At 63.6% G+C, this 41,861-nt stretch carries 38 protein-coding genes, 1 tRNA gene and 2 pseudogenes (1 of these 41 running past the window's edge); 21 read left to right on the forward strand and 20 right to left on the reverse strand.

Features of this window, described 5'->3' with window-relative positions; all coding sequences use genetic code 11:
* The 3 genes in view from fabV to ABIC90_RS19745 are tightly spaced (at most 32 nt apart) and all read left to right on the forward strand, a layout consistent with a single transcriptional unit that may run on beyond the window.
* A protein-coding gene (fabV, locus tag ABIC90_RS19735; RefSeq protein ID WP_354357002.1) for an enoyl-ACP reductase FabV crosses the window boundary here: on the forward strand, positions 1–509 show its 3' end. Its footprint begins 688 nt before the window's first position; 509 of the gene's 1,197 nt are visible here — the last part of the coding sequence; its start codon lies beyond the left edge, outside the window; the stop codon is at positions 507–509.
* 26 nt (positions 510–535) lie between these two features.
* On the forward strand, positions 536–955 hold the full coding sequence (locus ABIC90_RS19740; protein WP_093437920.1) for a group II truncated hemoglobin: 420 nt from the start codon (positions 536–538) through the stop codon (positions 953–955).
* Positions 956–987: 32 nt separating this feature from the next.
* On the forward strand, positions 988–2,211 hold the full coding sequence (locus ABIC90_RS19745) for an NAD(P)/FAD-dependent oxidoreductase (RefSeq protein ID WP_354357005.1): 1,224 nt from the start codon (positions 988–990) through the stop codon (positions 2,209–2,211).
* 88 nt (positions 2,212–2,299) lie between these two features.
* Here the strand turns inward: ABIC90_RS19745 and ABIC90_RS19750 are convergent, their stop codons facing one another.
* Both ABIC90_RS19750 and radC read right to left on the reverse strand, forming a co-directional pair.
* Positions 2,300–2,956 carry a Smr/MutS family protein gene (locus tag ABIC90_RS19750; RefSeq protein WP_354357007.1) on the reverse strand — a complete coding sequence of 219 codons (657 nt, stop codon included), beginning with the start codon at positions 2,954–2,956 and terminating at the stop codon, positions 2,300–2,302.
* Positions 2,956–3,633 (reverse strand): RadC family protein, encoded by a 678-nt coding sequence (radC, locus tag ABIC90_RS19755; protein ID WP_354357009.1) that lies wholly within the window; start codon positions 3,631–3,633, stop codon positions 2,956–2,958. The genes ABIC90_RS19750 and radC overlap by 1 nt, the downstream gene beginning before the upstream one ends.
* A gap of 108 nt (positions 3,634–3,741) precedes the next feature.
* Between radC and ABIC90_RS19760 the strand changes: the two genes are divergently transcribed.
* The 5 genes from ABIC90_RS19760 to ABIC90_RS19780 all read left to right on the forward strand — a co-directional run bounded on the left by ABIC90_RS19760 (position 3,742) and on the right by ABIC90_RS19780 (position 7,675).
* Positions 3,742–4,185 (forward strand): FKBP-type peptidyl-prolyl cis-trans isomerase, encoded by a 444-nt coding sequence (locus ABIC90_RS19760; RefSeq protein ID WP_354357011.1) that lies wholly within the window; start codon positions 3,742–3,744, stop codon positions 4,183–4,185.
* Positions 4,186–4,240: 55 nt separating this feature from the next.
* Positions 4,241–5,209, forward strand: a complete 969-nt coding sequence (ispH, locus tag ABIC90_RS19765) for a 4-hydroxy-3-methylbut-2-enyl diphosphate reductase (protein ID WP_354357013.1) — start codon at positions 4,241–4,243, stop codon at positions 5,207–5,209.
* Positions 5,206–6,171, forward strand: coding sequence for a threonine/serine dehydratase (locus tag ABIC90_RS19770; RefSeq protein WP_354357015.1), 966 nt, complete (start codon positions 5,206–5,208; stop codon positions 6,169–6,171). Before ispH ends, ABIC90_RS19770 begins: the two co-directional genes overlap by 4 nt.
* Positions 6,172–6,195: 24 nt before the next feature.
* Complete coding sequence (serS, locus tag ABIC90_RS19775) at positions 6,196–7,527, forward strand: serine--tRNA ligase (RefSeq protein ID WP_354357017.1); 1,332 nt, start codon at positions 6,196–6,198, stop codon at positions 7,525–7,527.
* A 58-nt stretch (positions 7,528–7,585) separates the two neighbouring features.
* Positions 7,586–7,675: transfer RNA gene (locus tag ABIC90_RS19780), tRNA-Ser, on the forward strand.
* Between the two features lie 436 nt (positions 7,676–8,111).
* Here ABIC90_RS19780 and ABIC90_RS19785 read toward each other — a convergent pair.
* The 6 genes from ABIC90_RS19785 to ABIC90_RS19810 form a co-directional block, all read right to left on the reverse strand.
* Entirely contained in the window at positions 8,112–9,344 is a 1,233-nt protein-coding gene (locus ABIC90_RS19785) for a cystathionine gamma-synthase family protein (RefSeq protein WP_354357019.1), read from the reverse strand.
* A gap of 285 nt (positions 9,345–9,629) precedes the next feature.
* On the reverse strand, positions 9,630–11,465 hold the full coding sequence (locus tag ABIC90_RS19790) for a carbamoyltransferase family protein (RefSeq protein WP_354357021.1): 1,836 nt from the start codon (positions 11,463–11,465) through the stop codon (positions 9,630–9,632).
* The gene (locus tag ABIC90_RS19795; protein WP_354357023.1) at positions 11,466–13,562 is read right to left on the reverse strand and encodes an iron-containing redox enzyme family protein; all 2,097 of its coding nucleotides are present in this window, start codon (positions 13,560–13,562) and stop codon (positions 11,466–11,468) included.
* A gap of 229 nt (positions 13,563–13,791) precedes the next feature.
* A complete protein-coding gene (locus ABIC90_RS19800) occupies positions 13,792–14,793 on the reverse strand; it encodes an SGNH/GDSL hydrolase family protein (RefSeq protein WP_354357025.1) in 1,002 nt (333 codons plus the stop codon).
* 31 nt (positions 14,794–14,824) lie between these two features.
* The gene (hpaH, locus tag ABIC90_RS19805; protein ID WP_354357074.1) at positions 14,825–15,589 is read right to left on the reverse strand and encodes a 2-oxo-hept-4-ene-1,7-dioate hydratase; all 765 of its coding nucleotides are present in this window, start codon (positions 15,587–15,589) and stop codon (positions 14,825–14,827) included.
* Between the two features lie 35 nt (positions 15,590–15,624).
* Complete coding sequence (locus ABIC90_RS19810; protein ID WP_354357027.1) at positions 15,625–16,677, reverse strand: sulfotransferase; 1,053 nt, start codon at positions 16,675–16,677, stop codon at positions 15,625–15,627.
* A 288-nt stretch (positions 16,678–16,965) separates the two neighbouring features.
* Here ABIC90_RS19810 and ABIC90_RS19815 point away from each other — a divergent pair, with 288 nt between their 5' ends.
* From ABIC90_RS19815 to ABIC90_RS19835, 5 genes and pseudogenes are all read left to right on the forward strand, one after another.
* On the forward strand, positions 16,966–17,841 hold the full coding sequence (locus tag ABIC90_RS19815; protein WP_354357029.1) for a LysR family transcriptional regulator: 876 nt from the start codon (positions 16,966–16,968) through the stop codon (positions 17,839–17,841).
* A gap of 226 nt (positions 17,842–18,067) precedes the next feature.
* A complete protein-coding gene (locus ABIC90_RS19820; protein WP_354357031.1) occupies positions 18,068–19,297 on the forward strand; it encodes an MFS transporter in 1,230 nt (409 codons plus the stop codon).
* 3 nt (positions 19,298–19,300) lie between these two features.
* Positions 19,301–20,593, forward strand: a complete 1,293-nt coding sequence (locus tag ABIC90_RS19825; RefSeq protein WP_354357033.1) for an ATP-grasp domain-containing protein — start codon at positions 19,301–19,303, stop codon at positions 20,591–20,593.
* Between the two features lie 158 nt (positions 20,594–20,751).
* A pseudogene (gene cysC / locus ABIC90_RS19830) lies at positions 20,752–21,375 on the forward strand (adenylyl-sulfate kinase); the annotation flags it as partial.
* Positions 21,376–21,764: 389 nt separating this feature from the next.
* Positions 21,765–22,244: pseudogene (locus ABIC90_RS19835) on the forward strand (zinc-binding dehydrogenase); the annotation flags it as partial.
* On the opposite strand, the gene ABIC90_RS19840 reads toward ABIC90_RS19835, so the two are convergent.
* The 3 genes from ABIC90_RS19840 to ABIC90_RS19850 all read right to left on the reverse strand — a co-directional run bounded on the left by ABIC90_RS19840 (position 22,231) and on the right by ABIC90_RS19850 (position 24,205).
* A complete protein-coding gene (locus ABIC90_RS19840; RefSeq protein WP_354357076.1) occupies positions 22,231–22,590 on the reverse strand; it encodes a LacI family DNA-binding transcriptional regulator in 360 nt (119 codons plus the stop codon). The pseudogene ABIC90_RS19835 and the gene ABIC90_RS19840 overlap by 14 nt on opposite strands.
* Positions 22,591–22,745: 155 nt before the next feature.
* Positions 22,746–23,666: an alkaline phosphatase D family protein gene (locus ABIC90_RS19845; protein WP_354357035.1), complete on the reverse strand. Its 921-nt coding sequence runs from the start codon at positions 23,664–23,666 to the stop codon at positions 22,746–22,748.
* A 137-nt stretch (positions 23,667–23,803) separates the two neighbouring features.
* Positions 23,804–24,205, reverse strand: coding sequence for a phage holin family protein (locus tag ABIC90_RS19850; protein ID WP_354357078.1), 402 nt, complete (start codon positions 24,203–24,205; stop codon positions 23,804–23,806).
* Positions 24,206–24,460: 255 nt separating this feature from the next.
* Here ABIC90_RS19850 and shkS point away from each other — a divergent pair, with 255 nt between their 5' ends.
* On the forward strand, positions 24,461–25,876 hold the full coding sequence (shkS, locus tag ABIC90_RS19860; RefSeq protein WP_354357037.1) for a surface-behavior sensor histidine kinase ShkS: 1,416 nt from the start codon (positions 24,461–24,463) through the stop codon (positions 25,874–25,876).
* 141 nt (positions 25,877–26,017) lie between these two features.
* On the opposite strand, the gene ABIC90_RS19865 is transcribed toward shkS, so the two are convergent.
* From ABIC90_RS19865 to ABIC90_RS19895, 7 genes are all read right to left on the reverse strand, one after another.
* Complete coding sequence (locus ABIC90_RS19865) at positions 26,018–26,614, reverse strand: LuxR C-terminal-related transcriptional regulator (protein ID WP_013543036.1); 597 nt, start codon at positions 26,612–26,614, stop codon at positions 26,018–26,020.
* Positions 26,615–26,701: 87 nt separating this feature from the next.
* Positions 26,702–28,033, reverse strand: coding sequence for a tryptophan--tRNA ligase (locus tag ABIC90_RS19870; RefSeq protein ID WP_354357039.1), 1,332 nt, complete (start codon positions 28,031–28,033; stop codon positions 26,702–26,704).
* An 11-nt stretch (positions 28,034–28,044) separates the two neighbouring features.
* Positions 28,045–28,716, reverse strand: coding sequence for a site-2 protease family protein (locus ABIC90_RS19875; protein ID WP_354357040.1), 672 nt, complete (start codon positions 28,714–28,716; stop codon positions 28,045–28,047).
* Positions 28,717–28,763: 47 nt separating this feature from the next.
* Positions 28,764–29,399, reverse strand: coding sequence for an L-threonylcarbamoyladenylate synthase (locus tag ABIC90_RS19880; RefSeq protein WP_354357041.1), 636 nt, complete (start codon positions 29,397–29,399; stop codon positions 28,764–28,766).
* A 25-nt stretch (positions 29,400–29,424) separates the two neighbouring features.
* Positions 29,425–30,405, reverse strand: a complete 981-nt coding sequence (locus tag ABIC90_RS19885; protein WP_354357042.1) for a DMT family transporter — start codon at positions 30,403–30,405, stop codon at positions 29,425–29,427.
* The gene (locus tag ABIC90_RS19890; protein ID WP_354357043.1) at positions 30,402–31,259 is read right to left on the reverse strand and encodes a 3',5'-nucleoside bisphosphate phosphatase; all 858 of its coding nucleotides are present in this window, start codon (positions 31,257–31,259) and stop codon (positions 30,402–30,404) included. Before ABIC90_RS19890 ends, ABIC90_RS19885 begins: the two co-directional genes overlap by 4 nt.
* Positions 31,260–31,391: 132 nt before the next feature.
* Complete coding sequence (locus ABIC90_RS19895; RefSeq protein WP_354357044.1) at positions 31,392–32,474, reverse strand: transporter; 1,083 nt, start codon at positions 32,472–32,474, stop codon at positions 31,392–31,394.
* Positions 32,475–32,680: 206 nt separating this feature from the next.
* Between ABIC90_RS19895 and ppk2 the strand changes: the two genes are divergently transcribed.
* Complete coding sequence (gene ppk2, locus ABIC90_RS19900; protein ID WP_354357046.1) at positions 32,681–33,607, forward strand: polyphosphate kinase 2; 927 nt, start codon at positions 32,681–32,683, stop codon at positions 33,605–33,607.
* Positions 33,608–33,672: 65 nt separating this feature from the next.
* A complete protein-coding gene (locus ABIC90_RS19905; protein ID WP_354357048.1) occupies positions 33,673–34,716 on the forward strand; it encodes an extracellular catalytic domain type 1 short-chain-length polyhydroxyalkanoate depolymerase in 1,044 nt (347 codons plus the stop codon).
* Positions 34,717–34,744: 28 nt separating this feature from the next.
* On the opposite strand, the gene ABIC90_RS19910 is transcribed toward ABIC90_RS19905, so the two are convergent.
* Together ABIC90_RS19910 and ABIC90_RS19915 are read right to left on the reverse strand one after the other, a co-directional pair.
* Positions 34,745–35,173, reverse strand: a complete 429-nt coding sequence (locus tag ABIC90_RS19910; RefSeq protein ID WP_354357050.1) for a hypothetical protein — start codon at positions 35,171–35,173, stop codon at positions 34,745–34,747.
* The gene (locus ABIC90_RS19915; protein WP_354357052.1) at positions 35,154–35,834 is read right to left on the reverse strand and encodes a nucleotidyltransferase domain-containing protein; all 681 of its coding nucleotides are present in this window, start codon (positions 35,832–35,834) and stop codon (positions 35,154–35,156) included. The genes ABIC90_RS19910 and ABIC90_RS19915 overlap by 20 nt, the downstream gene beginning before the upstream one ends.
* 12 nt (positions 35,835–35,846) lie before the next feature.
* On the opposite strand from ABIC90_RS19915, the gene ABIC90_RS19920 reads away from it, so the two are divergent.
* From ABIC90_RS19920 to urtD, 5 genes are all read left to right on the forward strand, one after another.
* The gene (locus tag ABIC90_RS19920; RefSeq protein WP_354357054.1) at positions 35,847–36,188 is read left to right on the forward strand and encodes a nucleotide pyrophosphohydrolase; all 342 of its coding nucleotides are present in this window, start codon (positions 35,847–35,849) and stop codon (positions 36,186–36,188) included.
* A gap of 118 nt (positions 36,189–36,306) precedes the next feature.
* A complete protein-coding gene (gene urtA, locus ABIC90_RS19925; RefSeq protein ID WP_354357056.1) occupies positions 36,307–37,575 on the forward strand; it encodes an urea ABC transporter substrate-binding protein in 1,269 nt (422 codons plus the stop codon).
* 184 nt (positions 37,576–37,759) lie between these two features.
* Positions 37,760–39,307, forward strand: a complete 1,548-nt coding sequence (urtB, locus tag ABIC90_RS19930; protein WP_436318228.1) for an urea ABC transporter permease subunit UrtB — start codon at positions 37,760–37,762, stop codon at positions 39,305–39,307.
* Positions 39,304–40,530: an urea ABC transporter permease subunit UrtC gene (urtC, locus tag ABIC90_RS19935; protein ID WP_354357060.1), complete on the forward strand. Its 1,227-nt coding sequence runs from the start codon at positions 39,304–39,306 to the stop codon at positions 40,528–40,530. Before urtB ends, urtC begins: the two co-directional genes overlap by 4 nt.
* Positions 40,527–41,405, forward strand: coding sequence for an urea ABC transporter ATP-binding protein UrtD (gene urtD, locus ABIC90_RS19940; RefSeq protein WP_354357062.1), 879 nt, complete (start codon positions 40,527–40,529; stop codon positions 41,403–41,405). The genes urtC and urtD overlap by 4 nt, the downstream gene beginning before the upstream one ends.
* Positions 41,406–41,861 lie beyond the last annotated feature (456 nt).

The following is a 41,861-nucleotide window of genomic DNA, read 5'->3' on the forward strand; positions in this document are numbered from 1 at the left end:
TCACGCACGACATCTACTGGAACGGCTCCATCGGCGCCGCCAAGAAAGACCTCGATCAGAAGGTGCTCGGCATTCGCGCAGGCTTGGCCGCGAAGGGCGGCGATGCGCGCGTCTCGGTGCTGAAGGCGGTCGTGACGCAGGCGAGTTCGGCCATTCCGATGATGCCGCTGTACCTGTCGCTCCTCTTCCAGGTGATGAAGGAAAAGGGCACGCACGAAGGCTGCATCGAGCAGGTTCACGGCCTCTTTGCCGAGAGCCTCTACGGCCCGACGCCGCATCTGGACGACGAAGGGCGCCTGCGCGCGGACTACAAGGAACTGGCGCCCGACGTGCAGGCGCGCGTGGTGGAACTCTGGCCCCAGGTGACGAGCGAGAACATCCACGAACTCACCGACTTCGCGGGCTACAAGACCGAGTTCCTGCGCCTCTTCGGTTTTGCGGTCGAAGGCGTGGACTACGAGGCGGACGTGAATCCCGATGTGGGCATTCCGAACCTCGTGCAGGCCTAGAAGCGCCCAGAGGGATACTCCCGCCCATGCAGATTCAAGAAAAGCCGCCCGCCGGCACGCCCTTCGAGTGGATCGGCGGAGAGCCGAAGGTGGAGGCGCTGGTCGAGCGCTTCTACGACCTGATGGACCTCGAGCCCGCCTACGCGCAACTGCGTGCCGTGCATGGCACCAGCCTCGACAACGCGCGCCAGCGCCTCTTCTGGTTCCTGTGCGGCTGGCTCGGCGGCCCGCAGCACTACACCGATCGCTTCGGCCACCCGATGCTGCGCGCGCGCCATCTGCCGCAGAGCATCGGCGGCCACAGCATCGGCATCAAGGAGCGTGACCAGTGGCTCGCCTGCATGGACCAGGCGATGGGCGAGACCGGCGTGCCTGACGACTTGCGCGCAAGGCTGCGCACGTCCTTCTTCCAGACAGCCGACTGGATGCGCAATCGCGGCGAATAAAAACAGACACCGACTCCGAAAGACTTTCCCTCATGAATCCCATCGTCATCATCGGCGGCGGCCACGCCGCGGCCCAGCTTTGCGCCGGCCTTGCAGAAGCCGGGCAGGGCGCCCGCGTGCACCTGGTCTGCGAAGAAGCTTGCGAGCCGTACCACCGGCCGCCGCTGTCGAAGGCCTTTCTCAAAAGCGCCGAAGAAACCACGCAGCCCCACAAGGCCGCCGACTGGTACCGCGAAGCGGGCATCACGCTGCATCTGGGCGATGCCGCCGTGGCCATCGACCGCGAGGCGCGCACCGTCACGCTGCGTTCGGGCGCGGTGCTGCCTTGGGAAAAGCTGGTGCTGGCCACCGGCACCCGCGCGCGCCAGATGCCCGAGCTGAAGCAGGGGCTGCAGAACGTCGCGAGCCTGCGCGCCGCCGACGAGGCGCATCGCCTGCGCGAGCGGCTCGCCGGTGCCGAGCGGGTCACCGTGCTGGGCGGCGGTTTCATCGGCCTCGAAGTGGCGGCCACCGCCAAGGCGCTCGGCAAGCGCGTGCAGGTGATCGAAAGCGCGCCGCGCCTCCTGGGCCGTGCCGTGTCGCCGGAACTCTCGGCGCATGTGCTCGCGACGCATCGCGCGGCCGGCATCGACATCGTGCTCGGCGCGCAGACGGGCGCCTTCGAGGTCGAGGGCGACCGGCTGGTGTCGATCCAGGTCAACGGCGCGCAGCAGCCTGTCGATTTGCTGCTGCTGGGCATCGGCGCCGTGCCCGAAACCGCGCTGGCGCAAGCGGCGGGCATCGAGTGCGCGGACGGCATCGTGGTCGACGGCCACATGCAGACCAGCGCGGCCGACGTGCTCGCGGTGGGCGACTGCACCCGCTTTCCCGATCGCCGCGCGGGCCGCGCGCTGCGGCTCGAATCGGTGCAGAACGCGAACGACCAGGCGCGCACGGCGGTGGCCACGCTGACCGGCGCCGCGCGCACGCACGATGCGGTCGCGTGGTTCTGGTCCGACCAGGGCGGCATGCGTCTGCAGATGGTGGGCCTGATGCCGGCCGAAGGCACGCCGGCTCTGGCGAGCGTGCGCCGCCCCGGCCCGAAGCCGGAGGCGTTCTCGCTGTTTCACTACGTCGATGGGGATCTCGTGTGCGTCGAGTCGGTCAATGCGCCGCTCGATCACATGATGAGCCGCAAGCTGCTGGAAGCCGGGCGCAGTCCCGATCCGGTGGCGATTGCGGATGTGTCGGTGCCGCTGAAGAATCACTTGGCATAGCGCTCGGCGGCTTCACCGCAGCATCGCGCCTGCTCGAAGGCCTGCCCCCATCCCAACCTTCCTCGCTAAGGGGGAAGGCGCAAGACCCTCAGCGGCGCACGGGTGCCAGCAGCACCACCAGCGCCCCGGCCCCGCCTTCCGCCGGCTTTGCCTGCACGAACGCGATCACCTCGTTCTTCTGGATCAACCAGCGCTGCGTCTTGGTCTTGAGCACCGGCTGCTTGCCCGGCGAGCCCAGGCCCTTGCCGTGCACCACGCGCACGCAGCGAAGCCCCTGCTTGTGCGAGGTGCGGATGAAGCCGCCCAGCGCCTCGCGCGCCTCGTCGCTGCGAAGGCCGTGCAGGTCGACCTGCGCCTGGATGGTCCAGTCGCCCTTGCGCAGCCGCGCGGTCACATCGGTGCCGATGCCGGGGCGCCTGAAGCTCATGGCGTCGTCGACGTCGAGCAGCGTGGTCACGTCGAACTCGTCGGACAGCGATTCGCGCAGCACGCGCTGCTCGTCCAGCTGGTGCTGGAACGGAATGGGCGCGGGCGGCTCGGGTGCGAGCGCCACGGCGGCCTTGCGGCGCAGCGGCTCGGTGGCGCCGATGGCGCGGGTGAAGAGGTCTTTTTCGGCGGCGCGCTTGCGTTCGGCGGCGGCCCTCGCGGCGGCCTCGGCCGCTTCGCGCGCGCGGGTTTCGGCCAGCACGCGCTGCACCTGCTTGAGGTCGGCGAGATTCTTCAGGGAAGGGGGGCGAGCGGCCATCAGAGCAATCCTTTTTCGGCCATCGAGAAACTCTGCCCGGGGCTCACGATGACATGGTCGAGCACCCGCACATCGACCAGCGCCAGCGCGGCCCGCAGCGTCTGCGTGAGCGACTCGTCGGCGCGCGAGGGCTCGATGCTGCCGCTGGGGTGGTTGTGCGAGAGCACCACGGCCGAGGCCTGGTGGTGCAGCGCGCGCATGACGACTTCGCGCGGATAGACGCTGGTCTGCGTGAGCGTGCCGCGAAACAGCTCCTCGAGCACGATCAGCCGGTGCTGGACGTCGAGAAAGAGTACCGCGAAAACCTCGTGAGGGCGCGAACCGATGTGCAACTGCAGGTACTGCTTGACCGCGTCGGGCGTGTCGAACACCGTGCGCACCTTGAGTTTTTCGGCCATGGCGCGGCGCGCAAGCTCCAGCACCGCGGTGAGTTCGGCCCGCTTGGCGTCCCCGCCCATGCCCTTGACGGCCTTCAGGTCGTCCGGGCCAGTGTGAAGCAAGCCCGAGAGGCCGCCGAAGCGCTCCAGCAGCTCCTGCGCCATCTGCAGCACGTTCTTGCCGGCAACGCCGGTGCGCAGCAGCAGCGCGAGAAGCTCGGCATCGGCCAGGGCGACGGCACCGCGCGCAATGAGTTTTTCGCGCGGGCGGGCGTTGGCGGGGAGATCCTTGAAAGCCATCGAAACCTTGGGAAACCTTGGGCAGGACGGGTGGAAGCCCCCCGTCCTTAAAATGCAGGCCAGTTTATCGGGACACCCACCTTGTCTTTGCCTACCTCCGCTGCTCTCATGTCCCATGTCGTGACTTCCGGCTCCTTCCTGACCCTGCACTACCGGCTGGCCGGCCCCGCGGGCGACATCATCAACACCTTCGCCGACAAACCCGCGACGCTGTCGCTGGGCACCGGCGAACTTTCGCCTGCCATGGAGCAGCGCCTGCTGGGCCTGGAAGAGGGCACGCACGCCACCTTCGAGCTGCCCGCGGGCGAGGCCTTCGGCGACCGCAACCCCGAGATGCAGCAATGGGTGGCCAGGAAGCTGCTCGCGCAGATGGGCGACCCCGACGAGAAGTACGCGGTCGGCGACGTGGTGCAGTTCCCCACGCCCGACGGCATGGGCAGCTACGCGGGCGCGGTGGTCGAGGCCAGCGAGACCGCGGTGCGCTTCGACTTCAACCACCCGCTGGCCGGGCAGCCTGTGACCTTCGAAGTGAAGCTGATCGGAGTTCTATGAATCGCCGGGCCGCTCCCCAGGTGAATGCCGCAGCGCGAAGCGCGGAGGTTGCCGAATGAATCCGAACATCGAGGAAGTCCTCCTGGCCGAGCCGCGCGGCTTTTGCGCGGGGGTGGACCGCGCCATCGAGATCGTCGAGCGCGCCATCGCCAAGTTCGGCGCGCCGATCTACGTGCGCCATGAGATCGTGCACAACACCTATGTGGTCAACGAGCTCAAGGCCAAGGGCGCGATCTTCATCGAGGACCTGGCCGAGGTGCCGCCCGGCGCCACGCTGGTGTTCAGCGCGCACGGCGTGAGCAAGGCGGTGCAGCAGGAAGCGCGCGACCGCGGCTTCGACGTGTTCGACGCCACCTGCCCGCTGGTGACCAAGGTGCATGTCGAGGTGGCCAAGCTCGCCAAGGAAGGCTACGAGTTCATCATGATCGGCCACAAGGGCCACCCCGAGGTCGAGGGCACGATGGGCCAGCTCACCAGCGGCATCCACCTGGTCGAGGACGTGGCCGACGTGGCAAGGGTTGCGCCCGCGCAGACCGACAAGCTCGCGGTGGTCACCCAGACCACGCTCAGCGTGGACGATGCCGCCGAAATCGCGGCTGCCGTGCGTGCGCGCTTTCCGAAGGTTCGCGAGCCCAAGCAGCAGGACATCTGCTACGCCACGCAGAACCGCCAGGACGCGGTGAAGATCATGAGTCCGCAGGTCGACCTGGTGATCGTGGTTGGCAGCCCCACCAGCTCCAACAGCAACCGGCTGCGCGAACTGGCCCAGCGCCTGGGCACAGAGAGCTACATGGTCGATTCGGCCGAGGAGCTCAAGCCCGAGTGGTTCGAGGGCAAGGGCCGCGTCGGCATCACGGCCGGCGCCTCGGCCCCCGAGGTGCTGGTGCGCGACGTGATCGATCGCGTCAGGGCCTACGGCGCGGTGTCGGTCCGCAAGATGGACGGCATCCAGGAAACCATCAAGTTTCCGCTCCCCAAGGGCCTCAAGCTCGACGACATTCCGCCTCCAGGACACATCTCTTGAACACGCAAACGACAAACTGGCGCTCCGACATCGAGAGCGCCTCCCGCAGGCTGCGCGAACGCGCGGGCGGCTTCCTTCGCCAGACGCCGCTCTGGAAGCTGCCGGCGTCGGCCTTCGGCCTCACGGCGGCGCCAGGTGTGGAGGTGTGGCTCAAGCTCGAACACATGCAGGTCAGCGGCAGCTTCAAGGCCCGCGGCATGATGAATCGCCTGCTGGCCAACGACATCCCCGACAGCGGCGTGATCGTGGCTTCGGGTGGCAATGCGGGCATTGCCACCGCAGCCGCCGCCAAGGCGCTGGGCGTGCGCTGCCAGGTGTTCCTGCCCGGTGTGTCGCCCGAGGCCAAGCGTGCGCGCTTGCGGGCGCTGGGCGCCGAAGTGGTCGTGGTCGGCGAGCTGTACCCCGATGCGCTGGCCGCCTGCCTCGCGCGGCAGAAGGAAACCGGCGCCTTGCTCACCCATGCCTATGACCAGCCCGAAGTGGTTGCCGGCGCGGGCACCCTGGGCCACGAGATCGAAATGCAGGGCGGGCTGCCCGATGCCGTGCTGGTGAGTGTGGGTGGCGGCGGGCTCATCGGCGGCCTGGCCGCCTGGTTCGAGCGGCGCGCCCGCGTGGTGTCGCTCGAGCCCGAGAAGGCGCCTACGCTGTTCCGCGCGCGCGAAGCCGGCGAGCCTATCGATGTCGAAGTCGGCGGCATTGCAGCCGATTCGCTGGGCGCGCGGCGCATCGGCGCGATCTCTTGGGAGATCACGCAGCAGCAGGTGCAGCACGCGCTGCTGTTGTCCGACGAAGCCATCCGCACCGCACAGCAGTGGATGTGGAAGGAAATGAAGCTCGCCGTGGAGCCCGCCGCCGCGCTGCCGCTGGCGGCGCTGCAGACCGGTGCCTACACGCCGCGCGAGGGCGAGAAGGTGTGCCTGATCGTCTGCGGCGCGAACGTCGACCCGGCCACTGTCGCCTGAGTCGCGCCCACCTAAAATCGCCCGATGCTCGACATCACCCTGCTCCGCAAAGACCTGGCCTCCGCTGTGGCCGGCCTCGAAAAACGCAAAAAGAACCAGCCCTACCTCGACGTGTCGGCGTTCACTGCGCTCGAAACCGAGCGCAAGACCGTCCAGACCCGCTCCGAGGAAATCCAGGCGCGCCGCAACGCACTGAACAAGCAGATCGGCCCGCTCAAGGCCAAGGGGGAATCGACCGATGCGCTGATGGCCGAAGTCAACGCGCTCAAGGCCGAGCAGGAATCGCAATCCAGGCGCCTCGAAGAGATCCAGCCCGAACTGCAGGCCCTGCTGCTCGCCGTGCCCAACCTGCCGCACGCCAGCGTGCCGCTGGGCGAAGACGAGACCGGCAATGTCGAAATGCGCCGCTGGAGCCCGCAGGGCGCTGCCGGCGCCAACGCCACGCCGCTGGCCTTTGCGGCCAAGGACCATGTGGACCTCGGCGCGCCGCTGGGGCTCGACTTCGAAATGGGCGCCAAGCTCGCGGGCTCGCGCTTCACCGTGATGAAGGGGCCGATCGCCCGCCTGCACCGCGCGCTCGCCCAGTTCATGCTCGACACGCAAACCGAAAAGCATGGCTATGCCGAGTGCTACGTGCCTTACATCGTCAACGCCGCCACGTTGAGCGGCACCGGCCAGCTGCCCAAGTTCGAAGGCGACCTGTTCGCCGCCAAGAAGGGCGGCCAGGACGGCGAACCCGCGCCCGACCATTCGGCGCTGTACCTCATCCCGACCAGCGAAGTGCCGCTGACCAACTTCGTGCGCGACGAGGTGGTGGCCGAGGCGCAACTGCCGATCAAGCTCACGGCCCATACGCCGTGCTTTCGCTCGGAAGCCGGCAGCGCGGGGCGCGACACGCGCGGCATGATCCGCCAGCACCAGTTCGACAAGGTCGAGATGGTGCAGATCGTTCACCCCGACACCAGCTACGACGCGCTTGAACAGATGACCGGCCATGCCGAAGCCGTGCTGCAGGCGTTGGAACTGCCGTACCGCGTGGTGCTGCTGTGCACCGGCGACATGGGCTTCGGCGCGACCAAGACCTACGACCTCGAGGTGTGGCTGCCGGCGCAGAACACCTACCGCGAGATCAGCTCGGTTTCCAACTGCGAAGCCTTCCAGGCGCGCCGCCTGCAGGCACGTTTCAAGAACGCGCAGGGCAAGAACGAACTGGTGCATACGCTCAACGGCTCGGGCCTGGCGGTGGGGCGCACGCTGGTGGCGGTGCTGGAGAACCACCAGAACGAAGACGGCTCGATCAACGTGCCGGCTGCGCTGCGGCCTTACCTCGGCGGCCTCGAATTGTTGCGCGGTTGAGAACGAGGTCTTCAAAAGACCGCTTTTTTGCCGCTATAATCGCAGGCTCGACAGCACCGGAGAGGTGGCAGAGTGGTCGAATGTACCTGACTCGAAATCAGGCGTACTAGCGATAGTACCGAGGGTTCGAATCCCTCCCTCTCCTCCAAGAAGTCAATAAACAAGCGCCTTTCGGGGCGCTTTTTTATTTCTTACACCATCGTTCCTACCAATTCGAATCACGGTTGGTTTGAGCATAAGAGGCATTGCCTCCGACTCCCAAGGGGTCGGTCTTGCGTCTGTTTCCTATTGCGAAGCAGCGCGCAACCAACGCCGATACATCCGCTTCAGGCTCGTTGCGGGCCTTCAGATTTGCGGGGTAGGCGGCGGCTGGAGCGCAAAGCTGGCAATCGTGGTCTGCTCTAGTGATTGCCGGGACTGTGTGAGGCTGCAGACGTCGGGAATGCTGGCTGCGGGTGCACCATCGACCGAGTCGCGTCGGTTGCCTGTGACGCGGTGGCTGGGCCGTACGAGTGGTCGGTGACATTTCCACTGTGGCACGCTAGCGCCGTTTCGGGTGGGCGTCCGTCCCATTGCTCACGCAGCTACCGCAAAGCTTGCTCGAAGTCGTCGATCAGATCTTGCTCTTCCTCGAGGCCAACTGACATGCGGACCAGTCCGTCGCCGATGTTCATCTTGGCGCGCACTTCGGGACCCGCTTCCCAATAGATGCTTGGGGCAACCGGTATGACGAGGGTTCTGGTATCACCCATCCCGGTCGCCCTTGTCGCGACACGCAACCGATTGAGCGCCGGAAGCATGCTGCTGAGGTCGCGTAGCTCAAACGACAGCAGCCAGGAGCCGGCGCTGAAGTGGCGCTTGGCGACTTCGTGTTGGGGATGAGATTCCAGCCAGGGGTAGTTGACCGACTTGATTGCAGGATGAGCCTGAAGGTAGCGCGCAAGGGCAAGCGCGTTGGAACTGGTCTGGTGGACTCGCAGCGCCAGGGTCTCGGCACCGATGCCGATCTGGTGAGCAGCTTCCGAAGACATCGAGGCTCCCATGTCGCGCAGCGCCTTCTTGCGCATCTGTTGAAGGCCCCACTGCTTGGTGTCGCCGCGACGATAGTCCGCCGAGATGTTGGGATAGGTCTCCCAGCTGAACTCCCCGGTGTCGGTAACAACGCCGCCAAGAGCCGCGCCATGACCACCAATGGTCTTGCTCAGCGAATTGATCGACAGGCCTGCCCCAATGCTGCGCGGCAAAAAAAGCGCCGGCGAGGTGATCGTGTTATCGACAACCAACAGCAAGCCTCGTTGCCGGCACAGTGCACCGATTGCAGCCAAATCGGGCACCTCTGTGCCAGGATTCGCGATGGTTTCCAAGAACACCATGCGCGTGGATGGGCGCAGTGCCGCCTCGACGTTGGCGACCGAACAGGCGTCGACCATGCTGACATCAATGCCCAAGTCGGACATGGTGCCGAACAGACTGTTCGTACCGGCGAACACATAGCGGCTGGATACGAGGTGATCACCTGCGCGCAACAGCGTGAGGAAGACTGCGGCGATCGCACCCATGCCCGAGGCAAAGCAGATAGAGCCTATGCCCTGTTCGAGCTGCGTGAGCTTCGATTCCAAAGCTGCGGTCGTTGGTGTTCCGGTGCGGGCGTAGTTGAACGCGTTCTTGACGGTGCCCTGAAATACCCCGATGAGGTCCTCGACTTTGTCGAAACCGTATTGAACCGATGAATGGATCGGTTTGCGAATTGCGTTGTGCTCCACCCCGAAATGGCGGTCCGCGTGAACGATCAGGGTGGTAATTCCTTGTTTTTCCATGAGTATTCCGTATGGGGACATTAGGTTTGATCAGGCCATCGCTGCCACTGGTTCGCGTGCCACAGGTAAAACTGAGCACGTCCCGCGCGGAGTGACAGCGCGGGCCTTAGGGTGCGGGTGCTTGGTCCTTGAACTTCAAGTCCCATGCGGAGACTTTGGTGTTTCTTCCAGCCCCCAATGAAGAAAGTCCGGTCGCTCTTCGGAGCAAGCCCAATGGAACGAGAACGAACATGAAAATGAAAAATGCGCCGACTCTGAGCAGCATCGTTTGATCCTTGTATTGAATTAGTCGAGCGGAATCGCTTCACGCCAATCACGTTCTTCGACGAACGCGGGTTGATCTGCGCGACGCAGCACATAAGGACCCAACACCAGCACATCAATCGCCGTCCTCATGAAACAGGCGTAAGCCTGCGCCGGCGTGCAGACGATGGGTTCGCCCCGGACATTGAACGAGGTATTCACAAGCACGGAGCAGCCCGTCTTGTTCTTGAAGCTCCTCAGAAGCCGTGCGAATGGCCGGTTGGTTTGATCGTTGACCGTCTGGACGCGTGCGGAGAAGTCAACGTGGGTGATTGCGGGCAGCTGCGACCGGATTTCATTGATGGTGCCGAGGCCGGAGTTCATCTCGCTGGCCTTTGCCACCGGGCTCCTGAGTCTTTCCGCGACGGGCGCTACCAGCAGCATGTACGGGCTGTCTTGCGCGATCTCGAAGTAGTCTTTCGCGTCTTCTTCCAGAACCGCCGGAGCGAACGGTCGAAACGACTCTCGGAACTTTATCTTCAGGTTCATCTTGCGCTGCATCTCTGGGTCGCGCGGATCGCCAATGATGGACCGGGCGCCCAGCGAACGAGGACCGAATTCCATGCGTCCCTGAAACCAACCGATCACAGCACCGTTCGCCAGGTCCTGCGCGACCGCGTCGTACAAGGCGCTTTCGTCGTGGCGCTCCGCGGGGTAGGCGTTCTCTTCTAAATACTCGCCAATCTCATTGTCGGAAAAGTCCGGCCCCAGGAGCGAGCCCTGCATGGCGTCCGTGCCGGCCAGGACGTGCGGCCGTCCGGTGTTGGCAACCGCAACATCGAGCGCAGCGCCCAGGGCGCCGCCGGCATCGCCGGCCGCCGGTTGTATCCAGAGCGAATCGAACATGCCTGAGCGGCTCAAGGCGCCGTTGGCCACGCAGTTCAACGCAACGCCACCGGCGAGACACAGATGCCGCTCCCCAGTAAGTTTCATGGCGGCCTTCGCCAGTCCACACACAACTTCCTCCGTCACTTTTTGGACGGAGGCCGCAAGATCGCAATGGCGCTGCTCCAGTTTGCTTTCGGGGTCGCGGATCGAATGTCCGAATAGTTTTTCGAACGCCTCACCAACCATCCGCTGACCACGCAGGAACTCGAAGTAGCGCAGATTCAACGCGAACGATCCGTCGGCTTTGATGTCGATCAGCTCGTCTCGTATGAGGTCCGCGTAGATCGGCTTGCCGTAGGGAGCCAGGCCCATGAGCTTGTATTCACCCGAATCAACCTTGAAGCCACAGTAGTAGGTGAACGCCGAATAGAGCAAGCCCAACGAGTGGGGGTAAGAAATGGAGTTGACCAACTCGAGAGAATTCTCTCGGCCATGCCAGATGGAGGTCGTATGCCACTCGCCGACGCCGTCGATGCAAAGCACGGCGGCGTTGCGATGCGGCGAGGGGTAAAAGGCCGAAGCTGCGTGCGAGCGGTGGTGGGGCGAAGTCACCAACTCGCATACCCGTCCCCTGCCGAGCGAACTCAGTTCATGGCCAACTTGAGACAGCGCGTCGCGCTTCCATCGCATCCATTCCGGAAACACGCGCATGAATGCAGTCAGCCCCGCGGCTCCCCCATCGGCAAACGAGGAAAGGACGCGAGAAAACTTGACCTTCGGGTCTTCGTAGTAGACGACCTTCATCACATCGTTGAGCGAAATCCCCGCATGTTCTAGGCAATAGCCAACGGCTTGCTTGGGAAAGGAAGAGTCGTGACGAACACGTGTAAAGCGCTCTTCCTGAGCCGCGGCGAGGACACGTCCATCCTTCACGAGCGCGGCGGCGCTGTCGTGGTAGTAGGCGGAGATCCCCAGGACATAGGAGTTCATCTAGTTGGGATCCATCGAGTGGGCATAGTGATGAAGAGGCCGGGCGGGCGCCTTCGGCGATGGCAGGCGACGCCTGAATACCGAGCGGGTCCATGCCGAAAGACTTCTGTTGCTGCCTGGTACGGACGACAAGGATGCATATCCTGTACGGATGCGCAGCCATTGAGCGGCAAAAAAATCGTCATCGCAGTAGGGGAGAAGGGTGGCCATGTACTTGTCAATTGCATCGGCCGCCCACGCGGAATGGCCGGTCGAAACGTTGTCGATGGTGTTGTGCAAGTCCACGAACTGCGTGCTGAAGCCATGCTCGATGAGGAATTGACGGGCGTTTCGGTAACCGTCTCCTACCCCCGAAAGCTCCATGGCCAAGTTCATTCCCAAGACTTCTGGCATGAATGTCAGCGGCAACTTGCCCAAGCAAAGCCAATACACAGGAAGGCGAAACGAGTCGTCTTTGATCCTTGTGTCCGATGCGAATTGCCAGGACCCTGTTGGTGCGAGGTGCATGCCCATGGAGGCAAGCAGATCGCGGTAGATCTTGGGATGATTCAACTCGACCCGTCCGTTTCCGAGCTCATCCCAATACGTTTCGAAGAGGAACTGGCCCACTTCGGAACAGGCCAGGTCGACATCGGTGAAGCCCTGAAGCCAAGCACCGTCGATGAGGATGAGAGGCGCGAGCTGCAACGTTGATTCAATGACATCGTCTCTTGACACAGGCGCGACGTCGCGACTCGATTTCTCGTACGCCTGTCCATGCAGATCATGCTGGTCGAGCAACCAGGGGCGCAGCCCCTCTGCCGTCCAAGAGTTCGGCAGGGATCGATCAGAGCAACCCAGCGAGCGCGCTGCAGCCTCCAGCCATCGCCTCACATAGTCGACGGCATAGGCCCGTGTGTCTGGAGCCAGGGCGCGCCCCTGCAAAAGAAAATAGGCCTCACGGACATGGATTGGGCGCGCGGCCAAAGGAGTCGCCGATGTCGCCGCGGCCTTTGGTTCAGGGGGCCGTACAGCCGATGGAGAGCGGGGTCGATCGTCGACGCTGGTATCCGCCTCGGTCCTCGTAAGCGCCAGGCCGTCGATCCATTCACGGATCACGGCCAATTCCTGCTCGGGAAAGACACGGAACATCGGCCCGCGCGGGCTGATCAATCCGTTGACCAGCGAGCTCGTTTGTGAGTTGCCGGGTCTCACGTACCTGCTTTGGGCTAGGGCGTCGAGCAGCGGCAACGGGTCGGTCGCTGCTTTTTTGAAGTGATCAGACAAAGGACAACCAGCCAGGGTCTTGGTTTTGTGATAGATCGAAGCCTCGCGAGATTTGCGTCGAAGCAAGGTTGCCATCGCATGGTTGCGGTCCAGGGCGAGCGTGCAAAGCGCATGCAACTCAAGATCCCAGGCCTTGATGGAATCAACAGCCCAATGCACCGCCGCTTCAAATTTCTTGGCGGTGACGCCGCCTCGGGTGCGGTAGTGCTCTGCAATTTTTGTCGAGCATGCGAGCGCGTCTGAAGCCGCCTTTGGATCACGGACTTCACGAAGGTCCAGCCGACGCCAGTCCACGCATTGCGGATACCGACTTGCAAGCATGGCCCAAGCTGGCAACAGTTCGACAGTGCGCAAGACCAGATCCATTGCGCACAGCTGCAAGTGAAAGACGTCGCTGCGCCGACTCATGGCCAACAGCGCGCACGGGAGAGCGAACATGCTTTCCTGTATGTCCCGGACTTGCGCCAGCCCGGTGGGGCTCACGCCGTAAAGAGAATGTTCAAAACGCTCCATCAAACGCCGGAACTCGCTCCTGCGGGCGCTGTACGGGTGACCGACGCCGACGTCGTCGGCAAGCAGCGACAGCAAGGTCAGCTGATCCTCATCTTCACAAACGCCTGGCGCGCTCATTCCTTGGAGCCAGCAGCCCAGCGTCAGGCCCAAGGGTGAGGATTGAAGAACCAGTGTTTCGGCAACCCGGCGACGTTGATCGTCCGACTCCGTTGCGCGTTCGAACGCAAGCTGGCGTTTCGCACGCCATGGCTGCAATGAGGCCAATGCCGATTCAGATTCTTTGGCATCCGGCTGTGGCAGCGGCGCCAACAGCGCCATCAGCCGGCAGACGTCATCTGCCTCTACAAACACTTCCGGGTTGGCGAGGTGTGTATAGAGTTGGCGAAAGTCCGGCCATCGCCTTGGGCACTGCGAATCCGGACCAAACTCCAACCTCGGCCCGACGTCAGAACATGGGATAGATGGATGCATCTCTCTTCTTCGCCTTGCGACGAAAGATCTTTGAGAAAAGTGACTTGAAGAACTTCATGGCTGTGCAAACTCCTTTTCAGTGCAAAAGCTCAAGCAATAGCCTTGAGACAAAGTCGTGGCCATCGTCGGTGAAATGAATCCGGTCGACGAAGAGCCACTGGTCTGGTTTGAGTGCCTCGGAAAGCACTGGACTGAGGTTGATGAACCGTACGCCGAGCGCCTCGATTCCCGCCCGCAGCGCCTGTCCGTAATCGAGGCAGACGTCTTTTCGCAGAATGTCTCCATAGACCTCGGTGAACCTCCCCAACTGATCCAGTTCAGAGAAGAGCGCCTCTTCTTCACGGCACCCCTCAGGTCGTACCCACCCTGACAAAGGCTGCAAGACGTAGGTGAGCTTCGCGCCGAGTTCCCGAGCAATCAGGTGCCATATGTGCAGATGCCGGACGGTGAGTTCGGTCGCGTACTCGATCTGCTGGCCGATGGTTGGGAGCGGAGCCTCGGCGGCCGGCGCCGATCCGAAGAGTTTTGTGCCGATTCCCTTCAGCCCATTGGCCTTGGCGGGCTTCAACGCGTTGAAGAAATCGCCGCAGTTGAAAAAGGCACCGTGCTCCAGACGCTGGCTGGGTGGCAGGCGTGCCAATCCCAAATTGTTGAACCCGGAGAACAGGACTATCTCGTCAACCGGCGGCAGAAGGTGTTTGTTCAGGACCAGCAGTAGCAGCTCTTGGGTCGAGTTGAAGCTTCGCCCGCCAAAATTGAGCCAAGGCTCGGATCGGGTGTCGTTCTCGTTCAGCCGCGACGCAAGCGTCCAGCGATCGGCGCTGGCGCCGATCCCAAAGACCGTCGAGCTTCCAGCCAGCAGCCTCACAGGTTCGGACGACTCGCAACTCCTGAGTGAAAGGCGCTGGCCATTCTTTTCGGAGTATCTGAAGCCGCTCTCGTCTGTATTGACCACATCGCTCCGATGGCCGGGAGGATGAAAGTACATCAGGTAGGGGAGCCATCGGACATCCCCGCTGTCGGCAAACTTCTCCTGGTAGGCCGTCATCTGCGGCGTCAATCTGGAACGGGAACTCATCGTTTCGCGGCTCAAAAAAATTGCTTTCGGATCAGACGAACTGGAACGAGACAGCGCCCAACGGGCCGTAGTCTGCTTGGAAGGTGTCGCCGCGATTGCCGACCACCGCGCGCGTGAAGGAGCCAGCAAGGATGATTTGGCCCGGGAGCAAGAACTCGCCGTGTTGGGCAAGCTTGTTGGCGAGCCAAGCCGCACTGTTGGCCGGGTGATTCAGCACCCCCGCCGCGACGCCTGTCTCTTCTATCTGACCATTGCGGTACAGCAGCCCTGCAACCCAGCGCAGATCGATGTCCATCGGGCGTACTGGCCGGTCGCCGAGTACAACGCCGGCGGTGATTGCGTTGTCGGATACCGAATCGAGGATGGTGCGAACCGACTTGGTGTCGGGATCGACCCGTTGGATGCGCGAGTCGATGATCTCTACCGCTGGCACGACATACTCCGTTGCGCTCAGTACGTCGAATTTTGTGCAGTGAGGGCCTTCCAGCTTCTTGCCAAGGATGAATGCCAGCTCTATCTCGACGCGCGGCTCAATGAACCGATCAAAGGGCACCTGGGTGCCGTTCTCAAAGAGCATCTCATCAAGTAGCGCGCCGAAGTCGGGCTCGTCGATGCCCACGGAGGCCTGCATTGCTTTCGAGGTGAGGCCGATCTTGTGCCCCACCAGTCGCTGGCCCGCCGCAAGCTTCAGTCCTATCCATTCGCGTTGGATTGCATAGGCGTCGTCGATGGTCATCGAAGGAAACTGCAAATGAAGCTGATGCAGCTGCACACGATCATGCTCGGCGTGCTGCAACCGCGCGGCAATCTCGCGAACAGTCGATTGACCAATCATGCGGCTTGAGCCCGTTGCGCTTCAGGTGACAAGGCGCTGGCCTTCGCCACGAAGTTCGCATAAGCCTCGAAGCCGACCTCTTCGCTGGGGGGATTGACGTAGCCAGACACGCGACCGTCTTGCTTGGCCTGCAACTTTTGCAAGTGCGCGCTGAATTCCGGGCTCATGGGGATGCCCATCTGCTCGTAGATGTGCGCTGCCGTACCGCTGACGTCGCTGGTGAATTGGTTGAAAGTAACGTACGTAATCGCGCCGCGCTTCTCCAGTTCCTGGCAGAAGGCGATGTGCTGAGCGCATTGCTCCCGGCGGAAGTTCAGATTCGCGTCGTACCACCCCGGGATCGTGTTGGGGTCGGTACCGTGCTTGGGCGTCGTGCAGGCGTCCGACATCTTTACGTAGGAGCTAACGAATGCACTTGGCTCCCGCACGATGACCAGGAATCGAGCATCAGGGAACGCTTCGTAGACGAGCCGAAAGAGATCGACGTTCTCGTTCTCCTTGGTGAGCCAGAAGCGGCCCGCTCCGCGGTAAAAAGCGGCTTTCTGGACCACTTTCCTTAGCGTTCCCACGATTTTCTTTTTCTCCCTTGGTGTGAGAGCGTTCGCCTCGCTCATTCGTTGGAGAATTTCGGGGAGTGGGAAGCGGCGGAACGTGAAGTAGTGGTGGTACATGCGTTCTTCGAAGAAAACACCATGACCCTCCACACTGCCCAAATTGTGAAAATGAATTTTGGACGCGAGCCGCCCGATCTCTGTGTTTGGCCAGTAGTCGATGCGTTCTAGTCTGCTGCGCAGCCCCATCGCATCGATCAGTTTCCAGAAACAGATGAACGGCATGCGCCAATCGAGGTGCTTCAGAACGAAAAAGGACTTTTCGTCTGAGGCCAGGGTCCTCAACAGAAAGGTTGTGCCGCTTCTCGGCTGGCTCATGACAAAAACTGGGGCCGGGACCCTTGTTTTTCGGTAGCTGTGCCAGAGGATTTCGTCCACAAACCAAAACAGAACCAGTACGGGCAAATAGAGCAACTCTTTGACGAGGTGCATGCCCATGCTGAGTCTTCCGCATAAATCCAAAGTTCTACTAAAAAGCACTGATCGCGCAACTTTGAAAAAAGAGCGCCAAAGCAGGAAGGGGCTCAAAAAGTAGGTGAGTGCGAAAAACACCAACGCTGAAATGATCGCGACCAAAACAATATCCTCTGGCCAGTAGCCTGGCAGTGCAGTCCGTAAAGCGCCGCGATCGTAAGGTATAGGTTTGCCGTTAATGCCTGCAGATATGCGGGAAAGACCATGCAAAAATGCACCCACATGAAATCCCATGCTTGGGGAACGCATTAAGTGCACAAAGAAGATTGGGACGATCTCAGAATCGTGCTGGCGGTGTCGCGAACCGGTTCGTTTGCGCGCGCTGCGCGGGTTCTGGAAGTGAATGAAAGCACCGTCGTAAGAAAAGTTGCGCATGCGGAGCAGCGCTTCCGCGCGCGCCTGTTCGAGCGCAAGCCCGGCAAGGTGAGCACAACCGAAGCGGGTCAAGAACTGGTTTTGCGAGCCGAGCAGGTCGAAACCGTCATCCGTGACGCGACCAACGTGATTCGCGACTCGGATGGCCAAATTGCAGGGGTCGTTCGGCTGACCTCTGTGCCGCTGCTGGTGAACCGAATACTTATTCCAGAGTTGCCCAAACTGGTGCGGCAACATCCAAATCTTCAGGTCGAACTTGTGGCCGACGCTCGGGTGCTAAGCCTGGCTCGGCGAGAAGCCGACATTGCTTTGAGACTGGCCAGGCCAACGGGGGGGTTGCGGGCGATCGCGCGCAAAGTGGGAGAGTTGAGCTACGCGGTCTATGGTCCGGAAGGGTTTGATACAGCGAACCTTCCATGGCTCACTTACGAAAGCGACCAAGACAGCCTTCCGCAAGCGGAATGGATTGCGCGACAGATCGTCAACTGCGGCGTGATGCCGCCAATGCTGCGCACCAACGACGGCGAAGGCCTGCTGGCCTGTGCTCAGGCAGGGCTCGGCAAAACGGTGCTCCCCCAGGCCATTGGCGACAGGGCACCAGGCCTGGTTCGTTTGCAGACGCAACCGTGCGATCTTGTTCGAGAGCTGTGGATGGTGGTCCACCCCGACCTGCGCAAACTCGACAGAGTTCGTGCCGTGATGGACTGGATCGTGCTGGTGTGCGGCGACCTGCCCAACGACGTGGTTTCCTGACAAAGCGGTAAGACGCTCCAGTACTGCACATCTGCAACTTAAGCTCCGCAAATTCGCGGAATAGATTTGCAGCCACCCAATGCTATTCTTTTCACTCAGTTTTCGAGCCCAACTTCAATTCACTGGTTAACCGCGGTGTCAAACCGGGCAACGCACTTGGCGCTTAAAACCCTGGGCAGATGAATAATAAAGTTTACTGCAAGTCGGACTCTTCGGGGATATTCCGATGAACGACCTCACCGCATCAGTAGCAGTTCCTGAACAGCCATCTTTGTGGAATTCGGTTTTTCTTCGGATCTGGGCGGCGATTTTCCTGACCTCGCTCGCAACGTTTTTTCTTCTGATGACGCTGTCGGCGAAGGTCTTTGCGGGAACCGGGTCTGCTTTCGCGGCCAACACCGTGGTTCTCACGCAATGGCTACCGGCGGTTCTGGCTCTTCCTCTCATCAAAGCTGCGGTTGCACGTTATTCGGCAAGAGCTCTTCTGGTCTTTTGCGAGGCGGGGAGTGCCTTCGCCCTGCTGTTCGTGCCCGCATTGTTCGGCAATGTCTACTTGCTGATTGCGCTGCTGCTGGCGAAGGGCGCCTTCGACGCACTTTCCAAAGTGTCCCGCACAGTCGCATTAAAAAGCTACTTTTCAGGTGAGACCCTAAGCAGAGCGGCTTCCTACTACAACACAGCGGCACTCGCAGGCGGCGGTGTCGGTGCGCTTTTTGGCGCTCTTCTGATCGGACAAGTGGCATTGATCGGCGTGCTTGCTCTCTGCTGCTGCATGCATTTGGCGGCCACCGGCCTCTACACATCGCTTCCCGTGGGCAGCAAACTCAATGCCGGTGGGGCGGGAAAAATTGCCGGAAAAGGGCAGTTGGACGCCGGCGTTCGTTCGGCCATCATCTACTTCGTTGCGGCGGTCTGTCTTTATCAGGGTTACCACAACATCGCCAGGTCGGTCTTTCCAGTAAGGCAGTTGGGGATGTCAGAAGCAGGCATCGCACTGGTCCAGACCCTCACCAACCTGGCGTACATCGTGGGCGCTTTTGCTGCCGCGCGATTGTCGATCTTGAAGGGGCGGTACAACACGACAGGGCCGCTGCTGCATGGACTCGCGCTTTTGAGCCTGGTCCCGTTGCCGTTCATGTCTGCGCCAGGGCTTGGCTTGGCCATGTACGCACTGTTCGCCTTTGCATTCGAAATGGCGTTCTGCGTTCACCTTCGATACATCATCACCGAGTCTCCATCCGAGCGGATGGCGCAGATCGTCGCGGACACCAATGCCCTGGCGGTGGGCTCAATGGTGGCTTTTTCACTGCTGGGCAGCTATGTGGTGGACAAGACCAGCTTGGGACTCATCACCTTCGTCGTAATTTGCGCGGCGAGTGCCGTACTGATCTTCACCCGCGACAGAAACAGGCGACCCCCCAACTCGTCTGGCGACGAAAAACCTCACGGAGAATAAAAAATGCACATCGCGTTCATTGACAGCAACCCTGTAGGTTTGGGGGCGTTGCGGGCCGCCAAACGGGCTGGCCACTACGTGACATTCATCAGTTCCAATCGGTTTGCAGCTTTCATTGGAGGCATCGAGGCTGTCCAGAACGCTCAGCATTCGGATCAGGTCGTGCAAATCGATTCGTCGCTGGACGAAGAAGAGTTGTTCTCTGCACTTTCGGCGCTCTCTCGTGAGCGCCGCCTGGACGCTGTCGTCACTGTGCTCGACTTCTGTACCCATGTAGTGGCGCGGTGCGCCAAGCGCCTCGGGCTGCCAGGCACAGACCCAGACGCCGTGGCATTGGCACAAGACAAAGCCGCGTGCAGGGCACGAATCGCAGCCCGAGGTATCCGTTCTGTGCCGTTTGCGCTCGTCGACAATTTGCAGGACGCAAAAGCGCGCGTCGCCGAGATAGGCTACCCCGTCATTGCCAAGCCAAAGCGAGGCGCTGCGAGCCTCCTGACAGCGAAGATTGAGACACCAGAAGAACTTGAGGCGTATTTCGCCACGCTCCATCGCAGCCTGGCAGTCCCCCAAGGTGTCGTCGAAACCCTGTCTCCTGAGACGTTGATCGAGGGGTATGTCGATGGACCGCTCTTCTCGGTTGAAATGGCCGCCGCAAACGGGGAGTTTCAGCCCATGGCGCTGTCTTGGCGGAAGCGATGCATCGTCGACCCATCCGTCGAACTCGGCACCACCATGCCCGCCCCGGTCAGCGAATCCGCTGCCAAAGCGCTGGTTGACTATGCGCTGACGGTCGTTCGCAGTCTTGGTCTGGATCTGGGAATTTTCCACATCGAGTTGATCGTCGGCCCTGACGGCCCGGTGCTGGTCGAAGTGAATCCGCGGATCATGGGAGGCAATATTCCCACTGTGTTTAGGCTCGCCACGGGTGTGGATCCTTTCGAACTGCTGATCGGCATTCACCTGAGCGGTCAACTGCCCGACGCCTGCCGAACGGTCGCTACCGTCCGCTCCGCCTCCACGCGCAGCATCGGTCCGGCCTCCGAAGGCCGGATTCCCGAAGTCCTTCCTGCAGGCTGGACAGCCCCCTTCGAAGCGCAGCTGTCAGCCTGGAATGTCAACCTTCCCGCGGGTGCCTTGGTGGACGCAATGGACAGCACCTACTGCCCGAATCATTTCCAGCTCGTCAGGGACTCCTCCGTCGAATCAAGCTTGCTTGCCGAATGGATCATCTCCGTGACCGCACAAGCCACCGGGTTGAGCTTGCGGCAATCGAGGGAAGACTACCTCGGTCTGTGAACGTCGCTGCCGGCCTCGCGCCAGTTGTGAACATTGCCCTCGCTTGACGCCGCGCTCTCAATCTGCGCGGAAGGTCGTGATTTCTTTCGCCTAACTACCTGCGCCAGAAAATGATCAATGACTTTGAAAGTGCAAAGCGTGTTGACCTGCTCGGTGAACGCAACCTTCACGCTCAACTGCTTGATGTTCACAAGACGCATCGGGCAGGGCAAAAGGGCCAGCGCCCGTTTGTTCTCTGGTTCACGGGGCTGTCTGGTGCAGGCAAATCCACGATAGCCAATCTCGTCGAGAAACAACTTCACGACATGGGGCGGCACACCTACCTCATAGATGGGGACAACGTCAGGCACGGGCTCAACAAAGACTTGGGTTTCACCGATGCCGACAGGATCGAAAACATCCGCCGTGTTGCGGAAGTGGCCAAATTGATGGTGGATGCGGGGTTGATCGTCATAACCGCATTCATTTCGCCATTTCGAGCGGAGCGTGCGATGGCGCGCAGCCTTTTCGGCGAAGGGGAGTTCGTGGAAGCTTTTGTGGATACGCCGCTCGAAGTGGCTGAAAAACGCGATGTAAAAGGACTTTATCGAAAGGCACGCAATGGAGAGCTCCGAAACTTTACCGGCATCGATTCACCCTACGAAGCTCCAGAAAAACCGGAACTCCAGATTCAGACCGTTGGCTGCAGTGCAGAGGAGGCAGCAACTCGGGTAATTGCCCAGGTTCGCGGCTTGGTAGTGTCGGAGTTCGCATCGAACACGACTCGAGGCGCGGCAGCGTAGGCTGAATGCCAGATCGGGCTTTGGCACGCCTTTTGTAGTTTGGAACGCCCCTTCAAGAGAGGGGTGCTTTGCGAGTTCTAAGTTTCGGCATGGTGCCGACGCCGGCCAACATAAAGCTCACACACTATCGTTGCCAGTCTCATCTTCTGGTTGTCGGTGGCAGAAAAACACTGCGCCGAAAGAATAGGAAGTCTTTAGTAATCAGACGCGGCAGCAGTGTCAGAAGGAAGTTGCTTTGGATGGTGGTGCGCCGCACTTCGGATTCGAGCCGATGGAAGCCGACAGGCTTTGTGCTCGGAGTCGCTCGAAACGAAAGGGTGCTCATCGTCTGAGCGCGAGGGCAGGCGTGTGCTGCTGACCATGGCGCTTGCTGTATCGGGATGTCGCGCCTGGCCGCGCTCGCCGAGCCGTTTTCGGTGGGGCTGCATGCGGTGTCGCGGGCGGGTTCATTGCTGGGCAAGCGCGTGCTGGTCGGGCTGCGGGCCGATCGGCGTGCTGGCGATTGCGGCGGCGCGTGTGCACGGCGCGGCCGAAATCGTGGCGACCGACGTGGTCGATGAACCGCTGGCCATCGCGCGCGCCATCGGCGCCGACGGCACCGTCAACGTCGCGCAGGACAGAGCTGGGTGTCGCGCTATTCGGCCGACAAGAGGAGCTTCGACGTGATGCTCGAATGCTCGGGCAACGAGCATGCCCTGCGCGACGGGCTGGAGGTGATGCGCCCGCGCGGCATCGTCGTGCAACTGGGCCTGGGCGGCGACGTGAGCATTCCGCAGAACATGGTGGTGGCCAAGGAACTGAGCATTTGCGGCTCGTCCCGCTTCCATGCCGAGTTCGCGCTGGCGGTGCGGCTCATCAACGAAGGTCGGGGCGCGCAAGCATCACGCGCGGCAGGCGTTCTTCGTTCTCCACGCGGTAGTCGGTGTAGCCCAGCAGCACCTGCAGGCCGCGCGCCTCCAACGCCGCGGCGATGCCCTGCGCGGTCTCAGAGAAGTTGGAGTTGTTCAGCGACGGAATCAGCACCGCCACGAAGCCCGAGCGCTTGCTGGAGAAGGTGCGCGCCGTCTGGTCGATGACATAGCCCATCTCCTCGCAGGCCTGCAGGATGCGCTGGCGCAGCGCCTCGGAGGTCGCACGGTCGCTGCCCGTGCTGCGGTTGAGCGCGCGCGAAACGGTCATCTTGGAGACGCCCACGCGTGCGGCCACATCGGCCATCGTGGCCGGTCGGGAAAGGGAAGCGGGGGAGGCTGGGGCTTTGGGCGCGGGCAAGGGGCTCTGTCTCCGGGACTCTGGACGCAGAGCGCGAGGATATGCGATGCCGATGGCTTGGTTGCCGTATTCCCCGCGAAGGCCGGCCCGCGGCCTTGTCCCTAAAGTAGCTCTTCGTAGGCGAAGTCGGTGTTGCGGATGGTGTTGTGCTTTTCCAGCCCGTGCCGGTCGAAAAGCTTGATGTCGATCAGCCCGCCGGGCGTGTAGTCGAGGATGCCGAAGTTCTCGCGGTCGCCCACGTACTTGTACTTGGTGACGAAGGCGCCCGAGGAAATGACCTCGAAGAGCCGGGTTTCTCCCGGCGGCGGCAGGAAGGCGTTTTCGTGGATGTCGCCCGACAGGAAGATGATGTTGCGCCCGTAGGTGATCTGGCGAAACCGCGCGTAGTCGTCGCGGTAGCGCATCCATCCGTTGCCGGTGGCGCGGATCGGCGTGCCGGCGCAGATCAGCACCAGCCCGTCTTCGTCCTTGAGCTCGGCTTCCAGAAACCTGAACTGGTCTTCGCCCAGCAGCGTGTTGCCGTCGCCCGGCACGTCGCGGTACCAGCGGGTGTCCAGAAAGATCGCCTTGCCGATCTTCTGCGGCCCCTGCCGCAGCGGCACCGCGTAGTAGATGCCGGCCGTCGGGGGATCGATCTTCATGAACCTGGAGAACAGTTCGCGCGTGACGGCCTTCACCGGGGCCGAAACCTGCGTGCCGCAGGCGTTGTTCCAGGCGAAGTCGTGGTCGTCCCAGGTGCCGTAGACGCCGCCGTCGACGCCCTGGCGCAGGCGCATGGCGTTGAACAGCATCCTGAAGTTGGGCACGTTCCACTGCGCGGTGTACTTCGCGGTCATGGCGGCCCTGAACTCCTCGGCATTCCAGCCGGCCGGCTTGCCCAGGTGCGGGAAGTAGTCCATGTAGATCTGGTCGCCGAGCAGGAAGAGGTAGTCGGGCTGCTCGACCGCGATGCGGTTCCAGACCCGCTGGAAGCCGTCCAGCCCGGCCTCGAAATTCATGCACGAGGTGAATGCGATCTTCATCGAGAGGCCCCTTTTCTTGCCCGGGCGGTTGCCGGGTGGGGCGGATCATAGGGATCCGGCGATTCCTGTCCTCCTGCGAATATGGGATGGCGCGCGCCGCGTTCTGCCGCGGCGGCGGCAGGGCCGTACCGCAGGGCTCAGAGCCAGTTGCCGCTTTGCGGCATCTGCACCTTGTCGGCCGGATCGCCGCTGGTGACGAAGGCGCCGATCGCGATGCTCAGGAGCGAGATGAAGATGCTTGCGAAAAGGGCGGTCCAGAAACCCGACACCCTGAAGCCCTTCACCAGCGCGGCCACCAGCATGATCATCAGCGCGTTGATGACCAGGAGAAAGAGGCCGAAGGTCACCAGTGTCAGCGGCAGCGTGAGCACGATGAGCAGCGGCTTGACGACCGCGTTGGCCAGGCCGAGCAGGAGCGCCGAAACCACCAGCGCCCCGGTGCTGTCGAACTTGAGTCCGCGAAACAGATGGCTGGCAACCCAGAGGGAGACGGCCGTGATGGCCCAGTGGACGAGAAAGGGAGTGATGGTGTTCAACATGTGGGGTGGCGCGTGGCAGCAGACGCAGGGTTTGTTCCGTCAGGGTCGCGGAAGCAGGCGCCATGGTAATCGGGCGGCCCTTCGCAGCTGCCGCCAGGGGCCAGCACGACGCCAGGCACCCCGAATTGCGGCGAGCGTTGTTCTGCCATCGCCTTGAGAAACATTGACTGCCAGACCGTTAACATCGTCCCCTCTCCGGGGGCCTCTGCATGAGGCCCATCTTTCTGGCGGGATACAACAAGGGGCCTGCGCCATATGGCCAATCCGTCGATCGCGAGCTTGACACCGGCACCGGCCTCGGCCGACGAGGCCGAATCGTGGGTGCGCGGCGAACTCATCCGAAGCCTGATGCGCTCCGCGCGCGGCTCCTACATCGTCTCGGCCGCGCTCATGCCGGCCATGGTCGGGCTCAACTGGGCCTACGTGCCCCGTTGGGAGCTGCTGACCTGGCTCGTGGCCGGCATCATCGCCACCGCCTGCCGCGCCTGGGGCGCGCGCGTCTACGCGGTGCGCTACGCCGGGCGCAGCTCGGCGGCGCAACTGCAGTTCACCGAGCGCTACGGCTTTGTGTGGAGCACCAGCGCGGTGGTGTGGGGGCTGTCGATCCTGCTGTTCTTCGAGCGTACGCCGCAGGTGAACCAGTTCATGAGCTGGCTGATCGTGGCCGGCGTGGGCACCTTTCCGCTCAACGGGCTGGCGCTGCACCCGCCGCTGCTCAAGCGCTATGTCAACACGCTGTTCATCACCATGCTCGCGGCGGTGCTGCTGCGGCTCATCAGCATCAACCTGCAGCAGCCGCATTTCCAGTACGGCTACCTCATGCCGATCCTGCCGACGCTGCACTGGTTTCTGCTGCTGCGGGCGGGGCGCCACATTCACGAGACGGCGCGCAACAGCCTGGAGCTCCTCTTCCACAACCACATCCTGATCAAGTCGCTCACGCAGCAGCGGCAGGCCGCGGTGTCGGCGGTGGCAATGAAGAACCGCTTCCTGGCCAGCGCCGCGCACGACATGCGCCAGCCGGTGCTGGCGCTGTCGCTGTACGCCGACTGGCTGCGCAACGAGCCCGAGCTGGTGCTGGAGCTCGCCCCCAAGATCGTGCGCGCCACGCATGCGGTGAATGCGCTGTTCGATTCGATGTTCGACCTGGCGCGCATCGACTCCGGCCAGGTGCGGCTGCATGTCGAGCGCGTCGATGTGCCGGAGCTGCTGCACGACCTGGAGCTGCAATACCGCCCGGTGGCTGAAAGCCGGGGCCTGGACTTTCGCGTGCATGTGACCGAAGGCTCGTTTCTCACCGACCCGATCCGGGTGCGCCGCATGATCGGCAACCTGCTGGCCAACGCCATCAAGTACACGACCGAAGGCGGCGTGCTGCTGGCCGCGCGCCAGACCCGCGACGGCATGCGGGTGGAGGTGTGGGACACCGGCATCGGCATTGCGCCCGAGCACCTGCGCGACGTGTTCCTGGAGTTCTACAAGGTGGCCGATCACGCCGGCACGTCCGACGGCTTCGGCCTGGGCCTGGCCATCGTCGCGCGGCTCTCGCACGTGCTGGGGCACCCGGTCAGCGTGCGTTCGCGGCTGGGCAGCGGCAGCGTGTTCCGCGTGGCGCTGCACGATGCCGACGAGGCGGTGGCGCAGGCGCGTGTGAGCGCCTCCGGTGGCTAAGAAGCGCAATCAAAAAACCGCGCACAACGGCGCGGTTCTTTCGGGAGACACCGCGGAACCGGCTTTGCCGGGCCGCAGGTGTCGCCCCCGGTAGGGGGCTGGCGTAGCGACACGAAGCGCGTAGCCTGGGGGCGAGCCCAGTCAGCCCGACAAAAGGCCGTTGGTGCGGGCGTAGTGAAGCGCCTGCGTGCGGCTCTTCACACCCAGCCGGCGGAACAGGCGCCACAGGTGAACCTTCACCGTGTGCTCGCTGATTTCCAGGTCGGTCGCGATATCGCGATTGCTCATGCCCTTGTCGAGCATGGCAATCAGCTGCGTCTGGCGCTTCGAGAGCTTGCTGCTCGCCAGCGGCGGCTCGTCGGCTTCTTCCGAGCCCGCCATCAGCAGGCCGCGCAGGGCAGCCGCCAGCTCGTTGGAGCTGGCCGACTTCTCGATGTAAGTGTCGGCACCCGCCTCGATGCAGGCGTCTTCCATGTCCGCGGCCGGTGCCGCCGAATACACGGCGATCGGCACGTTGGGGTAGACCTGCTTGACCGCAATCACGCCCGATACGCCGTTCGTGTCTGGCAACTTCAAGTCCAGGCAAAAGAGGGTGGGCGCACCCCGCTGCTGCACCGAGCTCGCGAGCTTGTCCAGCCGCTCGAGCTCGACGATGTTCTCGGCCGGCCGCAGGCGCCGCAACACCATCACGATCGCGTCGCGCATCAGGGGATGGTCGTCGATGACATAAATGCTCATGTTTTCTTCCTTTGTGATCGCACCGTCTTCTCTTCTCTTCTCTTCTCTTTTCGCGCACCGCCGACACGCTGGTGGGCGCTTGCCGGATCAACTTCCGCTGTGAGCAGCCGTTGCGTCCGACAAAGCCTCCAGCGCCTCTGTCACGGCGCGCGTTCCTTCTGTATCGATGGGCTCCAACTGCTCTGCCAATGCGGCGAGCGCTGAGCCTCGTTGTTCCTGCAAGACCGCGATGGTACGGCCCGCTTCCTGCGGCGAGGCGAATCCACGGCTCTGCAACAGGGTTTCGCCGCGTGCGTCCAGCAGCTTGAAATAGAAAAGCCCGTCGCCGCGTTCGCGGTACTGCTTGAAGCTGGGCTTCGCGACCTTGGCCGCCTTGGCATTGCCCTTGTCCTTGCGGGCCGCCAGGTTGCGCAGGCCCACCGCATGGCGAAGGCTCGCCATGAACGGCTTGGACAGCGCGCAGGCTTTCTCGGCGCCGATGTGCAGGATGCGTTCGATCTCGGCCGGGTCGCTCATCAGCGCCTCGTAGCGCTTGCGCAGCGGCGCCACTTCGACTTCGATGCGCTCGAACAGCAACTGCTTGGCGTCGCCCCAACCGATGCCGTCGGCATAGGCCTTGCGCAGCATCTCGGTTTCGTCGGCATCGGCAAAGGCCTGGTAGATCTGGAAGAGCGCGGAGCCTTCGGTTTCCTTGGGCTCGCCGGGCGCGCGCGAGTCGGTCACGATGCTGGCGATCTGCTTTTGCAAGTACGCGCGCGGCGCGAACAACGGGATCGTGTTGCCGTAGCTCTTGCTCATCTTGCGGCCGTCCAGGCCGGGCAGGGTGGCGACGGCATCGTCGATCTCGGCTTCGGGCAGCGTGAAGTGCTCGCCGTACTGGTGGTTGAAGCGCTGTGCCATGTCGCGCGCCATTTCGATGTGCTGCACCTGGTCGCGGCCCACGGGCACCTTGTGGGCGTTGAACATCAGGATGTCCGCGCCCATCAGCACCGGGTACATGAAGAGGCCGGCCGTCACGTCGGCGTCGGGGTCGTCGCCCTTGGCGACGTTCTTGTCGAGCTGCGCCTTGTAGGCATGCGCGCGGTTGAGCACGCCCTTGCCGGTCACGCAGGTGAGAAACCAGGTCAGCTCGGGAATCTCGACGATGTCCGACTGGCGGTAGAAGGTCACGCGTTCGGGGTCCAGACCGCAGGCCAGCCAGCTGGCGGCGATTTCGAGCGTGGAGCGCTGGATCACCGCCGGATCCTGCACCTTGATGAGCGCGTGGTAGTCGGCCAGGAAGAAGAAGCTCTCCACACCGGGCGCAACGCTTTGCCGCACCGAGTGGCGGATCGAGCCGACGTAGTTGCCCAGGTGGGGCGTGCCGGACGGGGTGATGCCCGTCAGGACGCGAAGGGGAGACGAAGAAGACGTGGCCATGGAACGAAGACTTAGAGCAGCAATGCCTTGAGCGGCGTGATGAGCAGGTTGATGACGAAGTAGCCAGCGTCCATCAGGGGCCGCAACCAGAAGGTGCTGACGACACCGGCGAGCACCAGCGCCATCACGATGAAGAAGCCGTAGGGCTCGATGCGCGCAAGAAAATTCTGAGCCGGCCCGCTGGGAAGCAGCCCCGCCAGCACGCGCCCGCCGTCGAGCGGAGGCAGCGGAAACAGGTTGAAGGCCCACATCACCAGATTGACCAGGATGCCGCCCTGCGCCATCTTGATGAAAAAGGTTTCATCGATGCCGGCAGCCACCAGCGCCACCAGCAGCAGCGCCCAGAGAATCGCCTGGATGAAGTTGGAGGCCGGCCCCGCGAGCGCCACCCAGATCATGTCCCGCTTGGGATGGCGCAGCCGCCCGAAGTTCACGGGCACCGGCTTGGCGTAGCCGAACAGGAAGGCCCCCGACGTGGCGAAGTACAGCATCAACGGCATCAGGATGGTCCCGATGGGGTCGATGTGCTTCAAGGGATTGAGTGTGACCCGGCCCATCGACGCGGCGGTGTTGTCGCCGAGGTAGCGGGCCACATAGCCGTGGGCCGCCTCATGCACGGTGATTGCAAAGATCACGGGCAGTGCGTAGATGAGAACGGTCTGGATGAGATTGGAAATTTCCACCGGGCGATTGTGTCAGACAGGCATTGGTTATCGGTTCCAACTTCTTTCTACAGACCGAGCACGGCCAGCGCGCCGCGCCCCTGCCGCACCACGACCGGATCGTCGCCCGTGCCCATCGGCGTGAGGTCGACCACGGTGGTCGGCTGCGAAGGGCAGGCGCCGGCGTCGATGACCGCGCCGATCTGCTTTTCGAAGCGCTCGCGGATGGTCTGCGCGTCGTTGAGCGCTTCGGTCTCGCCGGGCGCGATCAGCGTGGTGGCCAGGAGCGGCGCGCCGTGCAGCGCGAGCAGCTCCAGCAGCACCTTGTGGTCGGGCACGCGCAGGCCGATGGTCTTGCGCTGCGGATGGCTCACGCGGCGCGGCACTTCCTTGGTGGCTTCGAGCAGGAAGGTGTAGGGGCCGGGCGTCGCGGCCTTCAGCAGGCGGTACTGCTTGTTGTCCACACGCGCGTAGTTGGCCAGCTCGCTCAGGTCGCGGCACAGCAGCGTGAGGTGGTGCTTCTCGTCGACCTGGCGGATGCGGCGCAACTGGTCGACCGCGTCCTTGTCGTCCAAGTGGCAGGCCAGCGCGTAGCTGGAGTCGGTGGGCACGGCCACGATCTCGCCGCGCGTGAGTAGCGCAGCGGCTTGCTTGAGCAGCCGTTGCTGCGGGTTCTCGGGGTGGACTTCGAAGTACTGGGCCATCAGGCGATCTCCTTTCTCTCTCTGTTCAGGATTCGGCGGGTTCGATGGGCACGCGGCGCTCGCGCACCGTGAGCCACGCGCCGGCGGCGCCGCAGACCGCGATCATCGCAATGCCGATGAGCGAGTAGCGGTCGGGCACCTGGGAAAAAACGAACCAGCCGCCCAGCATCGCAAAGGCGATCTGTGCGTAGAGGTACGGCGTGAGCGTGGAGGCCGGCGCGCGCTGGTAGGCCAGGATCAGGATGAAGTGGCCCACCGTGCCCATGAAGCCCATCAGGCACAGCAGCGCCCACCATTCCCACGAGGGCAGGGTGGTCCACACGAAGGGCAGCGCCAGCGACGCGATGAGCGTGCCCACCCAGCCGGTATAGAAATGCATGGTCAGCGGGTTCTCGGTCTGCGCCAGCTTGCTGGTGAGCACCTGGAACCAGGCGTTGGTCAGCACCAGCCCGATCGGCAGCAGGACCGCCCAGCTGAAGGCCTCGCCGCCCGGCCGCAGGATGACCAGCGTGCCGGCGAAGCCGCCGGCCACCAGCGCCCAGCGCAGCGGCGAGACGTACTCCTTCAGCGTGGTCGCCGCGAGCAGCGTGATCACCAGCGGCGCGATCAGCACGATCGAGGTGAACTCCGCCAGCGGCATGTAGCGCAGGCTCAGGAAGGCCAGCGTGCTCGACACCAGCAGCAATGCACCGCGCAGCAACTGGTAGCGCGGATGGCGCGTGCGCAACAGCGCCGTGCCGTGCAGCGGCAGCAGCACCGCCGTGGTCGCCACCGCCTGGAAGGCATAGCGGAACCACACGCCCATCAGGATCGGCACGCCGAGGGTCGAGAACTTGGTGGCAGTGTCCAGCGTGGCAAAGCAGGCCAACGCGACGATCACCAGGCCGATGCCCGCGAGGATGCGTTCGGACTCCTTGTTGCGGCTTTGCTGCTGCGCCGTGCGTGCATTTGCCAGCGCAACGCTGCTGGCCGCGTCGTGGGTGCCGGGCCCTGCGCTCTGGCTCACTGCTGGATGCGGTGGCCGAGCAGTTCCCACACCGGCGTGAGTGCGCCGGGCAACGCAGGCAGCTTGCCGAGATCGCAGTGGCTCTCGTCGGGGCTGTGGAAATCGCTGCCGCGCGAAGCGGCGAAACCGAACTCGAGCGCCTTGTCGGCGTACTCGACGTATTCGGCGGGCGTGTGGCTGCCGGTGACGACCTCGATCGCCTGGCCGCCGTGCGCCTTGAACTCGAGGAACAGCGCGTACTCCTCGTTGGCCGTGAACTTGTAGCGCCCGGGGTGCGCGATCACCGCCATGCCCTTGGCGGCGGTGATCCAGTGCACCGCATCCTTGAGCGAAGCCCAGCGGTGCGGCACGTAGCCCGGCTTGCCCTCGGTGAGGTACTTGCGAAACACCTCGGAGGTGTCCCGGCAGTGGCCCTGCTCCACCAGAAAGCGTGCGAAGTGTGTGCGCGAGATGAGTTCGGGATTGCCGACGAACTTCAGCGCGCCTTCGTAAGCGCCCTGGATGCCGACCTTGGCCAGCCCCTCGGACATTTCCTGGGCGCGCTTGCCGCGGCCGCCGCGCGTGTCGTAGAGGCCTTGCGTCATCGCCGCGTCGTCCGCATCGAAGCCCAGGCCGACGATGTGCACGGTTTCGTTCGCAAAGGTCACCGAGATCTCGGTGCCGGTGAGATAGCGCATGCCGTTTTCGCGCGCGGCCGCCGCTGCGCGATGCTGGCCGCCGACTTCATCGTGGTCGGTGAGGGCCCAGAGATCGACCCCGTTGGCGGCTGCGCGTACAGCCAGTTGTTCGGGCGTCAGTGTGCCGTCGGAGACCACGGAGTGGCAGTGAAGATCGGCATTGAGAATGGATGACACCCCGCCATTCTATGGGGTCTGGAATGCCGATGCAGGCGCATGGATGCTGCGAAAGACGCTACTAAATAAATAGCATTAATGCGCCGCGCGACGCGGCTTCGCTTGCGCCCGGTCCGCTCGGCCGCGGGCCGCTCAACGCTTCTTGCGAAAAGCCGCCCAGGCCGCCACGGCGGTGAAGCTCGCCACGATCGCCACCACGATCCAGAAACCGTGCTTGTGCTCGGCCAGCGGAATGCCGCCCACGTTCATGCCGAACAGTCCCGCCAGGATGTTGATCGGCAGCGCCAGCACGGTGACAACCGTCAACACGAACAGGCTGCGGTTGTTGTCCTCGTTGACGTTGGCGGCGATTTCCTCCTGCAGCAGCTTGATGCGCTCCTGCAGCGCCTGCATGTCGCGCAGCACCACCGAAAACTCTTCGGTCGAGCCGCGCAGCTCTTGCGCATCGGGCTCGGACATCCAGGCCGGCGGCCCCTGCAGCAGCCGGAAGAGGGCGGCGGGCTCCGGCGCCAGCAGGCGCTGCAGCCGCACCAGCAGGCGCCGCAGCACGCCCAGGCGCGCGCGTTTGTTGTCCAGGCGGCCGGCCAGCAGTTCGTCCTCGATGCGGTCGATGCGCGCGGTGACGCCGCGCACGATCTTCACCAGCACATCGGCCTGCGCGCGCAGCAGGTGCTCGAGCAGTTCAGTGCTCGAACGCGGCGCATCGCCCGCCTTCACCGCCGTGCGCAGCGCATCGACCGAGCGCAGCGGTTTGGCGCGCGCCGTGACCACCAGGCGCGGGCCCACGCTGATCCACAACGTGGAGATGTCCGAGGGCTCGAAGCTGAACTCGAAGTGCACGTCGTTGATGACGGCGATCAGCGAATCGTCCGCGCGCTCGATGCGCGTGGAGGGCAGGCCGTCGTGCAGCGTCTCGTAGAAGGTGTCCGAAAGATTCGCGTGCCGCAGGAGCCAGCGCTCGGCCTGCGCGTGGCTCAGGTTGAAGTGCAACCAAAGGAATGGGGACGCCTGCGCCGGGGCGCTCGCTTGCTCGGGGTGGCCGGGCGCTGCGCCGGTGCCGTCTTGCATAGAGACGGGGGCGAGCCAGGCCGCGGCTTGCGCGGAATCGATGGCGCGCGCCGGCTCCGGTGCGGACGCATCGAACAGGTAGCCGCAGATCAGCCCGGCTTCGTCGCCGCCGTAGGAATGAGCGGCCAAGTCATGAAATGCCGACAAGGTGCAGGATCAAAAAAAGCGGTGGCGCCGTGCTCCGGCGGCGGGCGGTGTCATGGGCGGTTGTTTGCCTTGGCGTGGCCGCACATGGTGTTCGCGCAATGTGACAACGGCGTGTCGGCTGACAGAAAGCAGTCGCCAAACCGTCACGCCGCAGTCATGCGCGGCGTGCAGCATGCTTTTTACTTCTCCCCATTCCTTCTTTCATCATGCTGCCGAGCGCCCTTCCAGACCACGAAGACCTGATGCAACGCATCGCCCGCGACCTGATCGACAGCTACGACGAAGAGCTCGAGCTGGAGATCGAAGACCGCAACATCGACGGACTCGACCCGGCCATTTCCACCGCCACCGCCACCGACAAGGCGGCCCGCCAGGCCTACTTCAAGGAGCTGTTCCGCCTGCAGGGCGAGCTGGTCAAGCTGCAGGACTGGGTGCAGCACAGCAAGCAGAAGGTCGTCATCCTGTTCGAAGGCCGCGATGCGGCGGGCAAGGGCGGCGTCATCAAGCGCATCACGCAGCGGCTGAACCCGCGCGTGGCCCGCGTGGCCGCGCTGCCGGCACCCAACGATCGCGAACGCACGCAGTGGTATTTCCAGCGCTATGCCGCGCACCTGCCGGCCGCCGGCGAGATGGTGCTGTTCGATCGCAGTTGGTACAACCGCGCCGGCGTCGAGCGCGTGATGGGCTTTTGCTCGGACGACGAGTACGAGGAGTTCTTTCGCACCGTGCCCGAGTTCGAGAAGATGCTGGTGCGCTCGGGCATCAAGCTCATCAAGTACTGGTTTTCCATCACCGACGACGAGCAGCACATGCGCTTTCTCGGCCGCATCCACGATCCGCTCAAGCAATGGAAGCTGAGTCCCATGGACCTGGAGAGCCGCCGCCGCTGGGAGGAATACACCAAGGCCAAGGAAATCATGCTGGAGCGCACCCACATTCCCGAGGCGCCGTGGTGGGTGGTGCAGGCGGTCGACAAGAAAAAGGCGCGGCTGAACTGCATCAGCCACCTGCTTGGCCAGCTGCCGTACCAAGAGGTGGCGCATCCGCCGGTCGAGCTGCCTTCGCGCGTGCGGCATGACGACTACCTGCGCCAGCCCGTGCCCGCGCACATGATCGTTCCGGAGATCTATTGAGGGCATAGCGGGCTTGCGGCCTCTCGGCCGCTATACCGGCCGGCGCTTTGCCTTCACACTGCGCCATGGCCCGTCGTTCCACAGCTTCCGTCTTTGCCCGCGCCTACCAGCGCAACCTGAAGGCGCTCACCAAGATCACGCTGAGCAACAGCAAGCGCGTGGCGGGCCGTGTGCAGCGCGCGGCCGCCAAGAGCCTCAAGCCGCCGCCCGGCAAGGGCGATTGGCTCAGCGGCGTGGCCATAGGCGCGGGCGGGGCGCGCGGCTATCACCTGTTCCGGCCGGCCGGCCTGCACCTTGCGCCCGGCGAAAAGCTTCCGCTCATGGTCATGCTGCACGGCTGCGGCCAGAGCGGTCGCGACTTTGCCGCGAGCACGCGCATGAACGCGCTGGCGGTGCGCCAGCGCTTTCTGGTGCTCTACCCCGAGCAGGATCGCCTGGCCCATCCCCAAGGCTGCTGGAACTGGTACGAGCGCCGCTCGGGCAAGGCCGACGCCGAGGCCGCAACGCTGATGGCTGCGGTCGACCAGGCCTGCATGCTCTACCCGGTGGACCGCGAGCGCATCGCACTGGCCGGCCTTTCGGCCGGCGCCAGCATGGCTGCGCTGGTGGCCACGCGCTATCCGCAGCGTTTTCGCGCGGTCGTCATGCATTCGGGCGTGGCCCCCGGCGCCGCCAAGTCCTCGGCCACCGCGCTGGGTGCGATGCGCGGCCGGAACGTGCCGCCGATGCCGGCCACCGCCGTCGGCAAGGCGATGGGCGCCGCGGCCGTCTTTGCCACCTTGCCGCCGATGCTGGTGCTGCACGGCGACGCCGATTCGGTGGTCGCGCCCAGCAATGCGGTCCACAGTGCGGCGGTGTGGGCCACGGCCATGGGCGCCAGGCCCGGTCTGCCGCGCGCCGTGCAGCGCGGCAAGCGCCGCGCGATGCGCGTGACCGACTTCAAGCTGAAGGGCCGCACGGTGGTCTCGCTGTGCGAGGTCGCGGGCCTGGGACATGCGTGGAGCGGCGGCGCGTCCAGGTTGCTGTTCAGCGATGCGGCCGGACCCGATGCCACGCGCATGACCTGGGCGTTTGCGGCTGCGCAGTTCAAGCACGCGGCCAAGGTCTGACAGCCAAACGAGAGCGGCGGAGAAGCGATCAGTATTTTCCGGGCGGGGGCAGCGCAGCGAGCTTGGCTGCCACGCGTTGGCATGCCGCAATCAGGTCGCGAACGATGCGTTCATCCACATTCAGATCGCCTTCGTACTCGCCGAGATTTCGTATTTCGTGCCCCTTGGCCAACACGCGCCACACCTCCGGTCCCAACTCCAAGGTGTGCGGCAGCACCTGGAAGACGATGAAGCGATTGCTCGAACGGAAGCCATGCCAGCGCAACGCGGCGAGGCACATCGCATGCGCTGCGTTGTAGGCAAGATCGAAGCGGCCCTCGACAGAAAGTTGCTTGACCTGGGCATCCGCCAGGCGCGCAAGGCCGGATCGCATGAGGCCCGCGAATTCGCGGGCGTCCGGAGGTTCGGCGGCGAGCGGCTTGGTCGGGCCGCAGAGGTTATCGAGCGGGGAGGGCATCCGCGTCGCCGATCACCCAGAGCTTGGGCTGTTCCATTACGCGCCTCACGAACGATTCGCCATCCTTGTGTTTTCGCATGAGTTCTTTTCTTGTGAACAGGGTCGGATTCACTGTACGGCCCAGGCGCGCCGATACCGCGTCGAGCGCGAGAAACAGATCCGAATACGCAAGTTCTTCACTGATCAGCAGCAGGTCGATGTCGCTCGCGGCCGTGTCGCTCTTCTTGGCGACCGAGCCGAACACGAAGGCGGCGTCGATCTTTTCAGCCAACGGCTCCAGAGCCTCGCGCAACGGACCGGCGAGGCCGAAGGTCTTGCGAACGATGCTGCTCAGCTCTTCGTAGATCGGCGCTGCGGCGTTGGCTTGATAGTGCTTCTGGTTGCCGACGCGGGAGGTGACGAGCAGGCCGCTGTCGGTCAGTTGCTTCAGCTCGCGCTGCACAGCGCCGGAGCCGGCGCCGGTAAGCTTGATCAGCTCGCTGGAAAAGAAGCTGCGTTCGGGCTGGCCGAAAAGGCAGCCGAGCACGCGTTGCTGAGTCATTGTGAAAAGAGCGTCCGCCAGGCTGGCGGTCTTCTCCACTTCTGGCGGCAGTGATTTACCCATTTTGGGCATTTTAAAGCCCAAAATGGGTTTGTTGGGCGTGAGCCTGAATTCAGACAAGGGGAGAGAGCCATGGCTACCGAGCTGCAACAGCTGACCGACGCGCTGCGCACCTTCGCGAAAGACAGAAACTGGGAGCCCTTCCACTCCCCCAAGAACCTCGCCTCCGCCCTGTCCGTCGAAGCCGCCGAACTGCTTGAACATTTCCAGTGGCTCACCGAGGCGCAGAGCCGATCCCTCCCGCCCGACAAGCGCGCCGAGGTCGGTGCCGAGATGGCGGATGTGCTGCTCTATCTGCTGCAGCTTGCCGACAAGCTCGGCATCGACCTGATCGACGCGGCGCGAAGCAAGATGCGCGTGAACGCCAGCAAATACCCGGTCCCGCCCGCGGGCGCCGGAAACCCCGGCGGCTGAGTACCTTCCGTGTACGCCACCCGGCGTATTTCCCCTTGTTGGTGCATTTCGCAGACTCCTCTCCATCGCCAGCCACACGCTGTCGACAAGGTTCAACCCACCCGGAGCAGGAGTCCACATGCAACGTCGTTTCACACTCAAGGCGCTCACCGCCGCCGTCGCGCTGGCCAGCATTTCTGCTGCGCCCGCATTTGCCGCCGACACCATCAAGGTCGGCGTGCTGCACTCGCTGTCGGGCACGATGGCCATCTCGGAAACCGTGTTGAAAGACACGGTGCTGATGGCCATCGACGACATCAACAAGAAGGGCGGCGTGCTGGGCAAGCAGCTCGAACCCGTGATCGTCGACCCGGCCTCCAACTGGCCGCTGTTCGCTGAAAAGACCAAGCAACTGCTCGGCCAGGACAAGGTCTCGGTGATCTTCGGCTGCTGGACCTCGGTGTCCCGCAAGTCGGTGCTGCCGGTGGTCGAGGAAATGAACGGCCTCCTGTTCTACCCCGTGCAGTACGAGGGTGAAGAGCTCTCCAAGAACGTGTTCTACACGGGCGCCGCGCCCAACCAGCAAGCCATTCCGGCCGTCGATTACCTGATGAGCAAGGAAGGCGGCGGCGCCAAGCGCTGGGTGCTGCTGGGCACCGACTACGTCTACCCCCGCACGACCAACAAGATCCTGCGCGCCTACCTCAAGAGCAAGGGCGTGAAGGACACCGACATCGACGAGAAGTACACCCCCTTCGGCCACAGCGACTACCAGACCATCGTGGCCGACATCAAGAAGTTCTCGGCCGGCGGCAAGACGGCGGTGGTCTCGACCATCAACGGCGACTCCAACGTGCCCTTCTACAAGGAACTGGGCAACGCGGGCCTGAAGGCCAAGGACGTGCCGGTCGTCGCCTTCTCGGTGGGCGAAGAAGAACTGCGCGGCGTGGACACCAAGCCGCTCGTGGGTCACCTGGCCGCATGGAACTACTTCATGTCGATCAAGAACCCGACCAACACCGCGTTCATCAAGCAGTGGAGCGACTACGCCAAGGCCAAGAACATCGCCGGCCACAAGGACAAGCCGCTCACCAACGACCCGATGGAAGCCACCTGGATCGGCATCCACATGTGGAAGCAGGCCGTCGAGAAGGCCAAGAGCACCGACACCGACAAGGTGATCGCTGCGATGGCCGGCCAGACCTTCACGGCGCCGTCGGGCATCGTCTCGAAGATGGACGAGAAGAACCATCACCTGCACAAGAGCGTGTTCATCGGCGAGATCAAGGCCGATGGTCAGTTCAACGTGGTGTGGAAGACGCCGGGTCCGGTCAAGGCCAAGCCTTGGAGCCCGTATATCGAAGGCAACGACAAGAAGCCGGATCAGCCTGCTGGCAAGTCGATGTAAGTGTGTTTCTCCCTCCCCCGCTGGGGGAGGGCAGGGGTGGGGGCAAGCGGCGGTCGATTCTGGTCACTGCGTCCTTGTTGGCGCCGCGTGCCCCCACCCCAACCCTCCCCCGGAAGGGGAGGGAGCCAACCCAACTTCCAAGTTCATGATGCTTCGACGAACCCTTCACTGCGCATTCGCCGCCCTGCTGCTCCTGGCAACAGCCGCCCACGCGCTGACCGCCGACGAAGCCCGGGCCATCGCCTCCGGCGAGTCCGAAGCCCGCATCGCCGCGCTCAACAAGGCCGTCCTCACCGCCGACGACAAGACCGCCGCCTTCATCCAGGCGATGTCCGACGACGCCGTGAAATACACCGAAGACAAGGTCTTCGTGATGAAGGACGACAAGGGCTACGACCCCGTCACCGGCGCCGAACTGAAGGTGCCCGACACCGCCGAAGACGTCGTCAACAACAACCTCATGCGCGGCGCGCTCGAAGCCGCGCAAGCCGCGCTCAAGCTCACCAGCAAGGACGACGCGGTGCGCGCCGAAGCCGCGCAGGCGCTCTTCAAGGAGCCGGACGAATCCCGCATCCCGATGGTCGAGAAGGCGCTCGCCGCCGAGACCAACCCGAAGATCAAGGCGCAGCTTGAGCTCGTGCGCGCCGCCGGCATGCTCACCAGCGCCGACAAGGCCAAGCGCCTCGTGGCCGCGAAAGAGCTGGGCAACAACCGCAACCCCGACACCAAGCTGCTGCTCAACCAGCGCCTGGCCGACGAGACCGAGGCCGACGTCAAGGCTGCCATCGTCGCGTCCATCGCGAGCATCGACGGCTCGCTCGTGTGGGGCGACCGCATCAACGCCGTGTTCAGCGGCATCAGCCTGGGCTCTGTGCTGCTGCTCGCGGCGCTGGGCCTGGCCATCACCTACGGCCTGATGGGCGTCATCAACATGGCGCACGGCGAGCTGATGATGATCGGCGCCTACGCCACCTACGTGATGCAGGGCATCTTCCAGAGGTACCTGCCTGAGGCGGCCTTCGGCTGGTATCTGGTGGCCGCCATTCCTGTTTCGTTCCTCGCATCGGCGCTCGTGGGCGCGGTGCTCGAGCGCGGGGTGATCCGCTTCCTCTACGGCCGGCCTCTGGAGACGCTGCTGGCCACCTGGGGCATCAGCCTGATGCTGCAGCAGCTGGTGCGCACGCTCTTCGGCGCGCAGAACGTCGGCGTGGAAAACCCCGGCTGGATGAGCGGCGGCTTCACCATGCTGAGCAACGTCACGCTGCCGTGGAACCGCATCTGCATCATCATTTTTGCGGTGCTCGTGCTGCTCGCGATGGGCTGGCTCATCGGCAAGACGCGCCTGGGTCTCTTTGTGCGCGGCGTGACGCAGAACCGCCCGATCGCCTCGTGCATGGGCGTGAACACCGCACGCATCGACACCTACGCCTTCGCGCTCGGTTCGGGCATCGCGGGCCTCGCGGGCTGTGCGCTGAGCCAGATCGGCAACGTCGGTCCCGACCTCGGCCAGAGCTACATCGTCGACAGCTTCATGGTGGTCGTGATGGGCGGCGTCGGCCAGCTCGCGGGCACCGTGTATGCGGCGCTGGGGCTGGGCATTCTCAACAAGTTCATCGAAGGCTGGGCGGGCGCGGTGCTCGCGAAGATCGCGGTGCTTGTCTTCATCATCATCTTCATCCAGAAGCGCCCCCAAGGCATCTTCGCGATGAAAGGCCGGAGCGCTGAGGCATGAGCAAGGTCGTACTTCCAACCAAGGGGCCGCTCTTGAGCGGCAAGGGCTGGACGGCCTTCTTCATCGCGCTGATCGTGGTGTGCGCCGTGGCGCCGGTGCTCAACATGTGGGTGCCGGCTGACAGCCCGCTGCACATGAGCGACTACGCCGTGGCGCTGGTCGGCAAGATCATGTGCTACGCCATCTGCGCGCTGGCCATGGACCTGATCTGGGGCTACACCGGCATCCTCTCGCTGGGCCACGGCCTGTTCTTCGCGCTCGGCGGCTACATGATGGGCATGTACCTCATGCGCCAGATCGGCCGCGACGGCAACTACAAGAGCGACCTGCCGGACTTCATGGTGTTCCTCGACTGGAAGACGCTGCCCTGGCACTGGACCTTCAGCGACAGCTTCATCGCCACGCTGATCCTCATCGTCGCGGTGCCGGGCTTGATCGCCTTCGTGTTCGGCTTTTTCGCCTTCCGCTCGCGCATCAAGGGCGTGTACTTCTCGATCATCACGCAAGCCATGACCTTCGCGGCCATGTTGCTGTTCTTCCGCAACGAGACGGGCTTCGGCGGCAACAACGGCTTCACCGACTTCAAGCGCATCCTGAACATCCCGATCGCCACGCAGGAGATGCGCATGACGCTGTTCGCGCTCACCGGCCTCACGCTGCTGGGCTTCTTCCTGTTTGCCAAGTGGCTCATCGGCAGCAAGTTCGGCCGCGTGCTGCAGGCCATCCGCGACGCGGAAACGCGCGTGATGTTCTCGGGCTACAACCCGCTGCCGTACAAGCTCACCATCTGGGTCATCTCCGCCGTCATGTGCGGCGTGGCCGGTGCGCTGTATGTGCCCCAGGTCGGCATCATCAACCCGGGAGAGATGAGCGCCGCCAACTCCATCGAGATTGCGATCTGGGCGGCTGTCGGCGGACGCGCCACGCTGATCGGTCCGATCATCGGCGCCTTCATCGTCAACGGCGCGAAGAGCTGGCTCACCGTCGCATACCCCGAGTACTGGCTGTACTTCCTGGGCGCCTTGTTCATTGCTGTCACGCTGTTCCTGCCGAACGGCATCGTGGGGTTGGTAAAGAAGTGGTTGTCGCGCGAGAAGGCGGCACCAGCCGCACCGAGCGCAGGCCGCGAAGAAGCGCAGCGCGCCATGGCCGCGGCGCAAGGCATGGAGCCCGAGGCGCTGCACGCGCCGCTGGCCGCCGACGTGAAGGGAGCCCGCGCATGACCCCCGACCTCATGGCGGCCGGCGCCGAGCGCGCGGCACGCGCCCACGGCCAGCCGTACGACAGCGGCAAGACCGAATCGGGCGGCCGCGCCGCCGGCTTCGGCCGCATCGCCACGCCGGGCGAGGTGGACGTCACCCACGGCCGCATCCTGTACCTGGAAGACGTCAGCGTGAGCTTCGACGGCTTCAAGGCCATCAACAACCTGTCGCTGGACATTGCGCCCGGCGAACTGCGCTGCATCATCGGACCCAACGGTGCGGGCAAGACCACGATGATGGACATCATCACCGGCAAGACCCGGCCCGATTCGGGCACCGTGTTCTTCGGCAGCACCATCGACCTGTTGCGCCATCGCGAGGCCGACATTGCCCAGTTGGGCATCGGCCGCAAGTTCCAGAAGCCGACGGTGTTCGAGCATCTCACCGTGTTCGAGAACCTCGAACTCGCACTCAAGACCAACAAGGGTGTGCGCGCATCGATGCTGTTCAAGCTCGACTCCGCGCAAAGCGACCGGCTGGCCGAAGTGCTGGAGACCATCCACCTGGCAGAGAGCGTCTCGCGCCTGGCCGGCAACCTGAGCCACGGCCAGAAGCAGTGGCTCGAAATCGGCATGCTGCTGATGCAGGACCCGAAGCTGCTGCTGCTCGACGAGCCCGTGGCCGGCATGACCGACGAGGAAACGGCCCGCACGGCAGAGCTGTTCCTTACCCTCAAGGGCAAGCATTCGTTGATGGTGGTGGAGCACGACATGAGCTTCATCCGCACCATCTCTGAAATCGTGACCGTGCTGTGCGATGGCTCTGTGCTGGCGCAGGGAACGCTGGACGAGGTGCAGGCCGATGAACGCGTGATCGAGGTTTATCTTGGGCGTTGAGGCTGTCGTTCTTCGGGGTGCGGCGATGGGGGTTGAGCCCTTGGGCGGCCGACGTCACCGGCCCTTCGGGCTCCTCTGCGCTGCTCACGACGGGCGGGGTCTCGCAGAACTCGCTGCGCTCAAACAGCTGCGAGCCCTGATCCGCCCGCCGCTGCGCTGCTCGGCGGTGCCTCAACGGCCACCCAAGGGCTCAACCCCCATCGCCGTGGTCAGAGCGGTCGTGTGTTTGGACTTCCTCCCTCTCCCTCCGGGAGAGGGCCGGGGTGAGGGCCGCGGCATCAAAGTCACGACAAGCGCCCGGTATGCGGCACGGCCCGGACAGCCCCTCTGTGCCGCCGAGGAGCGCAGCGTTTCGCGGACAAGGGCTCGCAGCTGTTTGAGGTTCTATGTTTTTTGCAAGTCGCTTTTAGGCATCAACCGGGCAGGATCAAACGACTGCGTGCCCTTCCAGACGGC

The organism is Variovorax boronicumulans (genome assembly GCF_040544675.1).
Lineage (GTDB): Bacteria > Pseudomonadota > Gammaproteobacteria > Burkholderiales > Burkholderiaceae_C > Variovorax > Variovorax boronicumulans_D.

Coding starts and splice junctions, on each gene's coding strand:
- ABIC90_RS19850 (WP_354357078.1), bottom strand. CDS start 24,205: ATGTTGAACACCATCACTCCCTTTCTCGTCCACTGGGCCATCACGGCC.
- urtD (WP_354357062.1), top strand. CDS start 40,527: ATGACCCCCGACCTCATGGCGGCCGGCGCCGAGCGCGCGGCACGCGCC.
- ABIC90_RS19910 (WP_354357050.1), bottom strand. CDS start 35,173: ATGCCCTCCCCGCTCGATAACCTCTGCGGCCCGACCAAGCCGCTCGCC.
- ABIC90_RS19870 (WP_354357039.1), bottom strand. CDS start 28,033: ATGGCCACGTCTTCTTCGTCTCCCCTTCGCGTCCTGACGGGCATCACC.
- ABIC90_RS19880 (WP_354357041.1), bottom strand. CDS start 29,399: ATGGCCCAGTACTTCGAAGTCCACCCCGAGAACCCGCAGCAACGGCTG.
- ABIC90_RS19920 (WP_354357054.1), top strand. CDS start 35,847: ATGGCTACCGAGCTGCAACAGCTGACCGACGCGCTGCGCACCTTCGCG.
- ABIC90_RS19800 (WP_354357025.1), bottom strand. CDS start 14,793: ATGAGTTCCCGTTCCAGATTGACGCCGCAGATGACGGCCTACCAGGAG.
- ABIC90_RS19820 (WP_354357031.1), top strand. CDS start 18,068: ATGAACGACCTCACCGCATCAGTAGCAGTTCCTGAACAGCCATCTTTG.
- ABIC90_RS19795 (WP_354357023.1), bottom strand. CDS start 13,562: ATGGCGCTGTTGGCGCCGCTGCCACAGCCGGATGCCAAAGAATCTGAA.
- ispH (WP_354357013.1), top strand. CDS start 4,241: ATGAATCCGAACATCGAGGAAGTCCTCCTGGCCGAGCCGCGCGGCTTT.
- urtA (WP_354357056.1), top strand. CDS start 36,307: ATGCAACGTCGTTTCACACTCAAGGCGCTCACCGCCGCCGTCGCGCTG.
- ABIC90_RS19810 (WP_354357027.1), bottom strand. CDS start 16,677: ATGGGCATGCACCTCGTCAAAGAGTTGCTCTATTTGCCCGTACTGGTT.
- ABIC90_RS19840 (WP_354357076.1), bottom strand. CDS start 22,590: ATGGCCGATGTGGCCGCACGCGTGGGCGTCTCCAAGATGACCGTTTCG.
- ABIC90_RS19745 (WP_354357005.1), top strand. CDS start 988: ATGAATCCCATCGTCATCATCGGCGGCGGCCACGCCGCGGCCCAGCTT.
- urtC (WP_354357060.1), top strand. CDS start 39,304: ATGAGCAAGGTCGTACTTCCAACCAAGGGGCCGCTCTTGAGCGGCAAG.
- serS (WP_354357017.1), top strand. CDS start 6,196: ATGCTCGACATCACCCTGCTCCGCAAAGACCTGGCCTCCGCTGTGGCC.
- ABIC90_RS19740 (WP_093437920.1), top strand. CDS start 536: ATGCAGATTCAAGAAAAGCCGCCCGCCGGCACGCCCTTCGAGTGGATC.
- ABIC90_RS19825 (WP_354357033.1), top strand. CDS start 19,301: ATGCACATCGCGTTCATTGACAGCAACCCTGTAGGTTTGGGGGCGTTG.
- ABIC90_RS19750 (WP_354357007.1), bottom strand. CDS start 2,956: ATGGCCGCTCGCCCCCCTTCCCTGAAGAATCTCGCCGACCTCAAGCAG.
- ABIC90_RS19905 (WP_354357048.1), top strand. CDS start 33,673: ATGGCCCGTCGTTCCACAGCTTCCGTCTTTGCCCGCGCCTACCAGCGC.
- ppk2 (WP_354357046.1), top strand. CDS start 32,681: ATGCTGCCGAGCGCCCTTCCAGACCACGAAGACCTGATGCAACGCATC.
- shkS (WP_354357037.1), top strand. CDS start 24,461: ATGGCCAATCCGTCGATCGCGAGCTTGACACCGGCACCGGCCTCGGCC.
- ABIC90_RS19865 (WP_013543036.1), bottom strand. CDS start 26,614: ATGAGCATTTATGTCATCGACGACCATCCCCTGATGCGCGACGCGATC.
- ABIC90_RS19785 (WP_354357019.1), bottom strand. CDS start 9,344: ATGGAAAAACAAGGAATTACCACCCTGATCGTTCACGCGGACCGCCAT.
- radC (WP_354357009.1), bottom strand. CDS start 3,633: ATGGCTTTCAAGGATCTCCCCGCCAACGCCCGCCCGCGCGAAAAACTC.
- ABIC90_RS19790 (WP_354357021.1), bottom strand. CDS start 11,465: ATGAACTCCTATGTCCTGGGGATCTCCGCCTACTACCACGACAGCGCC.
- ABIC90_RS19845 (WP_354357035.1), bottom strand. CDS start 23,666: ATGAAGATCGCATTCACCTCGTGCATGAATTTCGAGGCCGGGCTGGAC.
- ABIC90_RS19760 (WP_354357011.1), top strand. CDS start 3,742: ATGTCCCATGTCGTGACTTCCGGCTCCTTCCTGACCCTGCACTACCGG.